We start from the raw sequence: 57,206 nt of genomic DNA, 5'->3' as shown, positions 1-57,206 counted from the left end.
CCGAGGACCTCGTCCAGGAGACCTACCTCAACGGCTGGCGCGGCTATCAGCAGTTCGAGGAACGCGCGGCATTGCGGACGTGGCTCTACCGCATCGCGACCACCGCGTGCCTGCGGGCCCTGCAGAACCGGGGCCGCCGAGTCCTGCCGGCCGGGCTCGGCGACGGCTCGGTCGACCCGGATGCCAGCCTCGACGCGGTCGGCGGTGCGCACGAGTGGCTGGAGCCCCTCCCCGACTCGCTGATGCCGACGCCGGAGGACGACGTCACCGCGCGGCAGAGCCTGCGGCTCGCCGTGATGACCGCCATGCAGGAGCTACCCGCCCGCCAGCGAGCGGTGCTCATCCTGCGCGACGTGGTCCAGTTCAGCGCCGCGGAGGTGGCCGAGCTGCTCGAGACGACGCCGGCCGCGGTCAACAGCTCACTGCAGCGCGCGCGGGCGCGGCTCGCCGAGGTCTCCCCCGCCGAGGACGAACTGTCCGAGCCCGACGACGCCGCGCGCCGTGAACTGCTCGACCGCTACTGCGCGGCATTCGAAAACGCGGATATGGCCGCCCTCACGGCGCTGCTGCAAGCGGACGTGAAACTCGAAATGCCGCCGCTCCCTATCTGGTTCACCGGCCGCGACCCGGTCCTGCGGTTCCTGTCCGTGCGCGCGTTCGCCGAGCCGGGTGACATCGCGATGATCCCGACGTCCGCGAACGCGCAACCGGCGGTCGCCGAGTACCGCCGGGCCGCCGACGGGACGATGCGGGCCCACTCCATCCACGTCCTCACCACGGGTGCCAACGGGGTCGCCACCGTCACGGTCTTCCTGGACCCCGGCCTGTTCGGCAAGTTCGGTTTTCCCTCCAGCCGGTAACCTGTCCGCAGGGGCAGCGACCGCACCTCCGGTTACCCAAGGAAGGCCCGACCGCCGGAGTCGCCGGTGCCGTCGCAGGAGTCCACGATCGCAACGGTGGACAGGTTCCCTGCCCCCCAGGATCATTAGCGCGGTAGAGGTAGTCGAAGGGTGACTGAGTGAGGATTCCGGGCGTTGCCAGCGTCGTCGCCGGCATGACCGACGGAGCCGCGCAGGTGGTGCGAGCGGGCCTGTCCACGGCGGCCGGGGCGGCGGACGCTGTGCAGACGTTGACCAATCCGGTCACCGAGCTGGCCGTCCCGGTGATGCAGTCGATGGCCCAAACGACCGGCCGGGCAATCGGATTGACCGCTTCCGCCAACGGTTCAGGGCCCAGCGTCACCCCGCCGATCCGGTGGCAGAGCGGGCGGCGCCTGCACCTGGACCTGGATCCGCTGCTGCCGTTCCCGGGCTGGCACGAGCACGCGCCCGCGGTGGAGGAGCCGGTCCGCCGGATTCCCGGGGTGGCCTCGGCCCACGTCGAGGGCGCCCTCGGCCGGTTGGTGGTCGAATTCGAGAACGACGACAACGATGCCGTGCTGGACCGGGTCCGGGACACGGTCTGCAGCGTGGCCGCGGACCTGACGCTGGTCGCCGCCAAAGATTCGCCTCGCACGGCGCCGTTCGCCGACCCCGGAAACCCGTTGGCGATCCTGGTGCCGGCCAGCGCCGCGGCCATGGACGTGGCGGCCATCGGCGCCGCGGTGACCGGCTGGCTGGGCAGGCTCCCCGTCGCTCCGCGTAGCGCACGCGCGGCCGCCGCGCTGCTGAATCACCAGCCGCGGATTGTCGCCGTGCTGGAATCGCGACTGGGCCGCGTCGGCACCGACATCGCCCTCAGCGCGTCGACGGCGCTGGCCAACGGCCTCACACAAGCGGTCGGCACGCCGCTGCTGGATCTGGCGCAACGAAGCCTGCAGGTCTCCGAGGCCACCGCGCACCGTCAGCGCTGGCGCGACCGCGAACCGGAGCTGGCCTCGCCCAACCGGCCGCAGGCGCCGGTGGTTCCGGTGATCTCGTCGGCCGGACCCAAATCGCAGGCGCCCCGCCATAATTCGGCGGCCGCCGCCGCGGGAGAGGCTTCCCACGTGGTGGTGGGCGGGGCCATCGACGCCGCCATCGACACCGCGAAGGGTTCGATGGCCGGGCCGGTCGAGGAGTACGCGGACCAGGCCGCCAACGCGTCGCTGGTGGCCGCTGGGGGTGCGCTGCTGGCCGGCGGCGGCACCGAGGCCGCGGCCGGCGCGCTGCTGGCCGGTGTGCCGCGGGCGGCGCACGTGGGCCGGCAGACGTTCGCGGCCGTGCTGGGCCGCGGCCTCGCCAACGCCGGGCAGCTGTTCCTGGACCCGGGTGCGCTGCGGCGGCTGGACCGGGTCAAGGTGGTCGTCGTCGACGGCGCGGCACTGCGTGGCGACAACCGCGCCGTGCTGCACGCCCGCGGCGACGTACCCGGGTGGGACGAGGACCGCGTCTACGAGGTCGCCGACGCGCTGCTGCACGGCGAGGAGGCGCCCGAACCCGACCCCGACGAGCTGCCGGCCACCGGCGCCCGGCTGCGGTGGGTCCGGGCGCAAGGGTCGTCCGCGACGCCGGCACAGGGCCTCGAACACGCCGATCTGGTGGTCGACGGCGAGCGGGTGGGCAGCGTCGACGTCGGTTGGGAGGTCGACCCGTTCGCCATCCCGCTCTTGCAGATCGCGCACCGGACCGGCGCCCGGGTGGTGTTGCGCCACGTCGCCGGCACCGAGGACCTGACCGCCAGCGTCGCCGTGAGCCACCCACCCGGCACGCCGCTGCTGCAGCTGGTGCGCGACCTGCGCACGGACCGCGGGCCGGTGTTGCTCATCACCGCGCTGCACCGCGACTTCGCCTCGACCGACACGCTGGCCGCCCTGGCCATCGCCGACGTCGGGGTGGCGCTGGACGACCCGCAGGCGGCGACGCCGTGGACGGCGGACATCATCACCGGCACGGACCTGGCCGCGGCGGTGCGCATCCTGTCGGCGCTTCCGGTGGCCCGGGAGGCCACCGAGTCGGCGGTGCGCCTGGCCAAGGGCGGCAGCACGCTGGCGGGGTTGTTGCTGGTCACCGGTGACCCGAGCACGCTGAGCCCGTTCGCCGTGCAGCGCTGGCTCAACCCGGTCAATGCCGCCGCGGCGGCCGCGCTGATGCAGGGCACCTTCGCGGCCTCCCGGGTGCTCCGGCTGCCCGACCCCACACCTCAGCCGCTGACCGCCTGGCACGCCCTGGATCCCGAGATCGTCTACTCCCGGTTGGCCAGCCGCACCCGGCCGCTGGCCGTCGAGCCCGGCGTCGCGCCGTGGCGGCAGCTCCTCGACGACCTGTCCTACAACCCCGTGGTGGCGCCGCTGCGCGGGCCGGCGAGCCAGGTCGGGCGACTGCTGACCGCGACCCGGGCCGAGCTCGCCGATCCGCTGACCCCCATCCTGGCCGTCGGCGCCGCGGCCTCGGCGATCGTCGGCAGCAGCGTCGACGCGCTGCTGGTGGCGGGCGTGATGACCGCCAACGCGATCGCCGGCGGGGTGCAGCGGCTGCGGGCCGAGGCGGCGGTCGCCGAGTTGTTCGCCGAGCAGGATCAGTACGCGCGCCGCGTGGTCGTCCCCGCGGTCGCGACGGCGCGCCGCCGGCTGGAGGCGGCGCGCACCGCCGAGCGGACGGTCTCGGTGAACGCCAAATCGTTGCGCCCCGGCGACATCATCGACCTGGCCGCCCCGGAAGTGGTGCCGGCCGACGCGCGCCTGCTGGTCGCCGAGGACCTCGAAGTCGACGAGTCCTTCCTCACCGGCGAATCGCTGCCGGTGGACAAGCAGGTCGAGCCGGTGGCCGTCGCCGACTCCGACCGCGCCAGCATGCTGTTCGAGGGCAGCACCATCGTCGCCGGGCACGCCCGCGCGATCGTGGTGGCGACCGGTGCGGGCACCGCCGCGCAGCGCGCGATCTCGGCGATCGCCGACGTCGAGTCCGCGGCCGGGGTGCAGGCCCGGTTGCGCGAGTTGACCAGCAAGGTGCTCCCGCTGACCCTGGCCGGGGGCGCGGCGGTGACCGGTTTGGCGCTGCTGCACCAGGGCTCGTTGCGTCAGGCGGTCGCCGACGGGGTCGCCATCGCCGTGGCGGCGGTTCCCGAGGGCCTGCCGCTGGTGGCCACCCTGGCCCAACTGGCCGCCGCCCAACGGTTGTCGCGGCGCGGCGTCTTGGTCCGCACGCCGCGCGCGGTCGAAGCCCTGGGCCGGGTGCAGACGATCTGTTTCGACAAGACCGGCACGCTCACCGAAAACCACCTGCGCGTCGTCCGCGGCGTCCCGCACGGGACCGATGCGGACGGCGCGTTCCCCGACGTGGCCGACCCGGCGTCCGCCGCGGTGTTGCGGGCCGCCGCGCGCAGCAGCACCCAGCCCCACAACGGGGGCGGCCACGCGCACGCCACCGACGAGGCGATCCTCACGGCGGCGAATTCCGTCGATGCCCAATGGGCCTCGGATTGGACAGTGATCGCGGATGTGCCGTTCGAGTCCAGTCGCGGCTACTCCGCCGCGATCGGCGTCGCGGGCGGCAATGGCGGACCGATGCTGATGGTCAAGGGCGCGCCGGAAGAGGTCCTGCCGCGCTGCCGGTTCACCGACTCGGAGGCCGAGCACGACCGCGCCGAGTCGCTGGTGTTGCGCCTGGCCGAGCAGGGCCTGCGGGTGCTGGCGGTGGCGCAGCGCCGCTGGGAGCGCGGCACCGACGAGGACGACACCGACGCCGACGAAGTCGACGCCGCCGCACACGACCTGGAATTGCTCGGCTACGTCGGGCTGGCCGACACCGCGCGCCCGTCGGCGCGGCCACTCATCGAGGCGCTGGTGGAAGCCGGCCGACGGGTGGTGCTGATCACCGGCGACCACCCGGTGACCGCGCGGGCGATCGCCCGGCAACTGGGGCTACCGGAGGACGCGCGCGAGATCACCGGCGCGGAACTCGCGGCCCTGGGCGAGGAGGATCGCGCCAAAGTCGCCGCCGACGTGCAGGTCTTCGCCCGCGTCAGCCCCGAGCAGAAGGTGCAGATCGTCGCGGCGCTGCAGGCCGGTGGGCAGGCGATCGCGATGGTCGGCGACGGCGCCAACGACGCGGCCGCCATCCGGATGGCCGACGTGGGCATCGGCGTGAGCGGACGCGGCTCGTCCGCCGCACGCGGCGCCGCCGACATCGTGTTGACCGACAACGACCTGGGCGTGCTGCTCGACGCGCTGGTCGAGGGGCGCGGCATGTGGGGCGGCGTCCGGGACGCCGTGAGCATCCTGGTCGGCGGCAACGTCGGCGAAGTGCTGTTCACCCTCATCGGCACCGCCCTGGGCACCGGCCGCGCGCCGGTGGGCACCCGGCAGCTGCTGCTGGTGAACCTGCTGACCGACATGTTCCCCGCGCTCGCGGTCGCGGTCACCCCGCAGTACCCCGAGCCGGAGGAGGCCGAGGACGGCGCCGACCGCGACGCCGAGGAGCTGCACCGCGCCTTCCAGCTGGCGACGCTGTCCGGGCCCTCCCCATCGCTCGACGCGCCCCTGATGCGGCAGATCGTAACCCGCGGCGCCGTCACGGCCGCGGGCGCGACGGCGGCCTGGGCCATCGGTCGCTGGACGCCGGGCACCGAGCGCCGCACGTCGACCATGGGACTGACCGCGCTGGTGACCACGCAGCTGGCGCAGACCCTGCTGACGCGCCGCCACAGCCCGCTGGTGCTGGGGACGGCGCTGGGCAGCGCGGGCGTGCTGGTCGCCATCGTCCAGACCCCTGGCGTCAGCCACTTCTTCGGTTGCACGCCACTGGGTCCGGTCGCCTGGAGCGGCGTCGTCAGCGCCACCGCGGGCGCCACAGTCGTGTCGGTGCTGGCGCCCAACTGGCTGGCCAAGCAGGTCGCCGCGCTGGAACCCAAGCACGACTGAGGGCTTCGCGCCTGGCCTAGCCGGACAGCTCCTTGCGCAAAACCTTGCCCGCCGGATTGCGTGGGATGCTGCTGACGACGTTGATGTCCCGGGGCTGCTCGAATCGCGAGACCCTGTCCTTGAGGTACTCCCGCAGCGCTTCCGGATCGGTGTTGCTGCCGGGCTGCAAGACCACGAACGCGGCCAGCCGCTGGCCGAACCGTTCGTCGGGAACGCCGATGACCGCGTTGTCGGCGACGGCGGGGTGCTGGGCGAGCGCGTTCTCGACCGCGCGCGGATAGACGTTCTCGCCGCCGGAGATGATCATGTCGTCCTCGCGGCCGACGATGTACAACCGGCCCTCGTTGTCGAGGTAGCCCATGTCGCCGGTGCTGGTCATGCCGTCGACCACCGTCTTCGCGCCACCGCCGGTGTAGCCCTCGCTCGCCAGGTTCCCACCGACGAAGATGCGGCCCGTGACGCGCGCGCCGACGGGCCTGCCGTTCCTGTCCAGGATGCGCACCGGGCAGCCGGCGACCGGTTTACCGACGGTCTCGGGCGCCTCCCGCAGCTCCGCCGGAGTGGCCAGGGCGCCGATGCCGACCTCGGTGGAACCGTAACCGTTGTAAAGGATCTCGCCGTAGGCGTCCATGAACCGCTGTCCCAGGGTGGGGTCCAGCCGGTCGCCACTCGACATCACGACCCGCAGGTAGGGCACCGGGTTGCGGGCCCGCACCCGCTCGGGCAGGTCGAGGATGCGGGCGAGCACGATCGGCACCGCGGTGAACGCGTCGGCGCGATGCAGCGACGCCTGCGCGAGCGCGGCTTCCGCGTCGAAGTGCCGATGCGTGAGCACCGTGCCGCCGAGGGCCACGGTGAGCATCATCATGCCCAGCCCGAGACCGTGGAACATGGGCATCGCCACCGAGATTCGCGACCCGGTGCGCAGGCCGGTCCGATCGAGGATCGTCACCCACACGCCCACCGCGGAACGCAGCTGCGGTGAGCGCGGCACCCCCTTGGGCGTGCCGGTGGTGCCCGACGTCAGCAGGACGATCCGGCCGGGCGCGGCCACGGCGGGCCGCGGGTCACCCGCCCGGGCGGTGACCGTCGCGGGGTCGATGAGGACGACCGACGGGTCGGCGGCACGGGCGCGCTCGCCGAACTCGTCGTCGGCGATCATCGTGCCGATCCGGTGGGCGCTCATCGCCGACGCCAGGGCGTCGCTGCGAAAGTCGGTGTTGACCAGGACCACGTCGGCGCCCACCAGGGCGGCCGCGAACACCCCGGCGACGAAACCGCGTCCGTTGCGGCACATGATGCCCACCGCATCGCCCGGGCCCACCCCGTCGCGGGACAACCGGCGCGCCAGCGATTCGGCCGCCGACCGCAGTTGGAGGTAGTCGCAGGCGCCGTCGTCGTCGACGATCGCTGCGCGTTCGGGCCATCGGGTCGCGGTCACCGCCAGCAGGGTGTAGGGGTTGGTGCCGCCCCGGCGGGCCTCGTGGAGCAGCCGCAGGGTCGCGAGCGGCGACGGCGGGGCGAGCAGCCGCGACCGCAGCAGCGCACGCGCCGCGGTGCCGACCACCCCTTCGTCGGTCACGGCCGGGCCGTCCGGGCGCCGGAATCGGAGAAGAACCGCCGGTACCACAGCCGGGCGGCGCGTTCGGCCGGCCCGGCCAGCAGCACGGAGGCCAGCTCGGCCGGCAAGACCCACGGCGGTTCGTTGCTGCGCGGCCGCTCGATGACCGCCTTGGCGATCGCATCGGCGGCCTGGTCGGCCGATAGGCCGGGGAGCCGGCCCAGGATGGGTGTGGGTGCGATCATCCGGGTGCGGACCAGCGCGAAGTACACGGTGGTGACGTCCACACCGTCGGCGTGCAGCTCCGGTGCCACGCTGCGCAGCCACCGGTCGAACGCCCCCTTCGACGCCTGGTAGGCGCCCCACTGCGGCCCCGGCACGACGCGCACGCCGACACTGGAAACGTTGACGATGTGCCCGCGTCCGCTTTCGCGCATGGCCGGCAGGAGCCCGAGCAGCAGCCAGATCGGCCCGAGATAGTTGATGTCGATGGTGCGCTGAAAGTCGTGCGGCCGGTCGTACTGGTCATGCAGCGAGCGGCGTAACGACTTACCGGCGTTGCTGACCACGATGTCGAGCGCGCCGTGGCGCTCGGTGATCTCCTTGGTCAGCGCGCCGACGGCGGACTCGTCGGTGAGGTCGGTCGGGTAGGCGATCGCGCGGCCGCCGGCGGCGTTGATGGACGCCGCCAGGTCGCCGAGGCGTTCCTCGGACCGGGCGACCGCCAGCACGGTGGCCCCCGCCGCGGCCAGCCGGCGTGCGGTCGCCTCGCCGATTCCGTAGGAGGCGCCGGTCACCAGCGCGGTCTTACCGGTGACGACGCCGCGCAGCTTGTCGGGATCCGACACCCGAGCCGGATTGGCCAGGTGGTCCGTGACCTTGCTGAGGACCTCAACTACTGCATTCAACTTTGCCGCTGCATTCACTCGGGCCGCATGTCGAACATCGGCGGATGGCTTCACCGTGCACTCGACTCGTCATAGCTAGCAGACCACATCGCGGTCAAGGGCCGCGCCCCGCCCCGGCGTTGCCGGTTGCCGCCGGGGCGGGCGCGGGATCACTGGCCGCCGCGGCGCCGGATGAGGGTCGCGCGCAAGCAATCTCGACCGGCGTGGCGCGGGGTGAACCGGGTTGTGTGAATTCGCAGTAATTTCCCTGCTTTCCCTGTTTAGGGCCAGCGTTCACTGGGCACAATGGCGGCATGATCGCACGTCAAATAGCCCGTTTCGTTGTTCCGGCAGTCGCCGCGGCGTCCGGCCTCGGCGCCTCGGCTCTGGCCGGTTCCCTCCTGCCCACCGCCGCCGCCCAATGCCCGGACGTCCAAGTGGTGTTCGCCCGCGGCACCGGCGAAGCCCCCGGCGTCGGCCCCACCGGACAAGCCTTCGTCGACGCCCTGCACGCACGCCTGGGAACCAAGTCCTTCGACGTCTACCCGGTCAACTACCCCGCCAGCGACCAATGGGACACCGGCGTCGACGGCATCAGAGACGCCGCGGTCCATATCAATTCGATGGCCCGCGACTGCCCCAACACCAAGATGGTGCTCGGCGGCTACTCCCAGGGCGCGGCCGTGATGGGCTTTGTCACCTCGCCCGCGGTCCCCGACGGCGTCGACCCCAACACCGTGCCCAAACCCCTGGACCCCTCGGTGGCCGACCACGTCTCCTCCGTCGTGCTGTTCGGCACCCCCAACGTGCGCGCCATGAACTTCCTCGGCGAACCGCCGGTCGTCATCGGCCCGGCATACCAGAACAAGACCATCAAGGTCTGCGCCACCGAAGACCCGGTGTGCTCCGACGGAATGAACTTCGCCGCCCACAACACCTACGCCGACGACGGCGCCATGATCGACAAGGGCGTCGCCTTCGCCTCCAGCCACCTCGACGCCGGCACCAGCGGCACCCCGCCGGTCGCGAGCGGCCGGGGTGGCTTCGGAAGCTGAGCGAAAACCGCTCGGTGCTGAGTTCGTCGCCCACCGGGTGGGCGGCCGCGCTCGTCGTCAACCACGTCGGGGTAACGGTCCCCGACATCCACGCGGCGATCGATTGGTACGGCGAGGTTTTCGGGTTCCGCTGCCTCATGGGCCCGCGGGTGCTCGAGAGCGCCGGCCACCCGGAGGCGGTGTCGGTCTTCGGCCGCGGCTTTCGCCGCGCCTGGCAGGCCCACCTGCTCACCGGGAACTCGGTGGGGATCGAGCTGTTCCAATTCCTCGATCCGCCGACGCGCGCAACGGGGCGACCGCAGGAACGGGAGCTGTGGTTCGACGGCGGGCTGTGGCATCTGTGCCTCACCCACCCGGACGTCGAGGCCACGGTCGACCGCGTCGTCGACCACGGCGGCGCGCTGCTGGCGGCGCCGTACGAATTCGTTCCGGGCCGCCCGTGGACCCTGGCTTACACGGCCGACCCGTGGGGCACGGTGATAGAGGTGATGAGTCACAGCTACGCCGAGGCGTTCGGCAATTGGCCCCAGCCCGGGCAACTGGTTCCGCCCACGCTGGTGGCACGGCCGGACGGCGGCGGGGACGGTTGACCCGCGGCGTCAGCCGTTATCCCGGATGAAGCCCTTGTTGCGCATCAGCGCGTCGGCCAAGAACCCGTCGTGCGGGATCCTGGGTGCCGCGTGCCAGGTCGGGTGTGGCCCGAAGTACACGTTGGCGATCGTCGGCTCGGCGAGCAGGTCGTCGATCAGCCGCTCGTCGCCGGTGATCGCGGTGACGACCAGCGAATGGCGTAACGGCTCCGTCCCGGCGCCGCGCCACCAGGGCGAGACCCACACACAGGGGAAGGGCAGCTCGACGTTGAGCTTGTCCGGGTCGGGGGCGGACAGGAGATGTGCGGCGGGGCGCAGCGCCGCATAGCCGTCGCCGAGTTCGGCGACCACCTGCTCGGCGCCCAGCAGTGGCGTGGATCCGGCGGCCTTGGCCGCCAGATGATCCGCCAGGGCCCGGGCGTTCTCGACGGGCTGGGTGGGCAGGATCGCCCGCTCGTCATCGGTGGGCATCGGCCTGATCGCCGCTAACCGCCGGGCGATTGCGCGCGCCAGCGGGGCGGGATCGCCCTCGTACAGCACGGCGGTGGTGTTGACGCAGGCCATGCCCCCGAGGTTGGCGATCGAGTCGACGATGAGGTCGACGTGCGCACGCCAATCCTGGTCGGCGGTGATCAGGATCTTCGCCCGCCCCGGTCCGTTCACGATCACCGCCGGGTCGTCGGCGTACTTGTCGACCACCGGCTGCCCGCCGTACACCATGGCCAGGTCGGTCGAGCGGATGATCTCGTCGGCGCCGACGTGATCGGTGGGCAAGTAGACGGCGTCCTCGGGGCGAAAGCCGGCCTGCCGCAGGGCATGCACCAGCCGGTGCGCGGTCAGCGGCTCGCGGCGGGACGGACGCACCGCGACCCGGTAGCCAAGCGCCAGGGCCTGCGGCCACAGGCCATGCACGCCGGGACCGTTTCCCGCCGCGTGCACGGCGAACACCTCCCCGCGCCGCGCCCAAACCGCGCCACCCCGGGGGGTGCCGTTTTCGCGCCAATCGAGCGTCGCGCCCTGCGGGCGAGCCGGCCGGACCGCATCGAACGCCCCGCCGACGGCGTCCGCGACGCTGCGCGCACCGGCGCGGGTGACCGCGATCGGCAGGCCAGATATCCGGCTGGCCAGGGTCACGTAGCGCTCGAAGTCCAGGCCGGCGACGGCATCGTCGGTGAAAATGCCGGCGGCAACCGACAGCGCCGCCGCACGCCGCCCGACGGGCAGCGGTACCGCCTTGCGTTGCGCGGCCAGGGTGCGCGCGACGTACAGCGGCGGCACGATGCTCAATTCGGCGACCGCGGCACCGGCGGTGCTGAACAGGACCTCGCGACGGCGGGTCCGGTACTCCCCCTCGGGGCCCAGCGCGTCGATCGGCACCAAATCGGTTGCGACGCCGGACCGTTCGCTTGCCATGCTCAGTACACGCCTTCGATGACGGCCTCACCATCGAAGGTGGAAACCGGACGTACCGCGCTCACCGAGTCGCTGAGCTCGCCCGCCGGCCCGGGCATCCTGACCGCCAGGTCGCGCTCCAGGTTGTTGGGGATGAACATGCCCTTGCTGATGTGGTGCATGACCACCTGGCCGGTCCGCCCGTAGGGCACCCGTTCTCCCGTATCGGGGTCGACCACCCAGAACACCACGTACGGCGTCCGCGGGTCGAACACGAACACGTCGCCGTCGTCCGTTCGGGTAACCGCCTGGGAGAGCACCATTGTGCTGCCGAAGGCCATAGTGATCGTGGTGGCCGGGAAGATGCCGCGGAGCAGGTCGAGGGTGTCGGCGTCCACGTGCGCGCCGCTGAGTAACAGGTAGCGGATCTTGTCGTTGATCAGATCGACCACCCGATCGTCGCGGGCCATGGCCTCCAGCAGCGGCGGGGTGGTGTGCAGGTTCGCGACCTTCTGCGTCCGCAGCACGAACACGGCCTGCTCGACGACATGGTCGACGTATGCGGCGACTTCGGCCGCCGCGCCGCGGGCGGCGACCTTTTTCACCCAGCGGGGATCGATGTCGATCGCGTGGAAGGTCGCGCCGAGCCGCTCGGAGACCAGCCGCGAGAAATAGCCCACCCCGTGCGGGCCGCTCGGCATCAGGCACAGGAAGCCCTCGCCGGGGCGAAACCCGCCGCCGGCGAAGTCCTCGGTCTGCCAGCGCACCACCTGCGCGATCCAATCCGGTAGCTGCGCAGTCCGTTTCGGTGCGCCGGTGGTGCCGCCCGACTCGAATACCTGCGGCACCGGACGCGGTTCGCCGTAGCCGCGCGGGATGAGCTCCTCCACCGGCACGTCGCGCAATTCGTTGACGAGGTTGGGAAAGAGTCGCAGATCGGCGAAGGTGTTGACGTCCGTCAGCGGGTTGAAGTCCAGCGTCGCGGCGGTCCGCAACCAGAACGCGGAACCGGTGTCTTCGCCGAAATGCCAGGCGATCGCGGCGCGCAGGTAGGCCTCGCCATCCTCGACCGGTTCCGATCTCGGGACGTCCAGCAACGAGAAATCGATATCGGCCATACCCAGAGATCCTGGCCCATGCGGGTCGGCTCGCCAAGCGCCTGTCGCCGCAATGGCTTACTTCGCAGGGAATTTCGGTGCCGTGTACCCGCCGTTCACTTTGGCAGCCGGAGGTGCGGTCCCCGTCGTTGCGGCGGACTTGGCGTTGCGCCAGGGGCTTCTGCGGCCTGGATGGGCTGTCGGCCGTGAGGCTATGTTCTCTGTGACGAGAGGGGACGGATCATGGCGGCGGACAACCAGATACCGGCGGGGCATACCGGCAGCGTGGAGCGCGAATGATCGAGTTCACCCTCACCCGGACCTCCACGGCGCCGATCGAGACCGTGTTCGACGCCATGACCGACCACCGCGCGATCGCGGCCCACACGCGCGGGTTCCGGCGCAGCACACTCGATCGCGAAGGCAACCCCGCACCGAACGGTGTCGGCGCGATCAGGCGTCTGGTGGCGATCGGACCACCATTCGTCGAGGAGATCATCGAATATGAGCGACCCACCCGCTACGCGTACAAGATGCTCTCAGGCGCACCGACCCGCAACCACATCGGCACGATCCAGCTGCGTGAAACAGGCACCGGGACCGAGGTCAGCTGGCAGCTACGGTCGACGCTGAAGATCCCAGGCGTTGAGCGGCTGATGCTGCCGGTGTTCAAGAAGGTCATCGACGAACTGCTCAAAGGCGGCATCGCCGCGGCCGAACGCCGCTCGTGAGCACCGCCTAGCGGGCGCGGTTGTGCAGCCGGCGCGGGTCGACGCCCGAGCGCCGCCACGCCGCGGCCGCCCAGGGGGTGTAGATCATCTTCACGGGCAGCCGGTTGATCGGCGGGTTGAGCGCGCGCATGGCCGCGGCAAACCGCTGAAACCGCTTCTCCTTCTTCGGATTCCACTCCAGCTGGCAGACTTCGCGCATCTGCGGGGGCATGGTTCCGACCAACACCAGCCGGGTGTAGGCGTTGAGCGGCGCGGACAACACCCTCCAGACCGGCCGCGGAATCCAGCGCGGGCCGGGGATCCCCTTCCTGATGTAGCCGGTCCCGTACAGGACGGTCTTGTGCGGTACGAACCGCTCGAGCATCTCGTCCCAATAGGCGAGGAACTCGTCGTAGGTCTGCGGCTGGGCGCGGTCGCTGACGCCGTAGAGGCTGTACCACACCTTGCCCTCGTTGAAGATCTGCTCCTTCTCCGCACGGGACAGCCGGCGGATGAAGGTGTCGGTGTTGTAGATGACCTGGTCGACGAAGCTGGCGTGCGCCCAGTAGAACAGCTCCGGATTCAGCGCGTGATAGCGCGTGCCGTCGCTGATGGTTCCCTTGATCGTTTTGTGGAAGTCCCGCACCCGCCTGCCCCACTCGCGCGGTTGGTCGGAGTAGACGGTCTTCATCAGCGGCGGCGCGGTCCGCTTCGCCCGCCCCAGCGTGTCGCTGAAGACCACCGAGTGATCGAGCACGCCCTGGGCCAGCTGTTCTATGCAGTTCTCGACACCCGCGGTGCGCTGGAACCCGAAGAATTGGGTGCGGTTGTCGCCGTAGAACTTCCAGATCAACGACGCCGGTCCCAACCGCGCGAAGTCGCCGGCTAGTTCGTCGGCTTCGTCGACCGGCATGGGCACGGCCTCGCGCACGCCGGTGTCGAAACGGGTGCCGGCCGTCGGGCCGATCAACCCGTCGTTGTGGGCCGTCATGCTCCCCTCCCTGCGGTCCGAGCCGGCGATTTCTTGCGAAGCGATGACACAAACTCGTATCTTTGTGTCAGCGTAGCAACCCCGCGACGAGATTGCAGTGAGGGTCGTGATCCATGCCGAACCACAGCCTTGACGGCAATCTCGGCGAAATCACCGACCTCGACCGCACCATCCTGGACACCGCACGTGTGGTGTTCGAGACGTACGGCGTGCGACGGGCCAACATCGAAGACGTCGCCGCGCGCGCCGGAGTCAGCCGCAGCACCATCTACCGGCGGTTCCCGACCAAAGACGACCTGTTCGGGCACGTGGTGCGGCGGGAGGCCGAAGAGTTCTTCACCACGCTGGACCGGGCGACGGCCGGCTGCGACCCGGAACGGGCCGTGGTCGAGGCGTTCGCCCTCGGGGTCCGCCTGGTCCACGATTCCCCGCTGTACTCCCGGATCGCCGACAGCGAACCCGAGCTGCTGGGCATGTTCTCCCGATCGCAGGCCTTCCCGATCGGTCAGTTCGCCGACGGCATCGCCCACACCCTGCGCCGGTGCGGGGCCGACATTCCCGACCGCGACCTGACCAACATCGCCGACATCCTGCTTCGCGTCGCCCTGGGCATCATCGTCTTTCCCACCGACCGCCTCGACACGTCGGATCCCGCGGCCGTCCGCGAGTACGCCGCCCGCTACCTGGTGCCGATCATCCGCCGCTGACCGGTTCCGGCATGTCGGTGAGCTGCACTAGCCTGAATGCGTGGCTGGGAGTTCTGCGGCTCCGCGGACCCGGTACGCCAGTTGCGGCGAGATCGACATCGCCTATCAGGTCTTCGGCGATGGCCCGAACGACCTGCTCGTGCTGCCGGGCCCGTTGATCCCGATCGACTGTGTCGATCTCGAGCCGTCGATGTACCGGTTCCACCGCAGGCTCGCCTCGTTCTGCCGGGTGATCCGGTTCGACCAGCGCGGCATCGGCCTGTCGTCGCGGGTCCCCTCGCTGGACATGCTCGGCCCGGAGTCGTGGGCGCAGGACGCGATCGCGGTCATGAACGCGGTGGGGAGCGAGCGCGCAACGATCTTCGCCCCGGGCTTCACGTCGCTGGCCGGTGTCGTTCTCGCGACCGACCATGCCGACCGGGTGAACAGCCTGGTGATCGCCAACGGCGCCGCGCGCACGCTGCGTGGGCCGGATTACCCCATCGGCGCCGAGCTCGACGACGCCGACCGGTTCACGTCGGTCGGGATGGAACCCGATGCCGTCGAGCAGGGTTTCGACATGCTCGGCATCATCGCGCCGTCGATGGCGAACAACGACGCGTTCCGCGCGTGGTGGGACATGGCCGGCAACCGGGCGGCGTCCCCGAGCATGGCCCGCGCGTTCATCAACAAGGTCAGGGAGGGTGACGTCCGCGACAGGCTCCCTCGCGTCGCCGTTCCCACGCTGATCCTGCATCGCGACAACCCCGACTTCAGCCCCGTGGGGCACGCGCACTACCTCGCCGAGCACATCCCCGGGGCGCGCCTCGTCGAGTGCCCCGGTCAGGACACCCTGTACTGGGTCGGCGACACCGCGCCCATGCTGGACGAGATCGAGGAATTCATCACCGGCGTGCGCGGCGCCTCGGACGCCGAGCGCCTGCTCACCACGATCGTGTTCACCGACATCGTCGGCTCGACCGAGCGGGCCGCGCTGCTCGGCGATCACCGCTGGCGCGACCTGCTCGACAACCACGACACCCTGGTGCGCCACGAGCTGCTGCGGTTCTCCGGTCGCGAAGTCAACACGGCCGGGGACGGCTTCGTCGCGACATTCAGCAGCCCGAGCGCCGCCATCGCCTGCGCCGACGCCATCGTCGACGCCGTCCACGTGCTGGGCATCGAGGTGCGGGTGGGCATCCACGCGGGCGAGGTGGAGGTGCGCGGCAACGACGTCGCCGGCATGGCCGTCCACATCGGCGCGCGGGTGGCGGCGCTCGCCGGACCGAGCGAAGTGCTGGTGTCGTCCACGCTGCGCGACATCGTCACCGGGTCACGGCACCGTTTCGGCGACCGCGGCGAGACCGCGCTCAAGGGCGTCCCGGGCCAGTGGCGGCTGTACTCCCTGGTGCGCGAGCACGCGATCGTCAGGCGGTGACCAACCGCGGCTCGGCGTAAGCTGCCATCGAGGCCCAGCCTTGGGCCTTTCATTCGATTTCCGGCGTACAGCTTGGTTTTTCACTCGAAGGAGTACGCGTGATTGACGCGCACACATCGCTGCCCCCGGCGCTGCGGCGGGCGCTGGAACTGCTCGCCGATCCGCCGGCCGATCCGGACGTGAGCAAGGGGTATCTCGATCTGCTCGGCGGCGGATCCGCCGAGGGCGACGACGTCGCGAAGAACACCGGGCCGATCCAGGCGGCGTGGGCGTCGCCGATCGGGTCGATGCTCTACGACAACGCCCAAGCGCTGTCGCGGCGACTGATCGGCGCGTGGCAAACGCCCCTCGAGTGGTTGAACATCCCGCCGACCGGCGTGGCCCTGGACGTCGGGTCGGGCCCGGGAAACGTCACCGCGTCGCTCGCGCGCGCGGCCGGACCGGGCGGGCTGGCGCTGGGTGTGGACATTTCGGAGGCCATGCTCGCGCGCGCCGTCAAGAACGAGGCGGGGCCGCAGGTGGGGTTCATCAGGGCTGACGCACAACGGCTTCCGCTGCGCGATGACTCGGTCGACGCGGTCATCTCGGCGGCCGTGCTGCAACTGATTCCCGATCCGGCGGCGGCCCTCGGCGAAATGGCGCGGGTGCTGCGACCGGGCGGCAGGCTGGCCGTCATGGTGCCCACCGTGGGCCCGGCCGCCCGGTTCTTCCAGAAGCTGCCTAACGTCGGGGCGCACGTCTTCGGCGACGACGAGATCGGCGACATACTGGAAGACCACGGATTCGTCAGCGTGCGGGTGAAGAACCTCGGCACGGTGCAGTGGGTGCGCGGGAAGAACGGCTGAGTCAGCCCGCTTCAGCCTTGCCCTGCCGCGTCGGGGGCCTGCGCGACCACGGCGAGCCGATCCATGGATTCGCGCAACATGTCCGGCGTCGTCGCGCGGGCGCGCTCGAGGCGGGTGGGGTCGGTGAGCGCGGTCCAGTCGTAGGTGTGGGTCACCGTGGTGAGTTCGGCGTTCACCGGGCTGAGCTCCCAGCGCCACAGGTGACCCGACGGCTGCTTCCTGGGTTCGGCCGGGCACCAGGCGATCTTGCTGCCTTCGACGAATTCCACGACGTGGTTTTCCCGCACGGCGCCGTTGGTCAGCGTCGTCTTGAACACGTCACCGACCGCACGGACACGTTGCCCGGGAGGGGACGAGGCGAGGTTGTTGTTACCGTCCCAGCTCGGCTGGCGCGCGGGATCGGCGATGAGTTCGAAGATCCGCGCGGCGCTGGCGGCGATGACGCGCGTGGCGCTGACGACGCCTTCGATTTCCATGTCGGGCATGCCGCTATCCAAACACGTCGGCCGTTGGCACCGCCCCGGTGCCGAGGTGACCTTCGGCCAAAGCATTGGGGACCTTCGGCCGTCGAAGCGCCTACCGGCGTGATGCGACCGTAGTGATGCCGGGGCAACCCGGTGGTCTGCCCGAAGTGCAGCAAGCCCATTTTTGGGCGAGGCCATCCGCAAGGGCCTGATTGACCCACCGTCTTAAGACGGGGATCTGCCTTCGGGCAGACCTTCATGCGTCCAGGCGGATCACGGCATCCGGGGCAGCGCCTCGACCGGTCCGGACAGCGCCGCCTTGACGTAGCGGGTGTCGTCGTCGGCCAGCACCTCGGTGTCGTCGCCTTCGATGCCGTCGACGATCGCGCGCGCCACCTGGCGCGGGTCGTTCTTCGGGGCGTCGAAGCCGGTGGTCATCTCGGTGTCGGTGAAGCTGAGGTGCGCGGCCACGACCAGCGTGCCCTGCTTCTCCAGTTCGATCCGCAGCGAATTGGTCGCCGACCACAACGCGGCCTTGGAGTCGCCGTATCCGCCGGAGCCGGGCATCCAGGACAGGATCGAGGCGATGTCGACCAGGGCTCCGCCGCCGTTGCCGGCCAGGATCGGGGCGAACGCCTTGGCGACCCGCAGCGCGCCGAAGTAATTCGTCTCGAAGACCGCGCGCACTTCCTCGATGTCGCTGTCGATCAGATTGCGCGCCCCCAACACCCCGGCGTTGTTGATGACGATGCCAGCGTCGGGAGCCGAAACAGCCAGGTCCGCAACAGATTCCGGTTTAGTCACATCCAGTTCGACGCTCACCACCCGGGTGTCCGCACTGGGTTGGGGTGCCCGCGCCGTGGCGTACACCTTGGCGGCGCCCCGCGACAGCAACTCGTCGACGATGGCCTTGCCGAGTCCGCGCTGTCCGCCGGTAACCACGACCCTCGATCCTTTGATGTTGACCATGATCCGTAACTCCTTGACGTAGGTAATCAACGTTTGATTATGTCACCGTAGTTGCGTGCGTCGACATAGTCAAGTATGTTTTGCATATGTCTGCTGCATGGTCTGCGTCACAGCGGTACGGCCTCGACCCGGCGCCGGGAGGCCTGGGCCTGGTCCAGGACTTCCTCAACACCCGGGGAATCGAGGGATACGGCCCGGACCTGCTCGCCGACACCGCGCTCGCCCACGACTGGGTGGCCGGCGCGGTGCGCGCCTGGTCGGCCGCCCGCGGCGTGGACCTGCCGCCGCCGAGGCTCGGCGATGCGGACCTGGCCAGGCTGCGGGCATTGCGGGCCGGGATCGACTCCCTCGTCACCGGTGAGGCGCCGATTGGACGAAGCACCGTTCCCGCATCCCTCGTGATGTCCGACGACGGTGCGGTGCGGCTGGAGCCCAGTGGCACCGGCTGGCGTTGGCTCGCCTCGGCGCTTTTTGCCGAGATTCTGCTCAGTCAGCAGGCCGACACCTGGCGACGTGTCAAGCAGTGCCACAACGATCGGTGCGGATCGACGTTCTATGACCGCTCCAAGAACAACAGCGGGGTGTGGCACGACGTCAAGACGTGCGGCAACGCCGCCAACCTGCGCGCGTCGCGGGCGCGCCGGCGCGAACGGGAAACGGGCTCAGCGCTTTCACCACAGTAGGCGGATCTCGCGCAGACTTTCCCGGGGATCGGCGACCCGACGACGGCCAGTTCCCCTGCCGGGCCTGAGCATTTCGCGCCTCGAACAGCGTCTCGCGCCGCCGCAGGTGGTGAAGGCTCGCCACGAACGTGACGAGGTCGTACGAACACGCGTCCGCCTCGAAGTCTTCGAAGCGCGCGAGCCGCACCGACACGTTCTCGGCGGAGCGTAGACAGTTCGCCGCCCGTACTACCCAGGGCGGGTCGGCGTCGATGCCGACAACGCCGCGCGACACCGCCGCCGGCCGCCGGACCAGAAGCCCCGCACCGCATCCCACGTCCAGGACGTCGCCGCGATGCAGTCCGTCGTTATGGTTCCAGTAGTTCGGCTGCGCGGCCAACCGCCCGCCACCGTCAGCAGCGCTCGGCGCCCCGTTGCATGAGCGTGAAGTTGGTACGTGCCCGGCGGGGCCCGCTTCGCAGCACCGCCTGCCAGGCGTCACAGGCGCGCGCCTTGAGCGGCGTCATCACATCGAGGTGGGTGGGGCTCTGGCTGATCCAGGACGGCAGTGTTGCCACGGTTTCGATCCTTCGTCTGTTCGGCCGGTGCGCCGACTCATTGAATTGCACCCGGCCCGCTTTACCGACGCGCCGCGCCGGGATGAACACCGCGAAAAGCCGCATTGTGGCGCGACGCACACCCGCGGGCACGCCGGGCAGGCGTCACAGCTTGCTCGAACGCCGGAACCGTCGCAGGTAGGCAGGCAGGCCGCGGGCCGGCGGGGCTTTCGGCCAATCGTCGGCCCGGAAATACGCGTCCGTCCCGCCGTCGACGAAGATGACGCTGCCGCAGAGGAATTCGGCGGATTCTGACAGCATGAAACACATCCAGTCGGCCATGTGCCGCGCCTGACCGAAGCCGCCGACCGGAACCGGGAAGGACCGGACCGCCTTGGCCTGTCGCGGCGTCGCGAGCTGTTCCTGCAGCAACGGCGTCATGATGGCGCCGGGTGCCAGGGCATTCAAGCGCACACCCGAGCCCGCCCATTCCGGTAGCACCGCGTGGCGCCGCACCCAGCGGCCGACGGCGATCTTCGACGCCGCGTACATCATCGTCGGCGCGGCCGGGCCGAACGGCCGCACCGACCGCAGCGCCTTATCGAAGTCATGCGCGAGCAGGGCCTTAATGGCTCGGCCCGGCACGAGGGGCACGGTGGTCGCCGAATTGCTCGCCACGACCACCACTTTCGCGCATTCGGCCGCGGCCAGCGCCGGTCGCCAGGCGACGAGCGGCTCGACGACCCCGAAGAAGTTGACCTGGCCGATCTGGCGTAGCCGCTCTCGGCCGGGGCTGGGCCCGAGGCCGGCGGCCAGCACCGCACCGTCGAGCCTGCCGCCCGAGGCCGCCAGCACCCCGTCGGCGGCCTGCTTGCGCCCGTGCGGCGTCGACAGGTCCGCGACGATATCGGCGTCTTTGATGTCGACGCCGATCACGGTGTGCCCGTCGGACGTGAGCCGCTGCGCGGTTTCGTGGCCCATCCCGGAAGCCGATCCGGTGACCGCATAAGTGCCCATCGCTCCGTTCTTACCAGCCGCGGCCCTGTTAGGTTGCCGAGATGCCTGACGAAACGCCCCGCGTCGATCTGAGCCAACTCGAATCGGTCTACGCGCCGCTGGCCGACTCGATCCGCCGGCTCCTCGACGTCAGCATCCGCAGCGAAGCCGAGCCGGCGGCGGTGGCCTCGGCGAAGGCCAAGATCGACGCGGCCGCAGCCGAATTGGGCGAGACGGCGCAGCCGGGGCCCGTGGGCGTGCGCCACACCCCCGACGGCCAGGCCGTCGCGTGGGGAAACGCGGTAATCGGCGTCCGCAACCCGGTGGCACCGCCATTGGTGGTCCGGCACGAGGCCGACGGCCTGGTGTGGTCGGAATTCACGCTGGGCCCGGCCTACGAAGGACCGCCGGGCCATGTTCACGGCGGTGTCTGCGCGCTGGTGCTCGACCATGTGCTCGGTGCGACGGCGCACCAGCCCGGCCGGCCCGCCTACACCGGCACGCTCACCCTGCGTTACCGCCGCCGGACAGCGCTGGAGCGGCCGTTGCGCGCACAGGCCCATGTCGAGCGCACCGACGGGGTCAAGACGTTCGCCGTCGGCCACCTCGCCGACGAGGATGGTGTCACGGTCGAAGCGCACGGCATTTTCATCCACCCGCGGCAGCCGCCGGGCTGATGTCACGTACTGGCGGCGGCCTTCTCGACGTCGAGCAGCTGCTCGCCGCGCCGTTCCTCGTCGTAGGCCTTGCGGCCACCCCGCAATCCAAACAGACGCTTCGAGAACAACAGGTAGATCACGGCGGCCACGTTGATCGTGAAGGTGACCACCCGGGTCATCGTGATGCCCTTGGCCAGGTCGTGCACCTCCAACGGCAGGAACACCGAGGTGGCTATCACCGCGAAGTATTCGCCCCAGCGTTTCAGTAACCACAGGCCGACGCCTTCGACGACCTCCAGCAGCGCGTAGGCGGCCAGCATCAACGTCAGCAGGGCCAGGGTGGAGGGCTTGGCGGCCAGCGCCTTCTCCAACTCGTGCACGATCGTCATCTGATCGACCTTGAACCCGGCGGCGCGGAAGATGGGCAGGTCGCGTTCGAGGGTTGCCTGAATGGCGCCGCGCGCACCGCGAAACTTCCACACGGCATACGCGGCGAGCGCGATCACCACCGCTCGGAACAGTCGTTCCACCGCGAGCGTCCGAATGATGATGGCCTGACGTAAAGCCTTGCCGCGCATGATCATCGGCGCGTCCTCGGCGCGCCCGCGGCCGTGCGGCTCCCCCACGGTGAATTCACCGCAGCGCAGGCACCGCCACACTTCCCCGAGCCCGGTGGTACCGCTCAGCCGCGCGGCGAGGCCATCGTCGTCGGGCGCATAGGTGGCGTGCCCCGCGATGGCACAGGTGACCAACTCCCACCGATTGATGCCCTGATCTTTGCGCATGGCCGATCATCGACTGCGGGCGGCGGCCCACGCAAGGGGGCGCGCACGGCGCGCGTCAGAACCGGGGGTGGGTGCGCGGCCGTTGGGTGGTGGGGCTCGCCGCGCCCAGCAGGGCGGTGAGGTCGGCGACGGAAATCTCGTCGAGGCGGTCGACCGCGGTGACGATGTCGGCGCGCAGCGCTTCGTCGCAGAAGGGCTCGGCCAGCCATCCGAACTTGTCCGCGACGCGCTCCCACGACATGGGCCGGGTCGGGGAGCCCTCGTAATCGGCTTGTTCACGGTCGAATTCGCGCCCGTCGCGGGTCACCAGGTGCACCCGGGCCGCCGTGCGCCGGGGATAGTCGGCGGTCAGGTCGGCCGCGGGTTTGACGTCGACACGCGTCAACAGCTCCCGCACGTCGCCGCGTGAAACGCGTTCGGTTTCCAGCTGTTCGGGGCCCACCCCGCCGTCGAGGAGCGCCACCGCGGTGAGGTACTTGAGGTTGTAGTCGGCCTGCTCCTTGGTGCGCGGATCGTCCTTGGCGCCGTAGGCTCCCCCACCGGCAAAGTCGTACGCGCCCTGGAAGACCTCGAGGGTCACCCGCGCGACGTCCTCGCCGCGCAGGTCGTTTTCGGTGCGCAGCGCCAAGACCGCGTCGATGACCACCTGCCCGTGGATCAGGGAGCAGTACTGCTTGAGGTAGGTCTGTTCGACGCAGGCGAGCCGGCGGTCGGCGGTGGCCAGGTCGATGGGCTGGTCGAACAGTTGCACCAGGCCGTGTGGGCCCTCGAACAACGACCTGGGCCCGGTGACGCCGCGGGCGGCCAACATGGTTGCGTACACCGCGCGCACGCCGGTGATGGCCGGCGAAATGCCCTTCCAATTCGAGACCGGTTCGGCGTGCACCGTCGCCAGCGACACATTGTCGGTCGCGGCGGCCGCGATCGCGTTGGCGGTCTCGCCGGCGCTGAGCCCAAGCAGCTTCGCCGCGGCGGCCGCGACCGACATCGACAGCTGCAACGCGTGGTTGAGTCCCCGCGCCATCACGGGAACCTGCGCGCTGAACCGGCATTGCACCTCGTAGGCGACCGCCAGAGCCAGCAGGAAATCGGCTCCGCTGGCACCGGTGTGCTCGGCGACCGCCAACACGGCGCCAAAGTTGTCGGCGGGATGACACAGCCCTCCGATCGTCAGATAGGTGTCCAACAGATCGGGATAGCGCACCAGCACCGCGTTGAAGAAGGCGGCCTGGTCCACCGACGCCCGTCCGCCGCCGACCAGTGTGGCGGTGGGAACTCCGCTGAACTGGATGGTGTGGTCGCGAATCGCCCCGACGAGTTCACCGTCCAGCGAACCGACCGCGCAGGCGATGCTGTCGAGCACGTTGCGCTTCATCAGCGCGCGCGGCCGGCCCGCCAGGTCGGCCGACTCGGCGCCGACCACGAAACCGGCGAGCTCGTCCACAACGTAGTTATCTGCCATGACTTTTTGCCTTCCAGGCTGCTCATTTCACTGAAGCGCAGCGCAGGCCCGCCGTCCAGGACCGTTCTCTTACCAGTGCTCGATGAGACTTCTCACCGCAGGTGGGGGTCGTCCGCCGGGGCCCACCACCGTCCGGCGGGCGGGGTCGGCCAGCCGCGGGTGCACGCAATCGCCAGCAGCGCGTCCACGGCGCCGCGCACGCTGGCGCGGTCGTCGTCGCGGCGGTGCAGCAGCGACCACGTCCACAGCGGTATCGGGTCGGCGACGGGACGCTGACCCAGACTGGGCGGGAGCGCCGCGGTATGGCGTTTCGGTGACGCGAGCACGGCCCCGCCCACCCGGCGCACATGCGCGTGGAACGCATCCCCGGTGATGCCGCCGTCGTCGATGCGTACCACACGGGCGCCGACGGCGGCGGCGAATTCCGTGGCGTACCGATTCCACGACGACCACGCCGACTCGTCGGTGTCGACGAGCACGCTGATGTGTTGTGCTGCAACGGGTTCGGTCGAACTGGCACCGGGAAGGACCGCACGCAGCGGCTCGGTCCGCAGCAGGTGCGCGGTCAGGCCGCCTTCCTCGACCTGGCCGGCGGTGACCCACGCCAGCGCGATGTCGAGGGTGCCCTCGGCCACGCGGTCGGCCTGCGCGTGCGAGGGCAGCACCCATTCGTCGAGGCGCAAATCCGCCGCCGACCCCACCAGGGTCGTGATGTCCTCGGGCAGCCAGCTGACGTAACCCAGGCGCACGGGCGTGCTGCGCGCGGCCGCCCGCTCGAGCCGGCGCTTGGCGTCGTCGGCCAGCGCCACGATGTGGCGCGCGTCCGGAAGAAAGGTCCGTCCGGCTTCGGTCAACCGAACGCTGCGCCGGTCACGCACGAACAAGTCGGCGCCGAGTTCGCGCTCCAGCGCGATGATCTGTTGCGAGAGCGCGGGTCCGGAGATGTGCACGCGTTGCGCGGCCCGGCCGAAGTGCAACTCCTCTGCGACGGCCACGAAATAGCGCAACTGCCGCAATTCCATATGTTTCTCCTATGTCAAGCCGCTGCCGGTTGGCAAGGCTTTGTTCGGATGTTGTGGTCGGTGTGGAGGTGATGGAAGACCACTCTGGCGAGGCGGCGTTTGAGGCAGCGCAGGGCCTCGGTGCTGGAGTCGCCGGCGGCCAGACGGCTGCGGTAGTAGGCCTGTCCGAGGCCGTCGAGACGGATCTGGGTGACCGCGATGCGGTGCAGAGCGGCGTTGAGTTGGCGGTTGCCGGTGCGGGTCATCCGGACGCGGCCGACGGTGTTGCCTGACCACACCGGGATAGGCGCCACGCCTGTGTGCCGGGCGAACGCCGCCTCGCTTTTGAAGCGGGCGACCCCGGCGGTTTCGCCGATGATCTTGGCGGCGGTGAGCTCGCCGCAGCCGGGCATGGCAAGCAACGCCGGAGCGATCGCGCGGACACGCTCGCCGATCCGTTTCGCCAAAACATTGATGGCCTCGGTGAGTCGGGTAATGTCGGCCAACTCCTCGCGGGCCAACTCGGCCACCAGACCGGGCTGGGCGGCCAACCAATCACCGAGCGTCCTGCGGTGCTTGGCCAGATCCAGCGACGCCGGTTTCGGCGCCTGGCCAGGATCTAATTCGTGCACTCTCCACAACAACCGGTTGATCGTCGAAGTGCGTTGCCCCACAAGGTCTTCACGCCGATCCACCAGCAGCTTCAACTCCCGCGACACTTCATCGTGGGAAGCCACCGGAAGATCGGGCTCACGCAGGTACGCCCGCGCGACAGCCAACGCGTCAATCGGATCAGACTTGCCCCGCGTACGAGCCGAGGCCCGGGTCTGGGCCATCAACTTCGACGGGACTCGTACCACCTTCTGATCGGCGGACAACAAATCGCGCTCTAATCGCGCCGACAAATGTCGGCAATCCTCAATCGCCCACACCAGCTCGACACCAAACTGGGTGCGAGCCCATCGGATCGCCTGGCGATGACCTACCGTAGTGGCCTCGACGACCTTCTCGCCGATTCTGCGGCCCACCTGATCCACGGCGACAAACGTATGCGTGCGCTTGTGGACATCGGCTCCAACAACAACCATGGTGGTTGCCTCCTTCACTGTGAGGTGACGGTTGGGCCGGTCGGCGGACACATCTCAGTGGGGGCGATGCCACGCTCCTATCAAGTCACGCCGGCCGGTCCTTCACACCTGATGCCGACAAAACGCATGAACGCCAACCCGAAAGCGGCAACGAGCCTACGAGCCAAACACCAGGTGATCAGGATCCAACCACCGCACCAAGCGGCAACCTCACCCTGACACTGAGCGGAGCCTAGACGGCGCGATCGACCGCCGCGGCCCGCCGCGGGCCCACGCTGATCGCAGTCGTTTCGTCGGTCAAATGCTTCCCGATCACCCGGATCTGCCGCGCGGACAGCGGACACAGCGGGTGCACGGCCACCATCAGGGCCACCCGCCGCTCATCGAAAACCGGTGCGGCGATGGTCACCACGGGTTGCTTGCGCCGGCCGGGGTTGTCGTCGGAGAGGAAGCCGATGGTGGTGAACTCGACGAGCAATTGATCCATGATGTAGCGCACCGGCGTCGGCATGTCGGCGCTGTCCAATGTGCCGACCACCTGCACGGCCTGGGCAAGCGCGGGCGTCGTCCAGTCGACGTCGAAGCCGCGCTCACGCGTGTGCGCCAATACCTGCTCGAGCCGCCGGACGCGATCGGGGTTGTTGCCCGCGCCGCGGCGGATCCACGCGCGTTGTTCATCCTCGTCGTCCCAGGCGGCGAGCGCGACCCCGAAGGGCGGGGCGTATGGGATGCGGTCGCCGGGTATTCCGGACGGCTGGGTGGCGGGCTCGCCCTCAAACGCGGTGACCACCAACGAATCCCCGAACCGCTCGACCACCGAGCAGGCGTAGCCGACTTCGCGGGACAACCGCAACGCCGCGGAGCGGGCCGCGTGTGCGAGCGGCCGGACGGTGTCCGTTCGCGCCGCAACGACGGCCAGCGCCGGGCCCAGGGTGAACGTTTTGGTGACCGGATCGCGGCTGGCCCACCCCCGGTCGCACAAGGTCTTCAGAATCGCATGCGCCGTCGCCTGGGTCAGACCGAGTTCGCGCACGACGTCGGAGAATCGTAGCCGCGCATTTCCGGACCGCGCCAGGAGCTCGACAACGTCGAGCACCCGGGCCGTCGGCGCAGACGTCGATCCGCGAATGGCTTGACTCCCCTGCCGCACAATTTAGAGTTAAACGAACATTCGAGATTCTATATCGACTATTCGAGAAGGTTAAGGGTTTGCGCGCTGCGGTGCTGAGAGGCGGTCGGTTGCAGGTCCGCGAGACGCCCGACCCGGAGCCCGGACCCGGCGAGCTCTTGCTGCGCACTCTGAGCACCGCGATCTGCGCGTCCGACGTACATTTCATGGACCATCCCGAACTCGCCGTCGACGATCCGACCGGCCGTTCGCTGTATGACACCGACCGCGACATTGTGTTGGGTCACGAGTTCGTCGGCGAGGTCGTCGGCCACGGACCGGGCTGTACGGATCAGTTCGCGATCGGTGCGCGCGTGACGGCCATGCCGGTGCGCCTTGTCGACGGCGGGGCCGGCGGGATGCGGATCATCGGCCAGCATCCCGAGGCGCAGGGCAGTTTCGGTGAACTGCTGGTGGTTTCGGAGGTGGCGGCCAAGCCCGTCCCGGGTGACGTGTCCAGTGACGCCGTGGCCCTGACCGACGCGTTCGCCGTGGGCGAGTTCTACGTCCGGTCGGCCCGCATGCAACCGGGTGAGGTCGCCATCGTGGTCGGTGCCGGCGCGATCGGTCTCTCGGCCGTCGCCGCGCTGGCCGGCCGCGGCATCGAGCCGATCCTCGTGGCGGACTACAAGTCCGACCGCCGGGAGCTGGCCCGCGACCGGTTCGGCGCACACGTCGTGATCGACCCCGCCGAACAGTCCCCGTTCGACGCGTTCAAAACAGTGCGCGCGCAACGCGGACTGCCCGGCCCGGCAGTGCTATTCGAGTGCGTCGGCGCCACCGGGCTGATCCAGAACCTCGTCGAATCCGCCGAGATGGCGACCCGCCTCTACTGCGCGGGCGGCTGGTACACCGGCGACACGCTCGACATCACCACCGCCACCCGGCAAGGCGTCACCATCCAATTCGGCGGCGGCCCCCACCCGCAGGACTGGTACGGCACGCTCGACGCCATCGCGGCCCGGCGGCTCGATCTGCTCCCCAGCATCGGCAAGATCATCGGACTCGACGAAGTGCCCGACGCGCTCGAGCTGGCCCGCCGGTCCGACGGCCCGCCGCGCATCGTGGTCCATCCGAACGGAGGCCCGCCATGACCGAACGCGATGACCGCCAGGACATCTGTGAGCTGCTGGTGCGCTACGCCACCGGCATAGACAGGCGCGACTGGCCGCTCTTTCGCACGGTGTTCACGGCCGACTGCGAACTCGACTACGGGGAGATCGGAACGTGGACGGGCATCGACGCCGTCGCGGACTTCATGGAGCAGGTGCACGCCCTGGCGGGGCACACGCTGCACCGCCTGACCAACCAGGCGATCACCGTCGCGGGGGATACGGCGACCGCGCGGACCTACATCGACGGGCTGATCATGGCCGGCGACAACACGGCCGGCGTCAACGCGATCGGTTTTTACGACGACGAGATCGTGCGCACCGCTGAGGGCTGGCGCATCGCCCGGCGGCGCTACACCCAGGTACGCCTCACGACGGTAGGGAGCCCCTAGATGACGTTCGCCACCAAATACGGACCGTGGGCGCTGGTCGCGGGCGCCTCCGACGGGGTGGGGGCGGCGTTCGCCCACGGGCTCGCCGATCGCGGGATCAATGTCGTGCTGGTCGCCCGCCGCCAAGCCGTCCTCGACGAGGTCGCGGCCGAGATCCGCAACGGTACGTCGGCGTCCACGCGCACGCTCGCCATCGACCTCGTCGAACCGAACGCGGCGGCCGCGATCGCCGCGGCGACCAGCGACCTGGAGGTGGGCTTCCTCGTCTACTGCGCGGGCGCCGACCCGAACTTCGAGCCGTTTCTGGCCAATCCGATCGAAGTCGCCGAAGCGATGGTGCAGCGCAACTGCATGGTGCCGATGCAGCTGTGCCACCATTTCGCCGCCCCCATGGTCGAGCGGGGCCGCGGCGGGATCGTGTTGTTCGGGTCGGGCGCCGGCCTGGCCGGCGGCGCCAACATGGTGGCTTACGGAGCGACGAAAGCGTTCGACATGGTCTTCGCCGAGGCGCTTTGGGCCGAGTTGCACGACAAGGGCGTCGACGTCCTCGGGTTGATCCTGGGCAAGACCGACACTCCCGCCCTGCGGCAACTCGAACACAGCCGCGGCCAGATAGCGTCGCTCGACGAGGTGCCGCCGGGCGCGGCCCCGGTGGCCGAAGTCATCGCGGAGGCGTTCGACAACCTGGGCAACGGGCCGACCCTGATGGTCGGCGACATGATGCGCGCCGCAGCGCAAATGTTGGCCTCGCTAACCCGCAAGCAAGCCGTCGAGCTGTTCGCCCAAGCCGCGGCCGCGGCCATGGGCCCCGACAAGTAGGGGAACCTCCGCCTCAGTCGGCCCGTCGTACTGCAGAGGGCCGGATCCCCGGGTCGGAAGGTTTGCCAAACTTCGGAATCGGGGTGCCCTAACTTTTCGCCGGTGCCCATCTGGCCAGCAAAGATGGTCGCACGTTCAAAGCCGGCCTTCGGGCATACCACGTTGCTGGCGGCGGGCTTGACGGGTAACTTGGGGAAGCGGTTCGGCATGGCAAACCTAACCTCAGTAGCCGCCACGATCGCCACCCCTCCGTATCGAAGGATGACGATGCTCGCCACAGACAGGCCCGCCGCGGTCTCCACGGCCGAACGCTCGCGGCGCCGCACCCTGGCCCGTTCGGCGTCGATCACCATGGCGTTCGTCGCCCCGGCGCTGGTGGTCCGCATCGGGGGCCTGCACCCCGACCCGGTGATCGCCCTGCTGATCTTCGGCGCCGCGGTGGTGTCGGCCAGTTTCCTGCTGGCCTGGGCGGCCGAAGCCGCGCAGATCGACGTCTCCGGCGGGATGGCGACCGCGGTGCTGGCGCTGATCGCGGTGCTGCCCGAGTACGCCGTCGACCTCTACTACGCGTACGTGTCGGGTCACAACGCGGAATACACGCAATACGCCGCCGCCAACATGACCGGGTCCAACCGGCTGCTGATGGGCCTCGGTTGGCCCGTCGTCGTATTGGTCAGCATCGTGGTCGCCCGCAAGGCCGGTGCCGGGAAGGTCACCGGCCTGACGTTACAACCGACCAATCGGGTCGAACTCGGATTCCTTTTGATCGCCGGCGTCATCGCGTTCGCGATACCGGCGAGCGGCCAAATCCACTTCGGTCTGGGGCTGGCGCTGCTGGCCTGGTTCGGGTTCTACCTCTACAAGGTCAGCCACGGCGACGTGGAGGAGCCCGATCTGATCGGGACCGCCGCCGCGCTCGGTGAGCTGCCCGATCGCCGCCGGCGCGTCGTGGTCGTCAGCCTCTTCCTGGCGTCGGGCGCGGTGATCCTGCTGTGCGCCAAGCCCTTCGCCGACAACCTGGTCGCCGCGGGCACCGAGCTCGGCATCGACCGCTTTCTGCTGGTTCAATGGCTCGCCCCGCTCGCCTCGGAGGCCCCGGAGTTCATCGTCGCGACCATCTTCGCCGCCCGCGGCAAGGGCACGGCAGCCATCGCCACCCTGATCTCCTCCAAGGTCAACCAGTGGACGCTACTGATCGGCTCGCTGCCGATCGCCCACCTGCTGGGCGGCGGCGGATTCTCCCTGCAGCTCGACCAGCGTCAGGTGGAGGAAGTGCTGCTGACGGCCACCCAGACGATGATGGGGGTGGCGCTGCTGTTGGCGCTGCGCTTCCACCGCGCCGCGGCCTGCACCCTGCTGGGCCTGTTCGTCGTGCAGTTCCCCATCGCCTCCACCCATGGCCGACTCCTGCTCTGTGGCGTTTACACCGCGGTGGCGCTCATCGCGCTGATCCGAAATCGGCGCGACCTGAGGTCCACCCTGCGGGCGCCGTTCTTCGGGACGGCGATCCGCCACAGCGGTCACCCCCACCATCCGGTGCCGGACCCCTAGCTCGCGGCGATCGCCCGCCGTATACGGTCCAGATATGAATCGGGTGTCGGTCATCACAGGCGGCGCGGGCGGCATGGGCCTGGCCACGGCCAAGATCATCGGACGCGACCACGCCGTCGTCCTCTGCGACATCAGGCGGGACCGCCTGGCCGACGCGGTAGCGGTCCTCGACGAGCTCGGGATCACCCCCACGGCCGTCGACTGCGACGTCACCGACCGGCGGGCGGTCGCTGAACTGCTCGACACCGCAAACAATCTCGGGACGCTCGCCTCGGTCATCCACACCGCGGGCGTGAGCCCCAGCATGGGCCCCGCCGACTTCATCATGCGGACCAACGCGCTCGGCACGCTCAACGTCGACGAGGCGTTCTACGCGGTGGCCGGCGAGGGCGCGGCGATCGTCAACGTGGCATCGATGGCGGCCCACATTTTGCCCGCGGAAATGGTTCCGGTGGACCAGTTTTCGCTGGCGCTGCGGGACGCGGACGCGTTCCTGGACGCCATGGCGATGACCTATGACATCGTGCCCGAGGAGGCGCGGCCCGGCATTGCCTACGCCGTCAGCAAGAGCTTCGTCAAGTGGTACAGCCAGTCACAGGCGGAGCGCTTCAACGCGCGGGGTTTGCGCATCGTCTCGGTGTCGCCGGGCTCCGTCGACACCGAGATGGGCCGGCTCGAGGAGCAGGCGGGCGCGGGCGCGATGGTCACCAACGCCGCCGTCCCGCGCTGGGGCAAGCCCGAGGAGATGGCCGAGCTGTTCGCCTTCTGCGCCAGCGACAAGGCGGGCTATCTCACCGGCACCGACATCCTCAACGACGGTGGCGTGATCGCCTCGATGGCCGAGCGTGCCAGGGTGGCCGCCGCCGGTTGATTCCGTGGGCGTCACCCGCGTGTGCGGATCAAGGCGCCGAAACCCCGCCGCGGCCACGGGCTCGCTACCTATGCTGAGCGGATGCCGCAACGGGTGCTGCGTGAACGCCTGATCGATCTCGAGGTTCCGGACCAGGATGAGGCGCGCGGCCGCGCGCTGCGCAAGGCCGTGCCGCGGCGCACGCTCGCGCAGCTGACCCCGTCCGCGAGGTCGGCCACCGAAATACTGGTGGCTCAAAACGCCGGGCGGCTACCCGAACTCGTGCCGCTGCGGTTTGCCCGCATGCTCGCCGACCCGTTCTCCTTCTACCGCGGGTCGGCGGCCGTGATGGCCGCGGACCTGGGTGCCAGCCCCTCAAGCGGGATCGAAGTGATGTGTTGCGGCGACGCTCACGTGTCCAACTTCGGCATGTACGCGGCGCCGCATCGCTCAATCGTGTTCGACCTGAACGACTTCGACGAGGCCGCCGTCGCCCCGGCGGAATGGGACGTCAAGCGCCTGATCACCAGCGCGATCGTCGGCGGCCGGCATGCGGGGTACCCCGCCAAGGCCATCCGCCGCTGCGTCGGGCAGGCGCTGGTCGGCTACCAGACCAGCCTGCGGGCCATGCTCGCGATGGACGTCCTGGACCGCTACTACCTGCGCGTGGAACCGGAGCGGCACGCCGCGACGGTATCCAAGGGCCTGCTCGGCGTGATTCAGAAGACGACGTCCCGGGCGCGCAGCCGGACGTCGGCGCGGCTCTTCAGGCAGCTCACCGAGATCGGCGCCGACGGGACACCGCGGCTGCGGGAGGCGCCGCCGGTTCTGCAGCACCTCGACGAGGACGCCGAAGCGGTTCTGGTGGAGTCGATTCAGGAATACCTGGCCACCGTTCCCGCCGACATCGCGCTTCTGCTGTCACACTTCCGCGTGACCGATGTGGCGTTGCGCGTGGTCGGCGTAGGCAGCGTGGGCACCCGGTGCTTCCTGGTCATCCTGGTGGGTCCCAACGGCACCCCGCTCATCCTGCAGATCAAGGAGGCGGTCCGGTCGGTGCTCGACGAATACGGCGGCTGGCCGCAGCCGGCCATGCTGGGGGCGGCCGTCGAGGCCAAGGGGCAGGGCATGCGCGTGGTGGACGGCCAGCGCATTCTGCAGGCGATGTCGGATGTGTTTCTCGGGCCGACCCGCAAGGACGGCCGCGACTACTACGTCCGGCAGTTCCACGACATGAAGGGCACGATCGACACCGAGGGCATGGCGCCCGCCACGTTCAGCGACTACGTCGCCGCCTGCGCGGTGCTGTTGGCGCGGGCGCACTCCCAAAGCGCGAATGCGTCGTTGCTGCGCGGGTACGTCGGCACCAGCAACATCGTGCAGGACGCCGTGGCCGAGTGGTGCTACGCCTACGCCGACAAGTCGCTCGACGATTTCCACCAGCTGAGGGCCGCGGCCGCGGCCGGCCACATCGAGGTCGCCGCCGACCCCGCCCGGTAGCGCGGTCGATGCGAAGCCGCGCGGCCATCCTGTACGAGTACGGCCGGCCCTGGTCGGTCGAAGAGTTCGAGCTCGATCCCCCGAGACCGGGAGAGGTCCTGGTGCGGCTGGCCGCCACCGGCCTCTGCCACTCCGACGAACACATCCGGCAAGGCAAGCTCGCGCCGCCGCCGGAAACGTCGCGCGCCATGGGATTACCCGCCATGTCGCCGACAATCGGCGGCCACGAAGGTTCCGGCGTGGTGGTCGACGTCGGGGCGGGCGTCGCCGGGTTCGCGCCGGGCGACCACGTGGTGACGTCCTTCGTCGCGGTCTGCGGCCGGTGCCGATGGTGCGCATCGGGGATGGAGTACCTGTGCGACACGGGGTCGGGGACGTTGGCACCGGGCATGCCGACGGACGGCACCTTTCGCCACCACACCCTGGACGGACGCAACCTCGGCCACGTGTCCAAGATCGGCGCGTTCGCCGAACACACTGTGGTGGCGGCCAATTCGCTGGTGAAGATCGATCCCGGATTTCCGCTGGTGCCCGCCGCGCTGCTGGCGTGCGCCGTTCCCACCGGATATGGCTCGGCCGCCCGGCGCGCCGGGGTGCGGGCGGTGACACGGTGGTGGTGATCGGCACCGGCGGAATCGGCACCGCGGCCGTTCAGGGCGCTCGCATCAGCGGCGCGGCCGGGATCGTCGCGGTCGACGTGAGCGACTTCAAGCGCACCTCTGCAACGGCTTTCGGCGCGACCCACGTCGCCGCGACGGCGGCCGACGCGCTCGAGCTGGTCGCAGACCTGACCCGCGGCGTGATGGCGGACGCCGTCGTGGTCTCGCCCGCGATGATCGGCGAGGCGGACGTCGCGACGGCGCTGGCGCTCACCCGCAAGGGCGGCACCTGCGTGCTGACCGGCCTGCCGTCCCCGGCGACGCACTCGATCGCCGTCGCGCTGCAGGACTTCATCCTGATGAACAAGACGTTGTGCGGCACTGTCTTCGGTTCGTGTAACCCCAAGAGCGACATCCCGCTGCTGGCCACGCTATACCAGTCGGGTCGGCTACTCCTCGACGAGATGATCACCAAACGCTACCGGCTCGACGACATCAACGACGCCTACGCCGACCTGGCCGCCGGCCACCTGATCCGCGGGGTTGTCGACTTCGACCTGCGCTAGGCGCCAGTCGCGCGGCCGCAGCCGCCAGGTGCGGCGGGCGTACTCCAGCTCGGTGTACGGCCACTGGGTGACGATACGGCCGGTGGGCGACCGGAAGTAGCTGTCGCACCGGGTCCAGATGGTGCGCTCCAGATCTGCGGAAAGCTGGGCGTTGTAGCGCCTTTCGGCATCGGGGCGGACGTCGAGGTAACCGCCCTGGCGCGCCACCCGGCTGACTGCGCTGGCGACAAGTCGCGCACCGGCCTCGAGGATGTAGACGATCGAATTGCCACCCTGGTTGGTGTTGGGACCGTAGAGCATGAAGAAATTCGGGAAGCCGCTGACCGCGACACCCAGGTACGCGCTCGGATCGTCACCCCACCGGTCATGCAGCCTGCGTCCCCCGGCCCCGACGACGTCGATGCCCGAGAGGTAGCGCGACGTCTCGAACCCGGTGGCCAGCACGATCACATCGACGTCGACCGCGCGTCCCGCCGAGGTGAGCACCGACGATTCGCCGATCCGCTCGATGGGGTCGGTGATGAGCTCGACGTTGTCCCGCTGCAGCGCCCGGTAGAAATCGTCACCCAGCAACACCCGCTTGCAGCGGAACGGGTAGTCGGGCGTCAACGCCCGCCGCAGCGCGTCGTCGGCTACGGTGCGCTCCAGGAAAGACGTCGCGAACTGCGTGCGGGCGTCGATGACGGGGTCGTCGGCGAAGGTCGCCGTGTTGTCGTGCTGGAACTTCCAGATCTGCCAGCGGGTGCGGAGCGCGGCCAGCGGGTTGCGCCGGAACCGCGCCAATTCGGCTGCGCTGTAGGGGCGGTCGTCCTTGGGCACCATCCACGGCGGTGTGCGCTGAAAGACGGTGACCCGTTCGGCGATTTTGGCCAGTTCGGGAACCGCCTGCACCCCGCTCGCGCCGGTGCCGATCACCGCCACCCGCTTGCCCGCCAGTTCGACCCGGTGATCCCATTGTGCGGTGTGCATGAGCGTGCCGCCGAAGTCGCTCAGACCCGCGATGTCGGGAAGCCTTGGGGCACCGAACAATCCGACGGCGCAGACGACGACGTCGACGCTCAGGGTGTCCGCGCGCCCGGCCCGGTCCAGCTGGCAGTCCCAGGCCGCGCCGTTCCAGCGGACCGAGCGGACCCGGGTGCCCAGCATGAGATGCCGGCGCAGGTCGAAGTCATCGGCGACCGATTCGAGGTAGGCCAAGATCTCGGGCTGCCGCGCGTAGGTGCGGCTCCAGGATTTGTTGGGCGCGAACGAGAACGAGTAGAGATGACTCTGGATGTCGCACGCGGCGCCGGGATAGGTGTTACGCCGCCAGGTGCCGCCGACCCCGTCGTCGGCCTCGACGATCACCAGGTCGTCGATGCCGGCCCGGCGCAGCGCGACAGCGGCGCCCAGGCCACCGAAGCCCGCGCCGATGATCGCCACCGTGGGCGGGCGCCGGCGGCGGGTCGCGGCCCGCAGCCGTCCGAGGCCGTAGCGCCAACGGGCCTGCCGGCTGGTCACGGCCCGGCCTCGCCGCCCTTGATCAGGTAGCCCTCCAGGTCACCGCCGGACCGCCACTCGCGCAGCAGATCGGCGTACTCGGTGGGCGCGCCGAAGAAGAAGCTGCCCTGCCGAGTCTTGTTGTCCGCCTTGCCCTCGCGGTTGTAGTAGCCGGGGGTGCACGTCTGCGCGCGCTCCGCGCTGGCGGCCGACCGGGCGACGACAGTCTCGACCCAGGCCGACTCCGCGGCCGGCGCGGCCTCGACCTCGGTCAAGCCGTGCTCGAGCGCCCAGGCGATGATCCACGCGGCGTGGGTTGCCTGCACGTCCAGCAGGTACGGGAAGTTCACCGTCAAACCCGCCTGGGCGATGCTCTCGATGAAGCAGTTCGGGAACCCCGTCGTACACAGCCCCTGGAAGGTGCGCACCCCGTCGCGCCAGTGCTCGGTCAGTGACACCCCGTCGCGGCCCACGAGCTCGAACCCCGTGCGACGGCAGTAATCGGTGCCCACCTCGAAACCCGTTGCGAAGATCAGGCAGTCGAGCTCGTAGGCCACACCGTCGACGACCACACCGGACTCGGTGATGCGCTGGACGCCACGACCACGGGTGTCGACCAGCGTGACGTTGTCGCGGTTGAACGTCTGCAGGTACTCGTCGTGGAAGCACGGGCGTTTGCAGAAGTACCCGTACCACGGCTTGAGCGCCTCCGCGGTGGAGGGGTCGGTGACGATGCCCTCGACTCGCGCCCGGATCTCTTCCATCTTCGCGAAGTCCGCGATTTCGATGTCGCGGCCGCGTTGCGCCGGGTCCATGACGCCGTCGCCATCATGGCGCATCACCGGAAGCTTGCGGGTGATGCTCGTCCACGCGTCGGCGACCAGGTCTTCGTCGGCCCGGCCGCCGGCGGTGAGGATCTGGAAGTTCTCGATGCGGTCGCGCTGCCAGCCGGGCCGTAATGTGCTGGCCCACTGGGGATCCGTCGGGCGGTTGGCCCGCACGTCCACCGATGACGGTGTGCGCTGGAAGACGTAGAGCCGCCGCGTCGCCCGGGCGAGGTGTGGGACGCACTGGATCGCCGTGGCCCCGGTGCCGATGATGCCGACGCGCTTATCCGCCAGTTTCTCCAGCTCCTGGCCGGTGTAGGCGTAGTCCCACCGGCTGGTGTGGAACGCGTGCCCGCGAAACGCACCCAGGCCCTCGATGCCGGGCAGCTTGGGTTTGGCCTGGTAGCCATTGGCCATCGACACGAACCGGGCCCGCATCTCGTCGCCGTGGTTCGTGCGGATGATCCACCGGGATTCGTCCGCGTCCCAGCGGATCTCGCGCACCTCGGTGCGCAGGCACGCGTCGCGGTAGAGGTCGAAGTGTCGGGCGATGCGCTGGCAATGCGCGAAGATCTCGGCGCCCTTGGCGTATTTCTCGGTCGGGAGGTAGCCGAGCTCCTCGAGCAGCGGCATGTAGACATAGGACTCGACGTCGCAGGCGATTCCCGGATACCGATTCCAGTACCACGTGCCGCCCACGTCGGCGGCCCTGTCGATTAACCGCACGCTGTCCACGCCGAGCTGACGCAGGCGCACCCCCGTCAACAGGCCGCCGAAGCCGGCCCCGATGACGGCGACGTCCACCTCGTCGGTGAGCGGTTCCCGACTGAAGCACCCATCCACCCACGGGTCTTCGGCGAACCGGGCGAACGGGCCCGTCATCTCCACGTACTGCGCGATGCCGTCCGGGCGCAGGCGCCGCGCGCGCTCTTCGGCGTACTTGCGGCGCAGCGCGTCGACGTCGAAGGTAACGCCAACGGTTTCAGTCACGGCCGGATTCCTCTCGTGGCCCGACTATATAATCAATCGCTTGATCATATCAAGGGCGGCTTTGCACTCCCTGCCTGCGGTTATCCCGCCCGGCCGGGGCGAACAGCGTTCCCCGGACCATTCGCTTGGCCGACTCGAGTGCGGCGTGGTACTCCCGCGGCGGCGACGTGGCCGCCAGTTCGACCAAGCCGTAGATCAGGGCGTAGACGGCCTCGACGACGCTGGCCCGATCGGGCCGGTGAGCCAGATCGCCCGCGCGGTAGGCCTCGTCGACGACGCCCTCGATGATTTCGCGGAAGGCCTGAAACCCGGCGCCACCCGCGGGCTGCGAATCGGCGCCGACGGCGCCCGTGGCTCGGATGACCCACTCGAAGGCGGCGAGGTCGGGGTACTCGCGCATCAGGTGGCCCGATTCGTCGAGCACCGCCTCGATGCGGTCGATGACGTGCCCGGGTTTGGCGGCGGCCGCACGCAGCCGGGGCAGCGCGACATCGGTGCGCGCCGCGATCGCGGCTTTGATCAGCTCGGCCTTGTTGGGGAAGTAGTTGTAGAGGCTCGCGCTGGTGACGTTCGCGATGCGGGCGATCTCGCGGATCGTGGCTCGCGAGTACCCGACGTCGGCGACGCAGCGCATGGTGGCGGCGATGATCCGTCGCCGGGTCTCCTCGCCGCTGGCGCCCACGGGGCGCCCCAGCTGCGCCCGCGTCACCGTGCCTTTCCCACTCGCGCGTCCTGTCCGCCGGCCCTCGGTGCCGACGCGGTCAAATATAATCGAGTGATCGATTAGTTCGAGGTTGGCCGCGGAGGTGCGCAGTGGGTGATCGACGGACCCGCGGGTTCCGCGCCGCATGAGAGCCACGGCATCGCAATTGGGCCGCCCGGTGGGCGCCGACGGTGAGCAGACCCGTGCCCGCATCATCGCCGCGGCGATGCGGTGCGTGGCCGAGAAGGGTTATTCCCGCACCACGATTCGTGAGATCGCCCGGGCTGCCGACATGACCAGCGGCAGCCTCTATCACTACTTTCCGAACAAGTCCGAATTGCTGGACGCCGCCGTCGAGGACATCGAACGGAAAGCGGTGCCGCGGCTGCGGGCCGCCGCCGAATCGCGCGATGACGTGGTCGATCGCCTTGCGGCGGTGTTGGACGAGGCAAGCCGGCTCATGCGCGAACATCCCCATCTCGCCGCATTCGATCGGGCGGTCCGCGCGGAGAGCACCGAACATCCCGTTCGCGGCCGGCCGCAGTATCCCGGACCGAAAGCCTTGCGCGACATCGTCGCCGAGATCGTCGAGGACGCCCGGGCCCGGGGCGCGCTGTCCGCCGACACCGACGCGCGCGCCGCAGTCGATGCGATCTACGCGCTGGCTCGCGGGCTGACGGAGCGAGCGGCCAGTCTGGCGCCGCAGGGTTATGCGGCCACGCTGGCCTCGGCGAAGGAGTTGATCAGGGGGACGCTGTTCGTGCGCCCAGCGACTCGCCCAAACTCCACACCGCGACGCCGATCAGCACCAGGTCCTTGAGCAGGAACTGGCCCGGTAGCGCCGAGAGCACGGGCAGGCCCGCGGAGTGGGTGGCGACGACCCCGGGGGTGGTGAACAAGAAACTCAGCGTCCCCAAGAAGAGCACCACCGCCAGCGCGCTGCCGGCCGCCGACGCGCGTGGCCATACCGGCCGCAACGCAATGAGCAGTGCCGCAACGATTTCCATGGTGCCCAGCCCGCGTGCGACCGCGGTGACGCTCAGCACGTCGTATATCCAGCTCATCAGCGGGCTGTGCTCGATCAGCACGCGGGATTCCATCTTGACGTACTTCCCGAACCCGATCCAGGCCAGCACGACCACCAGGCCGTAGCGGCCGATGAATTGCCCCCACCCGGTTAGCCGTTGCCCCAACGGGATTGAGCTTGGGGCGGTGACGACGTCGTTTTTCAGCACGTACTGAGCACGAGCTCCCGCAGCCCCGGGTTCACTCGAGGCTATCCAGGGCAGCGACGATGTCGGCGACCTCGGTGCGGGTCGTGTAATCGGGATGGACGTCGATCCACCGGATGGTCCCGGCGCGGTCGACGATCGTCACGGTTGGCATCGGCAACCCGTACGTCCCGTCGGCATTCGCCTCCCGGAGCTCCAGGCCGAGGCTGCGCTGCGCGGCCTGGGCGTCGTCCGACGGAGCGGTGAGTACGCCCAGCCCCGCTGCGAGCTGATTGCCCGGGTCGGACAGCACGGTGAAGCTCAAAGCGTTGATCTCCTGCGATGACAATGAGCCGTCGGGCTTCTGCGGGCTGATGGCCACCAGCGCGACATCACGGTGCGCCAGCGACGGCACCAGGTGCTCCTGGTAGGCGCGCAGTGCCAGGTTGCAGTAGGGGCACCACGCACCGCGGTAGAGCACAACCACCGCAGTGCGTCCACCGACGCTCTCGGCCAGGGTGGTGGGTTCGCCGTGCACGTCAAGCAGCTGCCCACCGGGCATGGCGGTGCCGGGCGCGGCGACGCCGGCCGGCACGCCACCGGCCCGCAGCCGCGCCTGCTCGGCGCCAAAGGTGTCGGCAACGTCCTGGGGCAGTTGGCTCGCCATCTCCTGCTGGAATCCCGCGACCCGCTCGGCGATCGTCACGTGGTTGGTGTCTGCGGTACTTGTCATGAGGTCCTCACCCTTCGCATGCGTGCCGGCCTGGCGCACAACAACTTCCGGCACGGATTAGTAGACGTTTGCGTTCAGCATGATGAACCAAAAATGGAGTGTCAACTCCAAAACGAGTAGGCTGTGAAGCTCAGTCCACGGAAAGGGGGCTCGATGGCGCCGGTCCCGTACGACAGACTCACGGCGAAAGGGCGCGCAACCCGCGCGCGGATCGTGGCCGCCGCTTCAGACTTGATGCTGCAGCGCGGCGTCGCGCGGACGACCATTGAGGACATCCAGGAAGCCGCGGCCATCAGCACCTCGCAGATGTACCACTACTTCGCCGACAAGAGCGACCTCGTGGCCGCCGTCATCGATTTTCAAACCGATCGTGTGCTCGGCGTGCAGCACCTGGGCCTCGACCGCATCGACAGCATCGAGGACCTGCGCCGCTGGCGCGACATCATGGTGAACCTGGTGCAACGCCTGGGCTGCGCGGGAGGCTGCCCGATCGGCTCGATGGCCAACGAGCTGTCGGAAGCGGATCCCGTTGCGCGCGCCCAGCTCGCCCGGTCATTCGCCCAGTGGGAGAACATGATCCACGACAGCCTGGCCGCGATCGCCGCGCGCGGTGAACTGGCCGACGGAACGGACGTCGAGCGCGTCGCTCTGGCCATGCTCGCCGGCATTCAAGGTGGGTTGTTGCTCAGCCAGGTGCGGCGCGACACCGCGCCTCTGGAAGCCGCGGTAGACACCATGATCGAACACCTGAAGCGCCTCGGCATGCGGTGAGGCGTCGGGGAACGCGGTTATCGCGCGGCGGCGTAGCGGTCTCGCAACTGGGCGAGCGTGGCCTCGATGCCGGCGGCATTTCCTTTGCAGGCGCCGATCCGCTCGTAGTACTTCAGTGCGTTCTTGATCGCGCCGGCGTCGCGATAGTCGAAAGTCTCGGTGACCCGCGTCCGCGTCGGGGACAGCGATTCGAACTCCCAGCGCCAGCGGTGGCCCACCGGGTGACGCCATTCGACCAGTTCGTTCGGCTTCAGGGCGGTCACGGTGCTGGTGATCCGATAGGGCAGGCCATACATCTTCATCTTGGTCGAAAACTTCGATCCCACAGCCACTTCCGCCGGCATCTTGATGTTGTCGCGCACGGTGCCCGAGCCGTCGAGTTCGCTATGGCGGCGCGGGTTGGCGGCCATCGCGTACAGCTCGGCGGCCGGCGCGGCCACTTCAACCGACCGGCTCACCTGCCGGGGTCCCGCATCGACGACGGTGACGGTCATCGTGCCTCCCTCCGCTGAGCTCGCAAAGCCAGCTCGACGCTACGCTTCGCCGGGTTGGTGAGAAAGGACTTCGAGAACCGATGAGCCAGTCAATTTCGGGCAAGGTCGCACTGATCACCGGCGCCGCGCGGGGGCAGGGCCGGGCGCACGCCGCACGCCTGGCCGCCGAGGGCGCCGACATCATCGCCGTCGACATCGCCGGGCCATTGCCGCCGAGCGTTCCCTACGATTCGCCGACGCCCGAGGATCTGACCGAAACGGCGCGGCTGGTGAGCGCCAACGGCAGACGGGTCATCGCCGCGTCCGTCGACATCCGCGATCTCGAGGCGCTCAAAGCAGCCGTCGACCGGGCGGTCAGCGAGCTGGGACGCCTCGACATCATCGTCGCCAACGCGGGGATCTGCAGTCCCGCGCCGTGGGACCAGATCACGGCGGAAGCGTTCCGCGACACCATCGACACCAACGTGACGGGCACCTGGAACACCGTGATGGCCGGCGCCCCTCACATCGTCGACGGCGGTCGCGGCGGATCGATCATCCTGATCGGGTCGGCGGCCGGCATCAACATGCAGTCGTTCATGATCCACTACACCGCGAGCAAGCACGCCGTGGTGGGGATGGCGCGTGCATTCGCCGCCGAGCTGGGCCGGCACAACATCCGCGTCAACAGCCTCCACCCCGGAGCGGTCGCGACGCCGATGGGTACCGGGCGGATGCGCGAGGCGCTGCGGGCTGCCGCCGACACGTACCCACATCTGCGCGGCCTGCATAAGCCACTGCTGCCCGAGGGAATCGCGCAGCCGGAGGACATCGCCGACGCCGTCGCCTGGCTTGCCTCCGACCAGTCCCGGTTGGTCACGGCCACCCAGGTGTCGGTCGACATCGGCGTGGGCTACGTCTGATCCCGGTCCGCACCGATCCCGGCCGCGCCTTCGACACCGTCGACCAGGCACAATGGTGGTGGTGCCCTCGCCGTCTGGATCGGGCCCGGATCTTTTCCGACGCCCCGTTTGGCCTCATGGCTCCGCGGGGGAATACGGCGGTGGGGCGCGAACGTTGCCGCCGAGCATACCCCTGCGGGGTATGAGGAAGGGGAGATCATGACCACGAGCGAATACCGCGTGGCGGGGATGAGCTGTGCCCACTGCGAGGTGGCGGTAAAGAACGAGGTCGGTCGCCTCCCGGGCGTGGAGCGCGTGGACGTCAGCGCCGAAACGGGCCGGCTCGTGATCACCAGCTCGGTTCCCATCGACACGGCCGCGGTCCTCGGCGCGGTTGACGAGGCGGGCTACGAGGCCGTCTTGGTGGCATGAGCGTGGCGCCGGTGACCCATATCGAGCTGACGATCGCGGGAATGACGTGTGCATCGTGCGCGGCCCGGATCGAGAAGAAGCTGAACAGGCTCGACGGGGTCGCCGCGACCGTGAACTACGCCACCGAAAAGGCCACCCTGACCGTTCCCTCGGGGTATGACCCGCAACAGCTGATCGCCGCCGTCGAACAGGCCGGCTACACGGCGGCCTTGCCGCAACGTCGGGAGGAGCCCGCCCCGGAGGAGGGCGCCGACCCCGAACTGACCGCCCTTCGCACCCGCGTCGTCACTGCGCTCGTACTGGCCACCCCGGTGATCGCCATGGCGATGATCCCCGCTCTGCAATTTCGCTATTGGCAGTGGGCTTCGCTGGTCCTCGCCGCGCCGGTCGTCGTGTGGGCGGGCCGTCCCTTTCACGCCGCCGCCTGGGCGAACCTCAGACACGGCACCGCCACGATGGACACCCTTGTCTCGATCGGCACGCTGTCGGCATTCCTGTGGTCGCTGTACGCGCTGTTCCTGGGGACGGCCGGAGTACCGGGGATGCACGACCGCTTCGAACTGACCGTCCGGCCGTCCGACGGTGCGGGCAACATCTACCTCGAAGTCGCCGCGGGCGTGACCCTGTTCGTGCTGGCCGGGCGGTACTTCGAGAAGCGGTCCAAGCGGACGGCGGGGGCCGCGCTGCGCGCATTGCTCGAGCTCGGCGCCAAGGACGTCGCCGTGCTGCGCGACGGCGCCGAGACCCGCATCCCGGTGGACCGCCTGACGGTCGGGGACCAGTTCGTGGTGCGGCCCGGGGAGAAGGTGGCCACCGACGGCGTCGTGGTCTCGGGTTCGTCGGCAGTGGACGTCTCGATGCTCACCGGGGAGTCCGTCCCCGCGGAGGTCGGCCCGGGCGGCGGCGTCACGGGCGGCACCGTCAACGTCGGCGGACGTCTCGTCGTGCGCGCCACCCGCGTCGGCGACGACACGCAACTGGCGCACATGGCCAAGTTGGTCGAGGAGGCGCAGTCGGGCAAGGCCGGAGTGCAACGACTCGCCGACCGCATCTCCAGCGTGTTCGTCCCCGTCGTCATCGGCATCGCGCTGGCGACGCTCGGCGCATGGCTCGCGCTGGGCTCCCCGGCCACGGCGGCCCTGACCGCGGCCGTCGCGGTGCTCATCATCGCCTGCCCGTGCGCCCTGGGCCTGGCCACCCCGACCGCCCTGCTCGTCGGCACGGGCCGCGCGGCTCAGCTCGGCGTGCTGATCAAAGGTCCCGAGGTCCTGGAGTCCACCCGCAACGTCGACACGATCGTGCTCGACAAGACCGGCACGGTCACCACCGGGAAGATGAGCCTGGTCGACGTGATCACCGGGCCGGCGACCGACCGCGAGACGCTCCTTCGTTACGCCGGGGCGCTCGAAGACGCCTCCGAACATCCCATCGCGCAGGCCATCGCCAGGGCCGCCAAAGCCGAGCTGCACGCGCTGCCCACACCCGACGGTTTCGCCAGCCTCGAGGGCAACGGGGTGCGGGGCGTCGTCGACGGCCACACGGTCACGGTCGGACGCCCGCGCCTGCTGGCCGATGCGGGCCAGCCACTGGACGCCGCGCTGTCGGCGGACAGGGCGCGCGCCGAGGGCCAGGGCAAGACCGCGGTCGCCGTCGGATGGGACGGCCGCACGCGCGGAGTCCTGGTGGTCGCCGACACCGTCAAACCCACCAGCGCCGAGGCGATCCGGCAGTTCAAGCGGCTGGGCCTGACACCGATCTTGCTGACCGGCGACAACGGGACCGTCGCCAATCGGATCGCCGAGCAGGTCGGCATCGAACAGGTCATCTCCGACACGATGCCCGCCGACAAGGTCGCCGCCGTCAAACGCCTGCAGTCCGAAGGCAAGGTGGTGGCCATGGTCGGCGACGGCGTCAACGACGCCGCGGCCCTCGCTGCCGCCGACCTCGGGGTGGCCATGGGCACCGGCACCGACGTCGCGATCGAAGCCGCCGACATCACCGTCACCCGCGGCGACTTGCGCGCCGCGGTGGATGCGATCCGGCTGTCCCGGCGAACGCTGGCCACGATCAAGGGCAACCTGTTCTGGGCCTTCGGCTACAACATCGCCGCCATCCCACTCGCCGCGCTCGGCATGCTGAACCCGATGCTGGCGGGCGCCGCGATGGCGTTTTCCAGCGTTTTCGTCGTCGCCAACAGCCTGCGCCTCCGCTCGTTCAGCAGCGTGACGAACACGTAGAACGTCACACCCACACGCCGCGACGGGCAGCCGGAGGGGCGGGGCCGGTGTGGGATAGTTGTCTTCCGACCCAGTGCGTTCGAACAGACCACCGGTCCGCTCCGCGTAGCGATCGACTCAGCAAAGGCAACGACTGTTGGACCAATTCTTTGGACGACTGTCCTTGCTGCACGGCTGGTTCCCGCCGGTCGTGCAGGCACTGACGTTGCTGGTGCTCATCGTCGCGATCCAGTGGCGTGCGCGGCCCTGGCTCAAGCGGGTGCTGCCCGTGGCCCTGATCGCGGCGGTCGCGGTGACCGCGCTCTCGTATTGGTACATCACGTCGCTCGGCGTGGCCGGCGACCCGGCGCCGACCGCGCTGTGGGTCTGGATCGCGCTGACCGGCCTGGCCGCCGCGGTGGTCTTGGTGGGCTGGCCGGGCGCACACTGGTGGCGCCGCGCACTCGCGGTGCTGTCCGTACCTCTGTGCGTGTTGTGCGCGGGTCTGGCCCTCAACGGATGGGTGGGCTATTTCCCGACGGCGCTTGCCGCGTGGAATCAACTGACCTCGGTGCCGTTGCCCGACCAGGTCGACCGGCTGCGGGTCACCGAGATGCAGGTCGCCGGGACCAGGCCGACAAAGGGCGTGGTGGTGCCGGTGGACATCGACGACAACGCCTCCCACTTTCACCACCGCCGGGAATTGGTCTATCTGCCTCCGGCGTGGTTCAACAGCAATCCGCCGCCTCGGCTGCCGGCGGTCATGATGATCAGCTCGGCGTTCAACACCCCGGCCGACTGGCTGGGCCCGGGCGGCGCCTTCACCGCGATCGACGGCTTCGCCGCCGCGCATCACGGGTTCTCCCCGGTGCTGGTGTTCGTCGATCCCACCGGTTCGTTCGACAACGACACCGAGTGCGTCAACGGCAGTCGCGGCAACTCCGCCGACCATCTGACCAAGGATGTCGTGCCGTTCGTGGTGTCGAACTTCGGCGTCAGTGCCGACCGCGCCAACTGGGGCGTCGCCGGCTGGTCGATGGGCGGGACCTGCGCGGTCGACCTGGCCGTCATGCATCCGGAGTTGTTCAGCGCGTTCGTCGACATCGCCGGTGACCGCAGCCCCAATGTCGGCCCCAAGGACCAAACGATCGCCAAATTGTTCGGCGGCAACCACACGGCGTGGGCCGCCTTCGACCCGCTCACGGTGATGGCGCGCCATGGTCGCTATACCGGGCTTGCGGGCTGGTTCGACGTCCCGGGGTCATCGGAGCCGCGCAACGTCGCCGAGGAGGCCAACCCGACCGGGGCGGCCCCCAGCACCGACCCCACCGCCAACCCGGAGGGCCAGGACGCCGCCGCCAACGCGCTGTGCGCCGCCGGCGCCGCCAACGGGATCACCTGCGCCGTGGTGAGCCAGCCGGGCAAGCACGACTGGCCGTTCGCGGCCCAGGCGTTCACCGCTGCGCTGCCCTGGCTGGCCTCGCGGCTGGGCACGCCCGAAGTCGAACCGGTGCAGCTGCCCCAGCACGGCTGATCACACTGGTCACAAAATTCACAGATGACCCACCAGTAACGCTCGCGTTATATTCGCCCTGGTAGTGGTACCGTTCGCTGCTGATGGCTGCGATGTACTGCATGACGGGCGACCCCTCCGCGGGTCGGCCCGGTGCGCGCCGCGCCGCCACCCACGTCGAGTCCGTACCACCTTCGCCGTCGAGATGAACCGCCGTCAGTTCCTGGGTTCGCTTGCCGCGTCGGTCGTCGCCGGCGTGGGTGCCGCCCGGCTCGTGGTCGACCCGCAGCCGCGGACGTTCGCCCAAGTGCCGCCGGCCTCCGTGGCGGTATCCGGCCCCGCCGCCCCGGCGGCCCTGTTACCGCCCCCGCCGCCCGACGCCCGCATCCCGCTGCCCGGCGGCGGCGCATTGATCAAGATCCCCGGCGAAGGCGATCTGCTCGCGCTGACCGTCGACGACGGCGTCAACAGCGAGGTGGTGCGCGCGTACACGCAGTTCGCCAAGGACACCGGTGTGCGGTTGACCTACTTCGTCAACGGCACCTATGACTCCTGGACCGAGAACAAGGAGATGCTGCGGCCCCTGGTCGACAGCGGGCAGATCCAACTCGGCAACCACACCTGGTCCCACCCCGACCTGACGGCGCTGCCCAAAGACCAGATCGCCCGACAGCTCACCCGCAACGACGAATTCCTCAAGCAGACGTACGGCGTCGGCGCGAAGCCGTACTGGCGGCCGCCGTACGCGAAGCGCAATGCGGTCGTCGACGCAGTCGCCGCCGATCTGGGCTACACGGTGCCGACGTTGTGGTCGGGATCGCTGTCGGATTCGACGCTGATCACCGAGGACTACATCGTGCAGATGGCCGAGCAGTACTTCACACCGCAGGCCATCGTCATCGGGCACCTCAACCACCTGCCCGTCACGCACGTCTACCCACAACTCGTCGACTTCATCCGCGAGCGCAACCTGCGCACGGTCACGCTCAACGACGTGTTCCTGAAGACGCCCTAGCGGCGGGCACATTCCACGAATTCGTTTGCAGGCGAGTGGTATCCGCGTTGCACGGCCTCTGACAACTCGTTGTCCTCCACTACACCGCGGGCGATGAACAACGCGTTCCGCGGGCGCCGGTCAACGTCTGGTACCGCCTGATCGCGGCGACCTTGTTCCCGGGACGGGCGAGGCCGGGACCGCAGCGGCCCCGTCAGCCCGCCGGCAGGATGTTCTGGTTGATGCGGAAGACGTTGCCCGGATCGTATTGCGCCTTGACCTCGGTGAGCCGCCGGTAATTCGGGCCGTAGGTCGCCCGGACCCGCTCCTGGCCCTCGTCCATCATGAAGTTCACGTACGCACCGCCGGCCGAGTACGGGTGGGTCGCGTCCCAGTAGTCGACGGCCCAGCGCTTCAACAGTTTTGCGTTCGCCGGGTCGGGGTCGACCCCCGCGATGACCTGCGAGAAGTTGACGTCCCGGTACGCCCACGCCGTCTCGGACTCACCGACGCGGTGGACCGCCCCGTCGATGGGATACAGGTGCATCGTGGAGTGCATGGTCGGCAACTCCTCGGTGAAGCGGGCGTGGGCAGCAACCGCGCCGTCGGGCACCGTCCGGAAGAAGTCGCCACGCCAATACCATTGCAGGCCTTTGGGATACAGGGCATCGAAGGTGGACTGTAGTGCCGGGAAGGGAGCGGCGCCCAGGCCGTCGAAGGCCGGCTCCATCTGCCGGACCGGCGCGAACGCCTCCTCGGCGCCCGCGGGGTCGCCCGTGTAGCACCAGACCACGGCGCAGGCCTTCTGCAGGTGGAACGCCTCGGGGAACGGCGCCACCGGCGGGACCGTCATGGCCGCGAAGAACCCGTAGAGATCCTCGTCCTGAGCCGGGATGAAATCCCGATACCACGCGAGGATGTCGGCGGTGGCCGAAGCGGGCCAGGCGGTGGGCCCGCAGATCACCGTGTGGACCGGATGCAGCCGGAAGGTGAACGACGTGACGACGCCGAAGTTTCCGCCGCCGCCGCGCAGCGCCCAGAACAGGTCGGGGTGCTCGGATTCCGACGCCGTCACCACCTTGCCGTCGGCCAGCACGACCTCGGCCTCCAACAGGTTGTCGATGGTGAGGCCGTGCTTGCGGGCGAGGTACCCGTGGCCGCCGCCGAGGGTCAGGCCGCCGACACCCGTGGTGGAGACGATGCCGGTCGGTATCGCCAGGCCATACGCGTGCGTCGCGCCGTCGACCTGTCCCCACGTCGCCCCGCCCTGCACCCGGGCGGTGCGCCCTCCCGGGTCGACGTCGACGAGGTTCATCAGCGACAGATCGATGACGAGGCCGCCGTCAACCGACCCGAATCCGGGGCCGTTGTGGCCGCCCCCGCGGACGGCGACCGCAAGGCCAGACCTCCGGGCGAATTCGAGCGCACCCGCGACGTCGGCAGCCGATTGACAGCGGACGATCACCGCCGGCCGCTTGTCGATCATGCCGTTGTGCACCGCGCGCGCCTCGTCGTAACCGGGGTCGTCCGGCAGGATCACCTGCGAGCCGAGGCTGGCCCGCAATTCATCGGTTGGGGTTGTGAGGCTCATCGCCCACACCTCCTTGGGTTTGCTCGCGGGTGTTGATGTCGCAACGTTACGAGGCCGGTGAGCCGCGCGTCATGACCACAACCGAGCATTTCCGAGGCATTCCACGATAGTCACATCTGACTATCGACCCGCCCACACCGCCGCGGTTACCTTGTTTGCATGGCGCAGTGGGTGCCGCCCCCGCTCCCGGCCGAACTCATCGCTCGCCGCCGCGGCCCGCTGGTGGGTCGCGGCGCGGAACTCGCGGTGTTCGAGCAGGCTTGGGAGCGGGTCGAGCGGGGCAACCGCCAGGCGGTTTTCATCGGCGGCGAGCCGGGGGCCGGTAAGACGCGGCTGGCCGCGGAGGTGGCGGGAACGCTGTTCGACCACGGCGTCGCGGTGCTCGTCGGAAGTTCGACGGCCGACGAGGACGTGCCCTACGCGCCCTTCGCCGAAGCGCTCGACCGGCTGCTGATCGCCGGTCCGCCGGGTTCGATGGCCGAACCGTTGAGCGAGGTGGGGTCGCAGTTGCGGCGGCTGTCGCCCCACGTCGGCCGGCATGTGCCGGACGACGGCCCGGCCGCGCCCGCCGGGCCGGCGCGGCAGGCCCTCTTCGACGCGATGACCGGCTTTCTGCGGCGGCTGGCGGTCGACCGCCCCATCGCGTTGATCCTCGACGACCTGCACTGGGCGCAGCTCCCCACGCTGGCGCTGCTCGAGCACGTGCTGATCGGGTGTGCCGACGTTCGCGTGCTGGTGGTGGTCACTTTTCGCACGACCGAGCCCGACCGGTCCGACGATCTGGCCACCCGGCTGGCCGAATTGCACCGGTTCGACGGGGTGCGGCGGCTGGATTTGGCGGGCCTGGACACCGAGGCAATCGCCGAGTTCGTGGCGCGCACCCAGCAGATGGCCCCGGCGTCGGCGCGCACGGCCGCCGCCCTGCTGCGCGAGAAAACCGGCGGCAATCCGTTCTTCCTGACCGAACTGGTCAACGACCTCGAAATCCGCGGCGGTCTCGCGACATTGGGGACGCACCAGACGGTCCCCGCGTCGATCGGAGACGCCATCGCCCGCCGCCTCGCCGGCCTCGGGGGCGGTGTGCGTGCGGTCATCGAGCAGGCGGCGGTGCTTGGCCAAACGTTCGACCTGCCGGCCCTCGTCTCGACGTGCGAGACGGAGGTCGGCGCGACGCTGGCGGCGATCGATTCGGCCGAGGCCGTCGGGTTGGTGCGCGCGGTTCACGACTCCGACGGTGAGTTCGCGTTCGTGCACGCGCTGACCCGCGAGGCGGTGCTCGCCGGGATGGCGGCCTCGCGGCTGCGGGTCATGCACGCGCGCGCCGCCGAGGCCCTCGAGGGACGCGCGGACCCCTCGCTCGTTCCGCGCCTGGCCAACCACTTCCTGCGCGCGCACGTGCTGGGCTACCACGAGAAGGCGTTGCAGTACGCGCGCCGGGCGGCCCGGATGGCCGAACAGAGCCTGGCCTACGAGGACGCCGCGAAGTGGTTCGAGCGGGCGGCGTCGCTTCCCGAGCTCAGCCTCGCCGAGCGGGCCAGGCTGCACCTCGACGCCGCCGCCAACCACGTGCGCGGCGCCTCATTCGTGCGCGCGCGGGTGATCTACGAACGCATCGGCGCGATGGACGACCCGTTGACGCGGTTGGAGGCTGCCGTCGGCTACGAGGAGGCCAATTGGCGGCCCGGACAGTCGAATTCGAGGGCAGCTGACCTGCTGGCGTCGGCGCTCGAATCATCCGGGCTGCAAGCCGATGACCCCCGCTACGTGCAGGCGCTCGGCAGCTTCGGGCGAGCGCTGGCATTCGCCGGCGAGGCGGCGCGGGCGCGCGAGGTCGGCGCCGACGCGATCGAGCGCGCGCGGGCCATCGGCGAGACGGCGGTCCTGCTGCACACCTTGAAGACGAGCCTGTGGCAGGGCCTCACCCCGGAGATGAGTGAGGTCCAGGCCGAGCGTGCGGCCGAGGTATCCGGCATGGCGCTGGCACGCCGCGACTACGAATCATTGGGCGCGGCTTCACATTTCCATGCCCTGGTCAGCTACCTGGCCGGAAGGCCCGACGGACTGGCCGCCGCGACCGCCGACATGCGCCGGGCGGCCCAGGCCTGCGGACAACCCTCCTTCGGTTTCGTCGGCGCCTGCATCGAGCAAGCGCTGGCCTACCTGCGCGGCGACTTCGCCGGCGCCGAACGATGCGCCGATCTCGCCTTGCGCACCGGGGACTTGTTCGGCGCCGAGGACACCGAAGGCTCGAATGGGGTCCAGATGTTCATGATTCGGCGCGAGACCGGCGATCTGAAGAGGTTCGGCGGGTTCGTGGACGGCAGCGAGACATTCGCGGGCCGCTGGGTTCCGGGCCTGCTTGCCCTCTACACCGAGCTCCAGTGCGAACACGGCATGACCCGCGCGCTGAATCGGCTGCTCAACCGCAACCTCGACGACCGCCTCGAGGATGCGCAGTGGCCGATGGAGCTGGTGTTCATGGTCGAGGCGGCATTAGCGCTGTCCAACCGCGAAGCGGTCCACGCGCTGCGCCCGTTCGTTTCCCGTTATGCCGGGAAGAACCTGGTGGCCGGCCAGTTCGTCGCGTTGTTCGGCAGCGCCGACCGGTATCTGGCCCGGATGGCGGCGCTCTGTGGGGACGGCGCCGCGGCCCAGCGGCATTTCGCCGCCGCGATCGAGATGGACCGCCGGATGGGCTCGGTGGTCCACATCAGCGAGACGCTGGCCCGGCACGCGTTGTTCGCCGCGTCGTGCGGCCGCATCGAGGAAGCCCGGCACCTCGCCGGTGAAGCGCGAACCGTCGCCGGTGCGATCGGCCAGAACCGGGTCGTCGCCCTGGCGGATTCGGTGCTTGCCGCGCCTCCCGCGGGTCCCGACGGTCTGACCGAGCGGGAGGTCGAGGTGCTGCGGCTGCTCGCCGAGGGGTTGAGCAACCGGGCGATCGGCGAACGCCTCTTCATCAGCACCAACACCGCCGCCAACCATGTGCGCAACATCCTGATCAAAACGGGGGCGGCGAACCGCACGCAGGCGGCGATGTACGCCGCCGATCACGAGCTTCTCGGCTAACGCCGCGTCAGATGTCGGACAGCGCCCCGTCCGGCATCAGGCGGTCTCTCACTTCGACGACGGCGTTGGCGGGCAGGCCCGCGCGGGCGGCCGCGGACCTGATGGCCTCCGGAGACGGCGCCTCATAGAGGCAGTACGTCTTGCGTTTGTCCGCCGACAGGAACGAATACATCCAGCGGACGCCCTCTTGATCGTTGATCCGGTTGATGCCGTCGGCAACCTCGAGGCTCGGTTCCAGGTCCTCGGCAAAGTTGCGCTCGACCATGAAGATGGGCACGGCGGACTCCTGTCACTGTCTTGAGTCGAGCCTAAGCCTGAGACGACGGTGAAGACACGGGAATTTTCAGCGGGCGTCACTCCCCCGCCGACTCCGTCTGCTCGGCGAGCAACATCTGCAAGGTCTCGCGCAGCTCGGCCAATCGCCGCGGTCCCAGGATCTGCTCCCAGCGTTCCTCCAAATCGACTGCGTTCGAACGCATTACCCGCAGCGCTTGCCGGCCGCGCGGCGTCAGCTCGATGATTCGGGCTCGCGCGTCGAGAGGATTGGGCGCGCGGGTGACGTAACCGTGTCGCTCCAGGCCGGCGATCGCCTGGGCCACCGCCTGGCGGCTCACCCGGAGCCGATCGGCCAGATCCGATGCGTGCAGCCCTCCGGCCGCCAGCGGCACGAGCGCGACGGCTTGCGCCGGGCGGATGCCGTCGAGTCCTGCGGCGGCAAACGCCGCCCGCAACCGCGGCGCCCCGGAAGCGGCCACCAGGTTCACCAGCGCCGGGACGGTGGGCTGCCAGTCGGGATGGACAGGGCGTCGCATGGGGAAAGTGTGCCACCCACCCCCAGATTGACAAGTGACTTGTCAAATTCCGCATCGGCTGCCACGATGTCCCCATGCAATCGCGTCGCGCCCGGGCCGCCAGCGCGTGCCTCGTCGCCGTCCTGGCTATCGCCCTCGGTGGCTGCCTGAGTGGCGGGCGAGCGCTGGGAACGCCTGGCTCGCAATCGATCCCGGTCGGGCAGTCCACCCAGAGCGTCGAGGCGGGGGGCGTCAGCCGGACCTTTCACCTGTACCGACCCCAGGGCTTGACCGATGCGGTGCCGCTGGTGGTGATGCTGCACGGCGGCTTCGGCAGCGGCGAGCAAGCCGAGCGTGCCTATCACTGGGATGCCGAGGCCGACGCCGGGCATTTCCTGGTCGCCTACCCCGACGGGCTCAACCGCGCGTGGAACGCCGGGACCTGCTGCGGCGAACCGCAGCGCGTCGACGCCGACGACGTCGGCTTCATCACGGCCATGGTCGGCGCCATCGAGGAACAGATCCCCATCGATCGGGCCCGCGTCTATGTCACCGGCATGTCGAACGGGGCCATGATGGCGCTGCGGCTCGGCTGCCAGTCCGACCTGTTCGCCGCGATCGCACCGGTGGCGGGCACGCTGCTCACGGACTGTTCCCGCGCGCGGCCCGCGTCGGTGCTACAGATCCACGGCACGGCCGACGACCGGGTCCCCTACGACGGCGGACCGGGAAAGGCGTTCGCCTTCAACGGGACCGCCCGCGTCGACGGTCCTTCGGCGCAGGCCGTCAACGCCACCTGGCGCGCCATCGACGGGTGCGGGCCGCCGACCTCCAGCACCACCGGCGACGTGACGACACAGATCGCGGCATGCGCGGACGGGCGCACGGTCGAGCTGATCTCGGTGGCCGGCGCGGGCCATCAATGGCCGGGCGGCGAGCCCAGCCCCCTCGCCGAGAAGCTCGCGGGCATCCCCGCACCCTCGACGGCCCTGAACGCCACCGACACCATCTGGCGGTTCTTCGCTCAGCACCTTCGTTAGGCCGCGGCGAATCTCTAGAATTTTAGAGAATGCCCTTCCGCCGGTGGACCCCGATTGTTACCGTTCCGTAATGCGCCGGGTTGGGGGAGCTGTCGCCGTCCTGCTGGTCCTCTTCGCCGCGCTCGTCGGCCCGGGCATCGCCCGCGCCGACGGCGGTGACGAACCGCAATACGCGCAGTTCTACACGCCGCCCGACCCGTTGCCGCCCGGCCAACCGGGCGATCTGATCCGCACCGAACCGTCCCGACTGGTGCTCGAGCCATCGGGCCAGCTGGGCGCGATCATGGCCACCGGGACGCGAATCATGTACCGCAGCACCGATACCCGGGGCAACCCGATCGCGGTCACCGGCACCTACTTCGAGCCCTACAACGACTGGCCGGGCCGCGGGCCGCGGCCCTTGATCAGTTACGCACCGGGCACCCAAGGCCAGGGCAACCAGTGCGCCCCGTCGCGAATGTTCAACCAGGGCATCCACTATTCGGGCGGCTGGGACATCATGTTCAACTACGAGGAACTGTTCGTCGCGACGATGGTCGCCCGCGGTTTCGCGATCGTGATGACCGACTACGAAGGCCTCGGCACCACCTCCATGCACACCTACGTCGGCCGCGTGGCCGAGGGGCAGGCGGTCCTCGACGCCGCCCGCGCCGCCATGAAGCTGCCGGGAACATCGCTGGATCCCCATGGGCCGGTGGCGTTTTGGGGCTACTCGCAGGGCGGGGGCGCGACCGCGTCGGCGGCCGAGTTGGCGTCGGCCTACGCGCCCGATCTCCATATCGTGGGGACCTACGCCGGGGCGCCGCCGGCCAACCTCAAGGAGTTGTTGCCGTACGCGGACGGGAGCGTCCTGGTCGGCGTCGTCGGGTACGCCCTCAACAGCGTCATGGCCGCCTACCCGGAGTTCGCCGACGTCATCCGTTCCAAGATGACCCCACGTGGGCTGGCGATGCTCGAATCAGTGTCGCGCCAGTGCGTCGGGCAGACCCTGCTGGACTTCATGTTTCGCCATATCCAGCCCTACTTCACCGAAGACATCGATCAGCTGGTCAACGAGGAGCCGTTCAACACCCTGTTCGAGGACCAGCGGCTCGGGCGCTACAAACCTAACGCGCCGGTGCTGATCAACAGCAACCACTACGACCCGCTGGTGCCATGGACCGCGGCCAATCAACTCGGTCGCGACTGGTGCGCCCAGGGTGCCGACGTGGAGTTCCGGACCAACGAGGAACCACCGTTCCTCAACAAGCTCATCATCAACCACGCGTTGCCGATGCTCGTCGACGGCGAGCCGGCCATGCAGTGGATCGCCGCCCGATTCAACGGAGAACCGACGGCGCCCAACTGCGGCCAGTTTTAGACTGGACCAATCCCAGCACGCAGAAAGCACAACGCACCCGAGCGGCGCCGCCAGCTCGCGGACGCCGCCATCGAGCTGCTGGGCACCAACGGGGTGCACGGCGTCAGCCACCCCCGGGTCGATGATCGCGCCGGCGTGCCGCCCGGCACCGCGTCGTTCTACTTCCGGACCCGTAAAGCGCTGCTGCACGCGGCCGCGGCGCGCGTGGCCGAGCTCGACGTGGCCGACTTTTCCCGGATGGCCGAGCTCGCCGAGGATCCGGCCGCGCAATTCACCGGCACCGCGGGGCTGGCCCGCATCGTCATGTACGTCAACAGCGAACCGTGGCTGACCCGCGCCAAGGCGCGCTACGAGCTCGCGTTGCTCGCGGGCCGCGACCCCGAACTGGCCACCACCCTGGACGAGTCCGCGCAGCGGCTCTACACCCTGGCCCGCGACGTCGTCGCCCACTGGCATCCGGACGGGAGCGCCCCCGACCCGGCGCTGGTCGAAGACCAGGCGATCGCCACGCTCGCCCTGATCAACGGGATCATGCTGACGTTCGTCGCGGGGCAGCCCGCGGTCGACAGCGCCGACCACCTCGACCGGCTCATCCAGGGCGTCATCGCGGGCGTCGCCGTGGTTCGCGAGCGAGGAGCTGGCTGCGAAGGTTGAAGCAACAGTGCGTCGCGGGGCCTCAGTCCTTGATGTCGTCAGCGCGCGGGCCCGTTCAGCATGCCGTCGATCAGCCGGTGCAGCACCTGCCGGGTATCCCGGCGCGTGCGTTTCGGATCCTCGGCGGTCGCGATGAGCATGGCCGCCTCGTCGAGCGCACCGATCAGCACGTGGGCCAGCGGCCGCACCGGTTGCCTGGCCAACTGGCCGGCCCGGATCGCCTCGGCAATCAATTGTTCGGTCATGCCCAGGCTGTACCGCTGCGCGACATCGCGAAAACCCGCCCAGCCCAGCACACTCGGGGCATCCAGCAACATCAGCTGACGCACCTCCGGATCACCGGAAACCTCCAGCCACGCGTCGACCGCCGCACGGATCGCGTCCGCCGGTGTCGTCGCACCCGACTCTGCCACCAGGGTGCCCATCCGCGCCATCACGTCCTGCTCAACCGCCTCGACGACCTCGCGGAAAAGCGCTGCCTTGTCGGCGAATTGGTGGTACATCGCGCCGCGCGTCACCCCCGCGACGGCCGCGATCTCCGGCGTTCCGACCTCCGCGTAACCCCGTAGCCCCCACAGCTCGCGGCCAGCCGCGATCAGCGCGTCGCGGGTCGCCGCGGAGCGCTCTTCCTGAGTCCGTCTCTTGCTTTCCATACAACCTGTTGGTAACTTACGAACAGACAGCCTGTTTGTAAATGTATCCCGAGGTAGGAGTTCTCTATGTCGACGATCGACATTAGTGCCGGAACCATCCATTACGAAGCAACCGGACCCGAAAGCGGCAGGCCGGTCGTTTTCGTGCACGGCTACATGATGGGCGGCCAGCTGTGGCGCCAGGTCAGCGAACGCCTGGCCGACCGCGGGCTGCGGTGCATCGCACCGACGTGGCCGCTGGGCGCGCATCCGGAGCCGTTGCGGCGCGGCGCCGATCGGAGCATCACCGGGGTCGCGGGGATGGTCGCCCAGGTGCTGACCGCGCTCGACCTCGAGGACGTGGTGCTGGTGGGCAACGACACGGGCGGGGTCGTCACCCAACTCGTGGCCGTGCACCACCCCGAGCGGCTCGGCGCCCTGGTGCTCACGAGTTGCGATGCGTTCGAACATTTTCCGCCACCGATCCTCAAGCCGGTGATCCTGGCGGCCAAGACGAAAGCGACGTTTCGGGCC

The 57,206-nt window shown here is 69.6% G+C and carries 52 protein-coding genes and 2 pseudogenes (2 of these 54 cut by a window edge); 29 read left to right on the top strand and 25 right to left on the bottom strand.

Annotated features, from left to right (window positions below; translation table 11 throughout):
• Both G6N51_RS19695 and G6N51_RS19690 read left to right on the top strand, forming a co-directional pair.
• Window positions 1–860, top strand: a pseudogene (locus G6N51_RS19695) (sigma-70 family RNA polymerase sigma factor); its annotated part reaches 121 nt to the left of the window's first position; the annotation flags it as partial.
• 158 nt (window positions 861–1,018) lie between these two features.
• Complete coding sequence (locus G6N51_RS19690) at window positions 1,019–5,839, top strand: cation-translocating P-type ATPase (RefSeq protein ID WP_083174113.1); 4,821 nt, start codon at window positions 1,019–1,021, stop codon at window positions 5,837–5,839.
• A gap of 16 nt (window positions 5,840–5,855) precedes the next feature.
• Here the strand turns inward: G6N51_RS19690 and G6N51_RS19685 are convergent, their stop codons facing one another.
• Together G6N51_RS19685 and G6N51_RS19680 are read right to left on the bottom strand one after the other, a co-directional pair.
• On the bottom strand, window positions 5,856–7,421 hold the full coding sequence (locus G6N51_RS19685) for an AMP-binding protein (protein WP_083174114.1): 1,566 nt from the start codon (window positions 7,419–7,421) through the stop codon (window positions 5,856–5,858).
• Window positions 7,418–8,326, bottom strand: coding sequence for an SDR family NAD(P)-dependent oxidoreductase (locus G6N51_RS19680; protein WP_083174115.1), 909 nt, complete (start codon window positions 8,324–8,326; stop codon window positions 7,418–7,420). The genes G6N51_RS19685 and G6N51_RS19680 overlap by 4 nt, the downstream gene beginning before the upstream one ends.
• A 275-nt stretch (window positions 8,327–8,601) precedes the next feature.
• Here G6N51_RS19680 and G6N51_RS19675 point away from each other — a divergent pair, with 275 nt between their 5' ends.
• Both G6N51_RS19675 and G6N51_RS19670 read left to right on the top strand, forming a co-directional pair.
• Window positions 8,602–9,342, top strand: coding sequence for a cutinase family protein (locus G6N51_RS19675; RefSeq protein WP_163750760.1), 741 nt, complete (start codon window positions 8,602–8,604; stop codon window positions 9,340–9,342).
• 14 nt (window positions 9,343–9,356) lie between these two features.
• On the top strand, window positions 9,357–9,932 hold the full coding sequence (locus G6N51_RS19670; protein WP_232078441.1) for a VOC family protein: 576 nt from the start codon (window positions 9,357–9,359) through the stop codon (window positions 9,930–9,932).
• A 9-nt stretch (window positions 9,933–9,941) separates the two neighbouring features.
• Here the strand turns inward: G6N51_RS19670 and G6N51_RS19665 are convergent, their stop codons facing one another.
• Entirely contained in the window at window positions 9,942–11,312 is a 1,371-nt protein-coding gene (locus G6N51_RS19665; protein WP_083176442.1) for an aldehyde dehydrogenase family protein, read from the bottom strand.
• A 35-nt stretch (window positions 11,313–11,347) separates the two neighbouring features.
• The gene (locus G6N51_RS19660; protein WP_083176414.1) at window positions 11,348–12,442 is read right to left on the bottom strand and encodes a class I adenylate-forming enzyme family protein; all 1,095 of its coding nucleotides are present in this window, start codon (window positions 12,440–12,442) and stop codon (window positions 11,348–11,350) included.
• Window positions 12,443–12,717: 275 nt separating this feature from the next.
• Here G6N51_RS19660 and G6N51_RS19655 point away from each other — a divergent pair, with 275 nt between their 5' ends.
• A complete protein-coding gene (locus G6N51_RS19655; RefSeq protein WP_083176416.1) occupies window positions 12,718–13,152 on the top strand; it encodes an SRPBCC family protein in 435 nt (144 codons plus the stop codon).
• A 7-nt stretch (window positions 13,153–13,159) separates the two neighbouring features.
• Here G6N51_RS19655 and G6N51_RS19650 read toward each other — a convergent pair whose 3' ends face one another.
• Window positions 13,160–14,122 (bottom strand): oxygenase MpaB family protein, encoded by a 963-nt coding sequence (locus G6N51_RS19650; protein ID WP_083176418.1) that lies wholly within the window; start codon window positions 14,120–14,122, stop codon window positions 13,160–13,162.
• 113 nt (window positions 14,123–14,235) lie between these two features.
• On the opposite strand from G6N51_RS19650, the gene G6N51_RS19645 reads away from it, so the two are divergent.
• The 3 genes from G6N51_RS19645 (at window position 14,236) to G6N51_RS19635 (ending at window position 17,091) form a co-directional block, all read left to right on the top strand.
• A complete protein-coding gene (locus tag G6N51_RS19645; protein WP_083176420.1) occupies window positions 14,236–14,829 on the top strand; it encodes a TetR/AcrR family transcriptional regulator in 594 nt (197 codons plus the stop codon).
• Window positions 14,830–14,869: 40 nt separating this feature from the next.
• Window positions 14,870–16,246, top strand: coding sequence for an adenylate/guanylate cyclase domain-containing protein (locus tag G6N51_RS19640; protein WP_083176422.1), 1,377 nt, complete (start codon window positions 14,870–14,872; stop codon window positions 16,244–16,246).
• 98 nt (window positions 16,247–16,344) lie between these two features.
• Complete coding sequence (locus G6N51_RS19635; protein ID WP_083176424.1) at window positions 16,345–17,091, top strand: class I SAM-dependent methyltransferase; 747 nt, start codon at window positions 16,345–16,347, stop codon at window positions 17,089–17,091.
• An 11-nt stretch (window positions 17,092–17,102) separates the two neighbouring features.
• On the opposite strand, the gene G6N51_RS19630 is transcribed toward G6N51_RS19635, so the two are convergent.
• Window positions 17,103–17,576 carry an SRPBCC family protein gene (locus G6N51_RS19630; protein ID WP_083176426.1) on the bottom strand — a complete coding sequence of 158 codons (474 nt, stop codon included), beginning with the start codon at window positions 17,574–17,576 and terminating at the stop codon, window positions 17,103–17,105.
• A gap of 252 nt (window positions 17,577–17,828) precedes the next feature.
• The gene (locus G6N51_RS19625; RefSeq protein WP_083176444.1) at window positions 17,829–18,524 is read right to left on the bottom strand and encodes an SDR family oxidoreductase; all 696 of its coding nucleotides are present in this window, start codon (window positions 18,522–18,524) and stop codon (window positions 17,829–17,831) included.
• A gap of 86 nt (window positions 18,525–18,610) precedes the next feature.
• Here G6N51_RS19625 and G6N51_RS19620 point away from each other — a divergent pair, with 86 nt between their 5' ends.
• Window positions 18,611–19,207, top strand: a complete 597-nt coding sequence (locus tag G6N51_RS19620) for a CGNR zinc finger domain-containing protein (protein ID WP_167528595.1) — start codon at window positions 18,611–18,613, stop codon at window positions 19,205–19,207.
• Here G6N51_RS19620 and G6N51_RS19615 read toward each other — a convergent pair.
• The 3 genes from G6N51_RS19615 to G6N51_RS19610 form a co-directional block, all read right to left on the bottom strand.
• On the bottom strand, window positions 19,119–19,481 hold the full coding sequence (locus G6N51_RS19615; RefSeq protein ID WP_232078572.1) for a methyltransferase domain-containing protein: 363 nt from the start codon (window positions 19,479–19,481) through the stop codon (window positions 19,119–19,121). The two genes, G6N51_RS19620 and G6N51_RS19615, sit on opposite strands and share 89 nt — an antisense overlap.
• A gap of 118 nt (window positions 19,482–19,599) precedes the next feature.
• Window positions 19,600–19,764 (bottom strand): hypothetical protein, encoded by a 165-nt coding sequence (locus G6N51_RS28800; RefSeq protein ID WP_167528594.1) that lies wholly within the window; start codon window positions 19,762–19,764, stop codon window positions 19,600–19,602.
• Between the two features lie 144 nt (window positions 19,765–19,908).
• Window positions 19,909–20,760: an SDR family oxidoreductase gene (locus G6N51_RS19610; protein ID WP_083176430.1), complete on the bottom strand. Its 852-nt coding sequence runs from the start codon at window positions 20,758–20,760 to the stop codon at window positions 19,909–19,911.
• Window positions 20,761–20,801: 41 nt separating this feature from the next.
• On the opposite strand from G6N51_RS19610, the gene G6N51_RS19605 reads away from it, so the two are divergent.
• A complete protein-coding gene (locus G6N51_RS19605; RefSeq protein WP_083176432.1) occupies window positions 20,802–21,416 on the top strand; it encodes a PaaI family thioesterase in 615 nt (204 codons plus the stop codon).
• 2 nt (window positions 21,417–21,418) lie between these two features.
• Here G6N51_RS19605 and G6N51_RS19600 read toward each other — a convergent pair whose 3' ends face one another.
• The 5 genes from G6N51_RS19600 to G6N51_RS19580 form a co-directional block, all read right to left on the bottom strand.
• On the bottom strand, window positions 21,419–22,183 hold the full coding sequence (locus G6N51_RS19600; RefSeq protein WP_083176434.1) for a DUF2127 domain-containing protein: 765 nt from the start codon (window positions 22,181–22,183) through the stop codon (window positions 21,419–21,421).
• A gap of 55 nt (window positions 22,184–22,238) precedes the next feature.
• Entirely contained in the window at window positions 22,239–23,627 is a 1,389-nt protein-coding gene (locus G6N51_RS19595) for an MmgE/PrpD family protein (RefSeq protein WP_083176436.1), read from the bottom strand.
• 110 nt (window positions 23,628–23,737) lie between these two features.
• Entirely contained in the window at window positions 23,738–24,667 is a 930-nt protein-coding gene (locus tag G6N51_RS29465) for a LysR family transcriptional regulator (protein ID WP_083176438.1), read from the bottom strand.
• Between the two features lie 14 nt (window positions 24,668–24,681).
• Window positions 24,682–25,752: an IS110 family RNA-guided transposase gene (locus G6N51_RS19585; protein WP_180134408.1), complete on the bottom strand. Its 1,071-nt coding sequence runs from the start codon at window positions 25,750–25,752 to the stop codon at window positions 24,682–24,684.
• Between the two features lie 214 nt (window positions 25,753–25,966).
• A complete protein-coding gene (locus G6N51_RS19580; protein ID WP_083176117.1) occupies window positions 25,967–26,830 on the bottom strand; it encodes an IclR family transcriptional regulator in 864 nt (287 codons plus the stop codon).
• 113 nt (window positions 26,831–26,943) lie between these two features.
• Between G6N51_RS19580 and G6N51_RS19575 the strand changes: the two genes are divergently transcribed.
• From G6N51_RS19575 to G6N51_RS19545, 7 genes and pseudogenes are all read left to right on the top strand, one after another.
• Entirely contained in the window at window positions 26,944–27,996 is a 1,053-nt protein-coding gene (locus tag G6N51_RS19575) for a zinc-binding dehydrogenase (RefSeq protein ID WP_083176115.1), read from the top strand.
• Complete coding sequence (locus G6N51_RS19570) at window positions 27,993–28,406, top strand: nuclear transport factor 2 family protein (RefSeq protein WP_083176113.1); 414 nt, start codon at window positions 27,993–27,995, stop codon at window positions 28,404–28,406. Before G6N51_RS19575 ends, G6N51_RS19570 begins: the two co-directional genes overlap by 4 nt.
• On the top strand, window positions 28,407–29,225 hold the full coding sequence (locus G6N51_RS19565) for an SDR family NAD(P)-dependent oxidoreductase (RefSeq protein WP_083176111.1): 819 nt from the start codon (window positions 28,407–28,409) through the stop codon (window positions 29,223–29,225).
• A 261-nt stretch (window positions 29,226–29,486) separates the two neighbouring features.
• Window positions 29,487–30,776: a sodium:proton exchanger gene (locus G6N51_RS19560; protein ID WP_083176109.1), complete on the top strand. Its 1,290-nt coding sequence runs from the start codon at window positions 29,487–29,489 to the stop codon at window positions 30,774–30,776.
• A gap of 34 nt (window positions 30,777–30,810) precedes the next feature.
• A complete protein-coding gene (locus G6N51_RS19555) occupies window positions 30,811–31,647 on the top strand; it encodes an SDR family oxidoreductase (RefSeq protein ID WP_083176107.1) in 837 nt (278 codons plus the stop codon).
• 81 nt (window positions 31,648–31,728) lie between these two features.
• On the top strand, window positions 31,729–33,126 hold the full coding sequence (locus G6N51_RS19550; RefSeq protein ID WP_083176125.1) for a DUF2252 domain-containing protein: 1,398 nt from the start codon (window positions 31,729–31,731) through the stop codon (window positions 33,124–33,126).
• Window positions 33,127–33,134: 8 nt separating this feature from the next.
• Window positions 33,135–34,291, top strand: a pseudogene (locus G6N51_RS19545) (Zn-dependent alcohol dehydrogenase).
• On the opposite strand, the gene G6N51_RS19540 reads toward G6N51_RS19545, so the two are convergent.
• The 3 genes from G6N51_RS19540 to G6N51_RS19530 are packed head-to-tail and all read right to left on the bottom strand — an operon-like array spanning window position 34,175 to window position 38,296.
• Entirely contained in the window at window positions 34,175–35,791 is a 1,617-nt protein-coding gene (locus G6N51_RS19540) for a flavin-containing monooxygenase (RefSeq protein ID WP_083176105.1), read from the bottom strand. The pseudogene G6N51_RS19545 and the gene G6N51_RS19540 overlap by 117 nt on opposite strands.
• Window positions 35,788–37,587, bottom strand: a complete 1,800-nt coding sequence (locus tag G6N51_RS19535; RefSeq protein ID WP_083176103.1) for a flavin-containing monooxygenase — start codon at window positions 37,585–37,587, stop codon at window positions 35,788–35,790. The genes G6N51_RS19540 and G6N51_RS19535 overlap by 4 nt, the downstream gene beginning before the upstream one ends.
• 49 nt (window positions 37,588–37,636) lie before the next feature.
• A complete protein-coding gene (locus tag G6N51_RS19530) occupies window positions 37,637–38,296 on the bottom strand; it encodes a TetR/AcrR family transcriptional regulator (protein ID WP_083176123.1) in 660 nt (219 codons plus the stop codon).
• A gap of 139 nt (window positions 38,297–38,435) precedes the next feature.
• Here G6N51_RS19530 and G6N51_RS19525 point away from each other — a divergent pair, with 139 nt between their 5' ends.
• Entirely contained in the window at window positions 38,436–39,110 is a 675-nt protein-coding gene (locus tag G6N51_RS19525) for a TetR/AcrR family transcriptional regulator (protein ID WP_083176101.1), read from the top strand.
• Here the strand turns inward: G6N51_RS19525 and G6N51_RS19520 are convergent.
• Window positions 39,034–39,525, bottom strand: a complete 492-nt coding sequence (locus tag G6N51_RS19520) for a DUF417 family protein (RefSeq protein WP_232078439.1) — start codon at window positions 39,523–39,525, stop codon at window positions 39,034–39,036. The two genes, G6N51_RS19525 and G6N51_RS19520, sit on opposite strands and share 77 nt — an antisense overlap.
• A 31-nt stretch (window positions 39,526–39,556) precedes the next feature.
• A complete protein-coding gene (locus G6N51_RS19515) occupies window positions 39,557–40,234 on the bottom strand; it encodes a peroxiredoxin-like family protein (protein WP_083176119.1) in 678 nt (225 codons plus the stop codon).
• A 153-nt stretch (window positions 40,235–40,387) separates the two neighbouring features.
• Here G6N51_RS19515 and G6N51_RS19510 point away from each other — a divergent pair, with 153 nt between their 5' ends.
• On the top strand, window positions 40,388–41,005 hold the full coding sequence (locus tag G6N51_RS19510; protein WP_083176099.1) for a TetR/AcrR family transcriptional regulator: 618 nt from the start codon (window positions 40,388–40,390) through the stop codon (window positions 41,003–41,005).
• 17 nt (window positions 41,006–41,022) lie between these two features.
• Here the strand turns inward: G6N51_RS19510 and G6N51_RS19505 are convergent, their stop codons facing one another.
• The gene (locus tag G6N51_RS19505) at window positions 41,023–41,499 is read right to left on the bottom strand and encodes an SRPBCC family protein (protein WP_083176097.1); all 477 of its coding nucleotides are present in this window, start codon (window positions 41,497–41,499) and stop codon (window positions 41,023–41,025) included.
• An 80-nt stretch (window positions 41,500–41,579) separates the two neighbouring features.
• Between G6N51_RS19505 and G6N51_RS19500 the strand changes: the two genes are divergently transcribed.
• From G6N51_RS19500 to G6N51_RS19480, 5 genes are all read left to right on the top strand, one after another.
• Entirely contained in the window at window positions 41,580–42,401 is an 822-nt protein-coding gene (locus G6N51_RS19500; RefSeq protein WP_083176095.1) for a mycofactocin-coupled SDR family oxidoreductase, read from the top strand.
• 198 nt (window positions 42,402–42,599) lie between these two features.
• The gene (locus tag G6N51_RS19495) at window positions 42,600–42,812 is read left to right on the top strand and encodes a heavy-metal-associated domain-containing protein (RefSeq protein ID WP_083176093.1); all 213 of its coding nucleotides are present in this window, start codon (window positions 42,600–42,602) and stop codon (window positions 42,810–42,812) included.
• Window positions 42,809–45,049 carry a heavy metal translocating P-type ATPase gene (locus tag G6N51_RS19490; protein WP_083176091.1) on the top strand — a complete coding sequence of 747 codons (2,241 nt, stop codon included), beginning with the start codon at window positions 42,809–42,811 and terminating at the stop codon, window positions 45,047–45,049. The genes G6N51_RS19495 and G6N51_RS19490 overlap by 4 nt, the downstream gene beginning before the upstream one ends.
• Window positions 45,050–45,185: 136 nt before the next feature.
• Entirely contained in the window at window positions 45,186–46,562 is a 1,377-nt protein-coding gene (locus G6N51_RS19485; RefSeq protein WP_083176089.1) for an alpha/beta hydrolase, read from the top strand.
• A gap of 184 nt (window positions 46,563–46,746) precedes the next feature.
• Window positions 46,747–47,556, top strand: a complete 810-nt coding sequence (locus G6N51_RS19480; protein ID WP_163750758.1) for a polysaccharide deacetylase family protein — start codon at window positions 46,747–46,749, stop codon at window positions 47,554–47,556.
• Between the two features lie 193 nt (window positions 47,557–47,749).
• Here G6N51_RS19480 and G6N51_RS19475 read toward each other — a convergent pair whose 3' ends face one another.
• The gene (locus tag G6N51_RS19475; RefSeq protein WP_083171349.1) at window positions 47,750–49,126 is read right to left on the bottom strand and encodes an FAD-binding oxidoreductase; all 1,377 of its coding nucleotides are present in this window, start codon (window positions 49,124–49,126) and stop codon (window positions 47,750–47,752) included.
• Between the two features lie 159 nt (window positions 49,127–49,285).
• Between G6N51_RS19475 and G6N51_RS29460 the strand changes: the two genes are divergently transcribed.
• A complete protein-coding gene (locus tag G6N51_RS29460) occupies window positions 49,286–52,195 on the top strand; it encodes a helix-turn-helix transcriptional regulator (RefSeq protein ID WP_163750756.1) in 2,910 nt (969 codons plus the stop codon).
• A gap of 7 nt (window positions 52,196–52,202) precedes the next feature.
• On the opposite strand, the gene G6N51_RS19465 is transcribed toward G6N51_RS29460, so the two are convergent.
• Window positions 52,203–52,472, bottom strand: a complete 270-nt coding sequence (locus G6N51_RS19465) for a DUF4242 domain-containing protein (RefSeq protein WP_083171343.1) — start codon at window positions 52,470–52,472, stop codon at window positions 52,203–52,205.
• A 76-nt stretch (window positions 52,473–52,548) separates the two neighbouring features.
• Complete coding sequence (locus tag G6N51_RS19460) at window positions 52,549–53,007, bottom strand: MarR family winged helix-turn-helix transcriptional regulator (RefSeq protein ID WP_083171340.1); 459 nt, start codon at window positions 53,005–53,007, stop codon at window positions 52,549–52,551.
• A gap of 74 nt (window positions 53,008–53,081) precedes the next feature.
• Between G6N51_RS19460 and G6N51_RS19455 the strand changes: the two genes are divergently transcribed.
• The 3 genes from G6N51_RS19455 to G6N51_RS19445 all read left to right on the top strand — a co-directional run bounded on the left by G6N51_RS19455 (window position 53,082) and on the right by G6N51_RS19445 (window position 56,040).
• The gene (locus G6N51_RS19455) at window positions 53,082–54,026 is read left to right on the top strand and encodes an extracellular catalytic domain type 1 short-chain-length polyhydroxyalkanoate depolymerase (RefSeq protein WP_083171337.1); all 945 of its coding nucleotides are present in this window, start codon (window positions 53,082–53,084) and stop codon (window positions 54,024–54,026) included.
• A gap of 70 nt (window positions 54,027–54,096) precedes the next feature.
• Complete coding sequence (locus G6N51_RS19450; protein ID WP_083171334.1) at window positions 54,097–55,386, top strand: lipase family protein; 1,290 nt, start codon at window positions 54,097–54,099, stop codon at window positions 55,384–55,386.
• Window positions 55,387–55,461: 75 nt separating this feature from the next.
• Window positions 55,462–56,040: a TetR/AcrR family transcriptional regulator gene (locus G6N51_RS19445; RefSeq protein WP_083171332.1), complete on the top strand. Its 579-nt coding sequence runs from the start codon at window positions 55,462–55,464 to the stop codon at window positions 56,038–56,040.
• Window positions 56,041–56,078: 38 nt separating this feature from the next.
• On the opposite strand, the gene G6N51_RS19440 is transcribed toward G6N51_RS19445, so the two are convergent.
• Window positions 56,079–56,693: a TetR/AcrR family transcriptional regulator gene (locus G6N51_RS19440; RefSeq protein ID WP_083171329.1), complete on the bottom strand. Its 615-nt coding sequence runs from the start codon at window positions 56,691–56,693 to the stop codon at window positions 56,079–56,081.
• 66 nt (window positions 56,694–56,759) lie between these two features.
• Between G6N51_RS19440 and G6N51_RS19435 the strand changes: the two genes are divergently transcribed.
• Window positions 56,760–57,206 carry the 5' portion of an alpha/beta fold hydrolase gene (locus G6N51_RS19435; RefSeq protein WP_083171326.1) on the top strand. It continues 384 nt past the right edge of the window, so the window shows 447 of its 831 coding nt (coding positions 1–447); its start codon is at window positions 56,760–56,762; the stop codon falls past the right edge of the window.

This window comes from Mycobacterium paraseoulense (assembly GCF_010731655.1).
Taxonomy (GTDB): domain Bacteria; phylum Actinomycetota; class Actinomycetes; order Mycobacteriales; family Mycobacteriaceae; genus Mycobacterium; species Mycobacterium paraseoulense.
Note: the sequence above shows the minus strand (reverse complement) of the source record. Positions and strands in the feature narration are given on the sequence as shown.

What these genes read in the sequence shown, in the direction of transcription:
- G6N51_RS19675 (WP_163750760.1), top strand. Translation starts at nt 8,602, where the DNA reads ATGATCGCACGTCAAATAGCCCGTTTCGTTGTTCCGGCAGTCGCCGCG.
- G6N51_RS19660 (WP_083176414.1), bottom strand. Translation starts at nt 12,442, where the DNA reads ATGGCCGATATCGATTTCTCGTTGCTGGACGTCCCGAGATCGGAACCG.
- G6N51_RS19655 (WP_083176416.1), top strand. Translation starts at nt 12,718, where the DNA reads ATGATCGAGTTCACCCTCACCCGGACCTCCACGGCGCCGATCGAGACC.
- G6N51_RS19650 (WP_083176418.1), bottom strand. Translation starts at nt 14,122, where the DNA reads ATGACGGCCCACAACGACGGGTTGATCGGCCCGACGGCCGGCACCCGT.
- G6N51_RS19645 (WP_083176420.1), top strand. Translation starts at nt 14,236, where the DNA reads ATGCCGAACCACAGCCTTGACGGCAATCTCGGCGAAATCACCGACCTC.
- G6N51_RS19630 (WP_083176426.1), bottom strand. Translation starts at nt 17,576, where the DNA reads ATGCCCGACATGGAAATCGAAGGCGTCGTCAGCGCCACGCGCGTCATC.
- G6N51_RS19625 (WP_083176444.1), bottom strand. Translation starts at nt 18,524, where the DNA reads ATGGTCAACATCAAAGGATCGAGGGTCGTGGTTACCGGCGGACAGCGC.
- G6N51_RS19620 (WP_167528595.1), top strand. Translation starts at nt 18,611, where the DNA reads ATGTCTGCTGCATGGTCTGCGTCACAGCGGTACGGCCTCGACCCGGCG.
- G6N51_RS19610 (WP_083176430.1), bottom strand. Translation starts at nt 20,760, where the DNA reads ATGGGCACTTATGCGGTCACCGGATCGGCTTCCGGGATGGGCCACGAA.
- G6N51_RS19605 (WP_083176432.1), top strand. Translation starts at nt 20,802, where the DNA reads ATGCCTGACGAAACGCCCCGCGTCGATCTGAGCCAACTCGAATCGGTC.
- G6N51_RS19600 (WP_083176434.1), bottom strand. Translation starts at nt 22,183, where the DNA reads ATGCGCAAAGATCAGGGCATCAATCGGTGGGAGTTGGTCACCTGTGCC.
- G6N51_RS29465 (WP_083176438.1), bottom strand. Translation starts at nt 24,667, where the DNA reads ATGGAATTGCGGCAGTTGCGCTATTTCGTGGCCGTCGCAGAGGAGTTG.
- G6N51_RS19570 (WP_083176113.1), top strand. Translation starts at nt 27,993, where the DNA reads ATGACCGAACGCGATGACCGCCAGGACATCTGTGAGCTGCTGGTGCGC.
- G6N51_RS19565 (WP_083176111.1), top strand. Translation starts at nt 28,407, where the DNA reads ATGACGTTCGCCACCAAATACGGACCGTGGGCGCTGGTCGCGGGCGCC.
- G6N51_RS19560 (WP_083176109.1), top strand. Translation starts at nt 29,487, where the DNA reads ATGACGATGCTCGCCACAGACAGGCCCGCCGCGGTCTCCACGGCCGAA.
- G6N51_RS19555 (WP_083176107.1), top strand. Translation starts at nt 30,811, where the DNA reads ATGAATCGGGTGTCGGTCATCACAGGCGGCGCGGGCGGCATGGGCCTG.
- G6N51_RS19550 (WP_083176125.1), top strand. Translation starts at nt 31,729, where the DNA reads ATGCCGCAACGGGTGCTGCGTGAACGCCTGATCGATCTCGAGGTTCCG.
- G6N51_RS19525 (WP_083176101.1), top strand. Translation starts at nt 38,436, where the DNA reads ATGAGAGCCACGGCATCGCAATTGGGCCGCCCGGTGGGCGCCGACGGT.
- G6N51_RS19515 (WP_083176119.1), bottom strand. Translation starts at nt 40,234, where the DNA reads ATGACAAGTACCGCAGACACCAACCACGTGACGATCGCCGAGCGGGTC.
- G6N51_RS19510 (WP_083176099.1), top strand. Translation starts at nt 40,388, where the DNA reads ATGGCGCCGGTCCCGTACGACAGACTCACGGCGAAAGGGCGCGCAACC.
- G6N51_RS19505 (WP_083176097.1), bottom strand. Translation starts at nt 41,499, where the DNA reads ATGACCGTCACCGTCGTCGATGCGGGACCCCGGCAGGTGAGCCGGTCG.
- G6N51_RS19500 (WP_083176095.1), top strand. Translation starts at nt 41,580, where the DNA reads ATGAGCCAGTCAATTTCGGGCAAGGTCGCACTGATCACCGGCGCCGCG.
- G6N51_RS19495 (WP_083176093.1), top strand. Translation starts at nt 42,600, where the DNA reads ATGACCACGAGCGAATACCGCGTGGCGGGGATGAGCTGTGCCCACTGC.
- G6N51_RS19490 (WP_083176091.1), top strand. Translation starts at nt 42,809, where the DNA reads ATGAGCGTGGCGCCGGTGACCCATATCGAGCTGACGATCGCGGGAATG.
- G6N51_RS19480 (WP_163750758.1), top strand. Translation starts at nt 46,747, where the DNA reads ATGAACCGCCGTCAGTTCCTGGGTTCGCTTGCCGCGTCGGTCGTCGCC.
- G6N51_RS19475 (WP_083171349.1), bottom strand. Translation starts at nt 49,126, where the DNA reads ATGAGCCTCACAACCCCAACCGATGAATTGCGGGCCAGCCTCGGCTCG.
- G6N51_RS29460 (WP_163750756.1), top strand. Translation starts at nt 49,286, where the DNA reads ATGGCGCAGTGGGTGCCGCCCCCGCTCCCGGCCGAACTCATCGCTCGC.
- G6N51_RS19460 (WP_083171340.1), bottom strand. Translation starts at nt 53,007, where the DNA reads ATGCGACGCCCTGTCCATCCCGACTGGCAGCCCACCGTCCCGGCGCTG.
- G6N51_RS19455 (WP_083171337.1), top strand. Translation starts at nt 53,082, where the DNA reads ATGCAATCGCGTCGCGCCCGGGCCGCCAGCGCGTGCCTCGTCGCCGTC.
- G6N51_RS19450 (WP_083171334.1), top strand. Translation starts at nt 54,097, where the DNA reads ATGCGCCGGGTTGGGGGAGCTGTCGCCGTCCTGCTGGTCCTCTTCGCC.
- G6N51_RS19440 (WP_083171329.1), bottom strand. Translation starts at nt 56,693, where the DNA reads ATGGAAAGCAAGAGACGGACTCAGGAAGAGCGCTCCGCGGCGACCCGC.